The organism is Streptomyces sp. NPDC059679 (assembly GCF_042734105.1).
Classification (GTDB): domain Bacteria; phylum Actinomycetota; class Actinomycetes; order Streptomycetales; family Streptomycetaceae; genus Streptomyces.
Map to the genome: position 1 here is coordinate 1 of NZ_JBHWES010000081.1, position 49,751 is coordinate 49,751.

General features: G+C 68.2%; 51 protein-coding genes. 31 read left to right on the forward strand and 20 right to left on the reverse strand.

The genetic code is table 11. The features are described 5' to 3' along the window. The first annotated feature begins 486 nt into the window (after positions 1-486). Complete coding sequence (locus tag ACFV2X_RS47880) at positions 487-1,665, forward strand: DUF2637 domain-containing protein (RefSeq protein ID WP_385628773.1); 1,179 nt, start codon at positions 487-489, stop codon at positions 1,663-1,665. A gap of 145 nt (positions 1,666-1,810) precedes the next feature. After that, positions 1,811-2,425: a hypothetical protein gene (locus tag ACFV2X_RS47885; protein ID WP_385628776.1), complete on the forward strand. Its 615-nt coding sequence runs from the start codon at positions 1,811-1,813 to the stop codon at positions 2,423-2,425. 82 nt (positions 2,426-2,507) lie between these two features. On the opposite strand, the gene ACFV2X_RS47890 is transcribed toward ACFV2X_RS47885, so the two are convergent. The 3 genes from ACFV2X_RS47890 to ACFV2X_RS47900 form a co-directional block, all read right to left on the reverse strand. Continuing rightward, a complete protein-coding gene (locus tag ACFV2X_RS47890) occupies positions 2,508-4,454 on the reverse strand; it encodes an FtsK/SpoIIIE domain-containing protein (protein ID WP_385628778.1) in 1,947 nt (648 codons plus the stop codon). 197 nt (positions 4,455-4,651) lie between these two features. Then, positions 4,652-5,422 carry a hypothetical protein gene (locus ACFV2X_RS47895; RefSeq protein WP_385628780.1) on the reverse strand — a complete coding sequence of 257 codons (771 nt, stop codon included), beginning with the start codon at positions 5,420-5,422 and terminating at the stop codon, positions 4,652-4,654. Continuing rightward, the gene (locus ACFV2X_RS47900; RefSeq protein WP_385628782.1) at positions 5,419-6,198 is read right to left on the reverse strand and encodes a ParA family protein; all 780 of its coding nucleotides are present in this window, start codon (positions 6,196-6,198) and stop codon (positions 5,419-5,421) included. Before ACFV2X_RS47900 ends, ACFV2X_RS47895 begins: the two co-directional genes overlap by 4 nt. Before the next feature lie 224 nt (positions 6,199-6,422). Here ACFV2X_RS47900 and ACFV2X_RS47905 point away from each other — a divergent pair, with 224 nt between their 5' ends. The 6 genes from ACFV2X_RS47905 (at position 6,423) to ACFV2X_RS47930 (ending at position 14,189) form a co-directional block, all read left to right on the forward strand. Beyond that, a complete protein-coding gene (locus tag ACFV2X_RS47905) occupies positions 6,423-6,803 on the forward strand; it encodes a hypothetical protein (protein ID WP_385628785.1) in 381 nt (126 codons plus the stop codon). A 3-nt stretch (positions 6,804-6,806) separates the two neighbouring features. Next, positions 6,807-7,172, forward strand: a complete 366-nt coding sequence (locus ACFV2X_RS47910) for a hypothetical protein (RefSeq protein ID WP_385628787.1) — start codon at positions 6,807-6,809, stop codon at positions 7,170-7,172. Positions 7,173-7,244: 72 nt separating this feature from the next. Then, complete coding sequence (locus tag ACFV2X_RS47915; RefSeq protein WP_385628790.1) at positions 7,245-9,953, forward strand: ATP-binding protein; 2,709 nt, start codon at positions 7,245-7,247, stop codon at positions 9,951-9,953. Further along, entirely contained in the window at positions 9,950-12,631 is a 2,682-nt protein-coding gene (locus ACFV2X_RS47920; RefSeq protein ID WP_385628793.1) for a hypothetical protein, read from the forward strand. Before ACFV2X_RS47915 ends, ACFV2X_RS47920 begins: the two co-directional genes overlap by 4 nt. Then, positions 12,624-13,157, forward strand: coding sequence for a hypothetical protein (locus ACFV2X_RS47925; RefSeq protein ID WP_385628796.1), 534 nt, complete (start codon positions 12,624-12,626; stop codon positions 13,155-13,157). Before ACFV2X_RS47920 ends, ACFV2X_RS47925 begins: the two co-directional genes overlap by 8 nt. Continuing rightward, positions 13,158-14,189, forward strand: a complete 1,032-nt coding sequence (locus tag ACFV2X_RS47930; RefSeq protein ID WP_385628798.1) for an NlpC/P60 family protein — start codon at positions 13,158-13,160, stop codon at positions 14,187-14,189. It begins immediately after the preceding gene. A gap of 176 nt (positions 14,190-14,365) precedes the next feature. Here the strand turns inward: ACFV2X_RS47930 and ACFV2X_RS47935 are convergent, their stop codons facing one another. The 8 genes from ACFV2X_RS47935 to ACFV2X_RS47970 form a co-directional block, all read right to left on the reverse strand. After that, entirely contained in the window at positions 14,366-14,821 is a 456-nt protein-coding gene (locus ACFV2X_RS47935) for a hypothetical protein (protein WP_385628800.1), read from the reverse strand. A gap of 200 nt (positions 14,822-15,021) precedes the next feature. After that, the gene (locus tag ACFV2X_RS47940; RefSeq protein ID WP_385628803.1) at positions 15,022-15,885 is read right to left on the reverse strand and encodes a phosphotransferase enzyme family protein; all 864 of its coding nucleotides are present in this window, start codon (positions 15,883-15,885) and stop codon (positions 15,022-15,024) included. Positions 15,886-15,891: 6 nt separating this feature from the next. After that, entirely contained in the window at positions 15,892-17,274 is a 1,383-nt protein-coding gene (gene murF, locus ACFV2X_RS47945; protein WP_385628805.1) for a UDP-N-acetylmuramoyl-tripeptide--D-alanyl-D-alanine ligase, read from the reverse strand. A 98-nt stretch (positions 17,275-17,372) separates the two neighbouring features. Next, a complete protein-coding gene (locus ACFV2X_RS47950; protein WP_385628808.1) occupies positions 17,373-17,924 on the reverse strand; it encodes a hypothetical protein in 552 nt (183 codons plus the stop codon). Between the two features lie 12 nt (positions 17,925-17,936). Next, positions 17,937-19,016, reverse strand: coding sequence for a D-alanine--D-alanine ligase (locus ACFV2X_RS47955; RefSeq protein WP_385628811.1), 1,080 nt, complete (start codon positions 19,014-19,016; stop codon positions 17,937-17,939). Continuing rightward, on the reverse strand, positions 19,013-19,813 hold the full coding sequence (gene dapF, locus ACFV2X_RS47960) for a diaminopimelate epimerase (protein WP_385628814.1): 801 nt from the start codon (positions 19,811-19,813) through the stop codon (positions 19,013-19,015). Before dapF ends, ACFV2X_RS47955 begins: the two co-directional genes overlap by 4 nt. Before the next feature lie 127 nt (positions 19,814-19,940). Continuing rightward, the gene (locus tag ACFV2X_RS47965) at positions 19,941-20,159 is read right to left on the reverse strand and encodes a hypothetical protein (RefSeq protein ID WP_385628816.1); all 219 of its coding nucleotides are present in this window, start codon (positions 20,157-20,159) and stop codon (positions 19,941-19,943) included. Further along, a complete protein-coding gene (locus tag ACFV2X_RS47970; RefSeq protein WP_385628818.1) occupies positions 20,156-20,407 on the reverse strand; it encodes a hypothetical protein in 252 nt (83 codons plus the stop codon). The genes ACFV2X_RS47965 and ACFV2X_RS47970 overlap by 4 nt, the downstream gene beginning before the upstream one ends. Before the next feature lie 171 nt (positions 20,408-20,578). On the opposite strand from ACFV2X_RS47970, the gene ACFV2X_RS47975 reads away from it, so the two are divergent. After that, positions 20,579-21,904 carry a hypothetical protein gene (locus ACFV2X_RS47975; RefSeq protein WP_385628820.1) on the forward strand — a complete coding sequence of 442 codons (1,326 nt, stop codon included), beginning with the start codon at positions 20,579-20,581 and terminating at the stop codon, positions 21,902-21,904. A gap of 124 nt (positions 21,905-22,028) precedes the next feature. Here the strand turns inward: ACFV2X_RS47975 and ACFV2X_RS47980 are convergent, their stop codons facing one another. Further along, complete coding sequence (locus tag ACFV2X_RS47980) at positions 22,029-22,559, reverse strand: hypothetical protein (RefSeq protein WP_385628823.1); 531 nt, start codon at positions 22,557-22,559, stop codon at positions 22,029-22,031. 415 nt (positions 22,560-22,974) lie between these two features. Between ACFV2X_RS47980 and ACFV2X_RS47985 the strand changes: the two genes are divergently transcribed. From ACFV2X_RS47985 to ACFV2X_RS48035, 11 genes are all read left to right on the forward strand, one after another. Further along, entirely contained in the window at positions 22,975-23,232 is a 258-nt protein-coding gene (locus ACFV2X_RS47985) for a hypothetical protein (RefSeq protein ID WP_385628825.1), read from the forward strand. 3 nt (positions 23,233-23,235) lie between these two features. Continuing rightward, complete coding sequence (locus tag ACFV2X_RS47990) at positions 23,236-23,631, forward strand: hypothetical protein (RefSeq protein ID WP_385628828.1); 396 nt, start codon at positions 23,236-23,238, stop codon at positions 23,629-23,631. Between the two features lie 106 nt (positions 23,632-23,737). Next, positions 23,738-24,418: an AAA family ATPase gene (locus tag ACFV2X_RS47995; RefSeq protein WP_385628831.1), complete on the forward strand. Its 681-nt coding sequence runs from the start codon at positions 23,738-23,740 to the stop codon at positions 24,416-24,418. Between the two features lie 104 nt (positions 24,419-24,522). Beyond that, positions 24,523-25,086 carry a hypothetical protein gene (locus ACFV2X_RS48000; protein ID WP_385628832.1) on the forward strand — a complete coding sequence of 188 codons (564 nt, stop codon included), beginning with the start codon at positions 24,523-24,525 and terminating at the stop codon, positions 25,084-25,086. 5 nt (positions 25,087-25,091) lie between these two features. Continuing rightward, the gene (locus ACFV2X_RS48005; RefSeq protein WP_385628835.1) at positions 25,092-25,709 is read left to right on the forward strand and encodes a hypothetical protein; all 618 of its coding nucleotides are present in this window, start codon (positions 25,092-25,094) and stop codon (positions 25,707-25,709) included. Positions 25,710-25,790: 81 nt separating this feature from the next. Then, positions 25,791-26,132: a hypothetical protein gene (locus ACFV2X_RS48010; RefSeq protein ID WP_385628837.1), complete on the forward strand. Its 342-nt coding sequence runs from the start codon at positions 25,791-25,793 to the stop codon at positions 26,130-26,132. A 213-nt stretch (positions 26,133-26,345) separates the two neighbouring features. Further along, on the forward strand, positions 26,346-26,522 hold the full coding sequence (locus tag ACFV2X_RS48015; RefSeq protein ID WP_385628840.1) for a hypothetical protein: 177 nt from the start codon (positions 26,346-26,348) through the stop codon (positions 26,520-26,522). A 75-nt stretch (positions 26,523-26,597) separates the two neighbouring features. Next, entirely contained in the window at positions 26,598-27,182 is a 585-nt protein-coding gene (locus ACFV2X_RS48020; protein WP_385628843.1) for a hypothetical protein, read from the forward strand. An 88-nt stretch (positions 27,183-27,270) separates the two neighbouring features. Next, positions 27,271-27,615, forward strand: coding sequence for a hypothetical protein (locus tag ACFV2X_RS48025; RefSeq protein ID WP_385628845.1), 345 nt, complete (start codon positions 27,271-27,273; stop codon positions 27,613-27,615). Positions 27,616-27,812: 197 nt separating this feature from the next. Next, complete coding sequence (locus ACFV2X_RS48030) at positions 27,813-29,357, forward strand: hypothetical protein (protein ID WP_385628848.1); 1,545 nt, start codon at positions 27,813-27,815, stop codon at positions 29,355-29,357. Between the two features lie 721 nt (positions 29,358-30,078). Further along, positions 30,079-30,717, forward strand: a complete 639-nt coding sequence (locus tag ACFV2X_RS48035; RefSeq protein ID WP_385628851.1) for a hypothetical protein — start codon at positions 30,079-30,081, stop codon at positions 30,715-30,717. A gap of 74 nt (positions 30,718-30,791) precedes the next feature. On the opposite strand, the gene ACFV2X_RS48040 is transcribed toward ACFV2X_RS48035, so the two are convergent. From ACFV2X_RS48040 to ACFV2X_RS48065, 6 genes are all read right to left on the reverse strand, one after another. Then, positions 30,792-31,709 carry a ParA family protein gene (locus ACFV2X_RS48040; RefSeq protein WP_385628854.1) on the reverse strand — a complete coding sequence of 306 codons (918 nt, stop codon included), beginning with the start codon at positions 31,707-31,709 and terminating at the stop codon, positions 30,792-30,794. Positions 31,710-31,743: 34 nt separating this feature from the next. Next, positions 31,744-33,273, reverse strand: coding sequence for a ParB/RepB/Spo0J family partition protein (locus tag ACFV2X_RS48045; protein ID WP_385628857.1), 1,530 nt, complete (start codon positions 33,271-33,273; stop codon positions 31,744-31,746). A gap of 100 nt (positions 33,274-33,373) precedes the next feature. Beyond that, the gene (locus tag ACFV2X_RS48050) at positions 33,374-33,748 is read right to left on the reverse strand and encodes a fic family toxin-antitoxin system, toxin component (protein WP_385628859.1); all 375 of its coding nucleotides are present in this window, start codon (positions 33,746-33,748) and stop codon (positions 33,374-33,376) included. Beyond that, positions 33,748-33,978: a hypothetical protein gene (locus ACFV2X_RS48055; RefSeq protein ID WP_385628861.1), complete on the reverse strand. Its 231-nt coding sequence runs from the start codon at positions 33,976-33,978 to the stop codon at positions 33,748-33,750. Before ACFV2X_RS48055 ends, ACFV2X_RS48050 begins: the two co-directional genes overlap by 1 nt. A 117-nt stretch (positions 33,979-34,095) precedes the next feature. Then, the gene (locus ACFV2X_RS48060; RefSeq protein WP_385628864.1) at positions 34,096-35,028 is read right to left on the reverse strand and encodes an SUMF1/EgtB/PvdO family nonheme iron enzyme; all 933 of its coding nucleotides are present in this window, start codon (positions 35,026-35,028) and stop codon (positions 34,096-34,098) included. A 66-nt stretch (positions 35,029-35,094) separates the two neighbouring features. Beyond that, positions 35,095-35,874: an aminotransferase class IV family protein gene (locus ACFV2X_RS48065; RefSeq protein ID WP_385628867.1), complete on the reverse strand. Its 780-nt coding sequence runs from the start codon at positions 35,872-35,874 to the stop codon at positions 35,095-35,097. Positions 35,875-36,043: 169 nt separating this feature from the next. Here ACFV2X_RS48065 and ACFV2X_RS48070 point away from each other — a divergent pair, with 169 nt between their 5' ends. Beyond that, positions 36,044-36,694, forward strand: coding sequence for an ATP-binding protein (locus ACFV2X_RS48070; protein WP_385628870.1), 651 nt, complete (start codon positions 36,044-36,046; stop codon positions 36,692-36,694). 94 nt (positions 36,695-36,788) lie between these two features. Beyond that, entirely contained in the window at positions 36,789-37,103 is a 315-nt protein-coding gene (locus tag ACFV2X_RS48075; RefSeq protein ID WP_385628873.1) for a hypothetical protein, read from the forward strand. Positions 37,104-37,653: 550 nt separating this feature from the next. Here the strand turns inward: ACFV2X_RS48075 and ACFV2X_RS48080 are convergent. Continuing rightward, positions 37,654-38,349: a hypothetical protein gene (locus tag ACFV2X_RS48080; RefSeq protein WP_385628875.1), complete on the reverse strand. Its 696-nt coding sequence runs from the start codon at positions 38,347-38,349 to the stop codon at positions 37,654-37,656. 229 nt (positions 38,350-38,578) lie between these two features. On the opposite strand from ACFV2X_RS48080, the gene ACFV2X_RS48085 reads away from it, so the two are divergent. The 3 genes from ACFV2X_RS48085 (at position 38,579) to ACFV2X_RS48095 (ending at position 44,564) form a co-directional block, all read left to right on the forward strand. After that, a complete protein-coding gene (locus ACFV2X_RS48085) occupies positions 38,579-38,818 on the forward strand; it encodes a hypothetical protein (protein WP_385628877.1) in 240 nt (79 codons plus the stop codon). 155 nt (positions 38,819-38,973) lie between these two features. Then, positions 38,974-43,812 carry a hypothetical protein gene (locus ACFV2X_RS48090; RefSeq protein WP_385628879.1) on the forward strand — a complete coding sequence of 1,613 codons (4,839 nt, stop codon included), beginning with the start codon at positions 38,974-38,976 and terminating at the stop codon, positions 43,810-43,812. Next, positions 43,812-44,564, forward strand: coding sequence for a hypothetical protein (locus tag ACFV2X_RS48095; RefSeq protein WP_385628881.1), 753 nt, complete (start codon positions 43,812-43,814; stop codon positions 44,562-44,564). Before ACFV2X_RS48090 ends, ACFV2X_RS48095 begins: the two co-directional genes overlap by 1 nt. A gap of 243 nt (positions 44,565-44,807) precedes the next feature. Here the strand turns inward: ACFV2X_RS48095 and ACFV2X_RS48100 are convergent, their stop codons facing one another. Continuing rightward, on the reverse strand, positions 44,808-45,377 hold the full coding sequence (locus ACFV2X_RS48100; protein WP_385628883.1) for a hypothetical protein: 570 nt from the start codon (positions 45,375-45,377) through the stop codon (positions 44,808-44,810). 258 nt (positions 45,378-45,635) lie between these two features. Between ACFV2X_RS48100 and ACFV2X_RS48105 the strand changes: the two genes are divergently transcribed. From ACFV2X_RS48105 to ACFV2X_RS48130, 6 genes are all read left to right on the forward strand, one after another. Continuing rightward, positions 45,636-45,860 carry a hypothetical protein gene (locus tag ACFV2X_RS48105; RefSeq protein WP_385628886.1) on the forward strand — a complete coding sequence of 75 codons (225 nt, stop codon included), beginning with the start codon at positions 45,636-45,638 and terminating at the stop codon, positions 45,858-45,860. A gap of 100 nt (positions 45,861-45,960) precedes the next feature. Beyond that, complete coding sequence (locus tag ACFV2X_RS48110; protein WP_385628888.1) at positions 45,961-46,992, forward strand: hypothetical protein; 1,032 nt, start codon at positions 45,961-45,963, stop codon at positions 46,990-46,992. A 330-nt stretch (positions 46,993-47,322) separates the two neighbouring features. Continuing rightward, on the forward strand, positions 47,323-47,751 hold the full coding sequence (locus ACFV2X_RS48115) for a hypothetical protein (RefSeq protein WP_385628890.1): 429 nt from the start codon (positions 47,323-47,325) through the stop codon (positions 47,749-47,751). 500 nt (positions 47,752-48,251) lie between these two features. Next, positions 48,252-48,623, forward strand: coding sequence for a hypothetical protein (locus tag ACFV2X_RS48120; RefSeq protein WP_385628893.1), 372 nt, complete (start codon positions 48,252-48,254; stop codon positions 48,621-48,623). An 87-nt stretch (positions 48,624-48,710) separates the two neighbouring features. Then, on the forward strand, positions 48,711-48,974 hold the full coding sequence (locus ACFV2X_RS48125; protein WP_385628895.1) for a hypothetical protein: 264 nt from the start codon (positions 48,711-48,713) through the stop codon (positions 48,972-48,974). 65 nt (positions 48,975-49,039) lie between these two features. Then, positions 49,040-49,582 (forward strand): hypothetical protein, encoded by a 543-nt coding sequence (locus ACFV2X_RS48130; RefSeq protein WP_385628897.1) that lies wholly within the window; start codon positions 49,040-49,042, stop codon positions 49,580-49,582. Positions 49,583-49,751: the final 169 nt, after the last annotated feature.

The window sequence follows — 49,751 nt, forward strand, 5'->3', positions numbered from 1 at the left end:
CTAAAAACGCGCGTCGCGCGTTTTTAAAAACCCCCCGGGACGCTAAAGCGTCCCGATTTCAAAACCCCCTGAATTCGCTTCGCGAATTCGGCAAAAAGTGAAATACCCTCGAAGCGAGGCAATCGGTATTGATGTGGCGTCAATTTATCGAATTTCGAAACGCTTTGACGCTCCTTTAATTCTCGCCTAAGGTCCACCCAATCGGGCATTCCTATTTAGCCGCATCGCTGCTTTTCCGATCAATCTTCACTTATTTCAGTCGCAGAGTACTCCATTTCTTGGTGAATTGCCAGCATCTGAATCCCTGTCGGCTTCATTTCGAGAGACGAGGCATTTGGGGTGTCAGGGCTTGCACTCAGTATCAATCTCGGATACTGTTCTCTCGAAGTCAGGTAAGTCTCATAAGACTTGTTCGACTTACGCGGTAGCATGAGCACGCACAAGGGCCTGATCTTGAGTAGGCCGTCAGGAAGGGGAGAGACAGGGATGGACAGCACACCACGTAGGCCGGCAGAGACTGCTTCCGCTGATGGTGGGCCTGCAGCCCCGGCCCGGTGGGTGGCGCCGGCGCTCAACCGCTTCGAATGGTTCCTCGTGGTCCTCGTGGGCCTGGGCGCGCTTGCCGTTGGCGGCATCGGGCTGTACTCGTCGTACTCCAACGTCACAAGCCACATGGCGGAGCAGGGTTTCGAGCATCCGTCACTGGTCCCGATCTCAGTGGACATTGCCATCCCAGTTTTCGGTCTGGCCTACCTGCTGCTGATTCGGCTGAACATGGGCCTGGCGTGGGTCCGATGGGTCCCGTACGTCCTGACCGGGGTCACCATCTACCTCAACGTCACCAGCACCGACCAGGTAGATGCCCAGGTGGCTCACGCCGCCCTGCCTGCCTTGTGGGTGGCCTTCACCGAGGTGGTGGCGCACGCCTACCGAACGAAAATCGGTGAGGCGAACGGCACCCGAACCGATCCCATCCCCGCGGCCCGCTGGTTCCTCGCTCCTCTCCCCACCTTCTTCCTATGGCGTCGGATGAAGTTGTGGCAAGTCACCAGTTACGCCCAGGCCCTCAATCTGGAGCGCGACCGCATCCACGCCGTCACTGCCCTACGCGACAGGTACGGCCGCGGGTGGCGCCGAAAGACCCGGCTCGACATGAAGGCCGCGCTGCGGCTCGGCGAGCTCACTGCGGAGATGGTTCGTTCAGCACAGCCGGGCCAGCCCCTCCCCTCCCCGCGCCGCGAGCTCGCCGCTACCCTCACGCCTGCGCCTGCACGGCGCGAGCTGCAGAACGCCGAAGAGCAGCAGGCTCTCCCGGTCGGCGAACAGGCCATCTCCACGCCCGAGGAAGGCGACGCGCCATATCGAACCACCGAGAATTCACTTGTCGAAAACTCGACATGGGACAGTGAATTCCCTCAACCGGTCGAGACCCGTGAGGAGCGGGAGCAGCGGGAACAGCGGGAAGAAGAAGAGACCGACCGACGCACCCAAGCCAACTACGACAAGGCTGTCGAAGTCGTCCTCGAATTGGTTGCCCTCGGCGAACGAGTCAGCGGGCAGCGGGTAGCCGAGGACGATCGGGTTCCGGTAGGCCCCCGCAGCGTCCAACGCTACGTCAAAAAGATGGTGCGAGACGGAATCATTTCCCCGGAGGTCATCGCATAAATCAACCCCGGATAGCAGTAGGCCCCCGGCGCTCGCGCCGGGGGCCTACTGCTACACACCGTCAGAACTTTATGCAACCAAAGCGTCAGGGTTCCCTGACGCCATTACCCTTGTCAGGGAACCCTGACGGCCGAACGTGGCCACGGTGATCGAGAGCAAAGGGACGAACATGGGCTGGATTCACCAAGACGATGAATCGGACCACGAGGGATTCGTGGTCGCCGTCCTGCCGGACGGGACGGATGCGCCCCGGGACACGTGGGAGGACATGCAAGAAGCAGAAGGGTGCTGGGCGTGGAGCCTTAAGTACGACGGTGCACACGACCGGCCGCTGGCGGTGGGCATCAGGGCTATCTGCCTGTGCGGCTGGCGGGGGCCTCGTCAGCGGGCCGACTTCACAGATCCTCCCGCTGCCGAGGAAAGCTTGCGTAAGCAGTGGTATCACCACGCCGAGGTCAGCCTGTCGCGAACCCTCCCACCCCGAATCCAAGCTCTGTTTGACGACTTGGAGGAGACGCTCCTCGGTATGGCTATGCCGCCTGCCCGACCAGACGAACTCGACGACACCCGCCCTCTCATCGCCATCTACGCCGCCACCCTGCTCCGAGCCCACGCCGAACGCTGGCAGGAGACGGCTGTCCGCGCGGCCCGAGCCGACTACTCCTGGGAGGAAATCGCGCGCCCTCTTGGGACGACCAAGCAGTCAGCGCACGAGCGCTTCCGTGAGTCCCGGCAACACACGGCCCCTCAAGAAGCCTGACACGTGCGTGGGGGGCGTACGCCGGATGCACTGGCGCACGCCCCCCACCTGTCTCTGCGCAGCCCTCGGCCGCGCCAGGCGTTCAGACAGCCGCGGGAACCTTGCGCAGGACTTCGTGTTCCACGCCCAGGCGCACGGTGTCGGCCGTCCCGTCCTCGGCGGTGTAGTCGACGTCGACCCACTCGCCGTCCTCGTCCTCCTCGAAGTGCAGGTCGTCGATCGTTCCGGTGATGTGGACGCCGTCAATGTCGAGTTGCACCCACTGGCCGGGCTCCAGCTCGTACACGCCTGCAGGCTCCAGGTCCGCATCGTGGCCGCCGAGCGACTCCATGCCGGCCGCAGGCTCCTCCTCCGCTGACAGCGCCTCGACCAGCGCGCTCCGGGCCGGCCTCGGCAGGCCTCCCGCTGGCGGTGTGCTGCCGAGAGTCCCGAGGAAGCCCAGCGGGTTGTTGGCGAATGTCTCCGCGTCCTGTGTCATCCGGCGTACCAGCTGACTCCACACGGCGGCGTCCTCAGCGTCGAAGGCGTCCTCGTCGGCCGGTGTCAGCAGCCGCAGCACCTGGACGTACTGGATGCCGTTCGACGTGGTGGCCACCGCGCGTCCTTGGATGTTCGGCAGGTCGGTACCCATCCGCGAGTCGCCCCACATCATCTGTGCCATCTGCGGGGTGGCACGGTCCAGGCTGACCCTCATCCCGAAACTGTCGCGGGCCAGGCCGGTCAGGAACTCGGCGTCGGGGCGCTGGATTCCCAGCACCAGATGGATTCCTGCCGTGCGCGCGAGGACGACCAGTTTCCTCCACAGACGCATGCAGGGGTGCTCACGGCCCTTGAGTTTCTTGTTCGTTGCCCGCATCTCGTCCCAAATCTCTTGGATGGCCTCCTTGAAGATGTAGAACTCATCGAGGACGAAAAGGATCCTGTTGAAACTGCCTTTGCGGGCCAGGCGCCGCCTGATGGCGTCGTAGCGGCTCATCATTTCGTCATGCGTGCGCGTGATCGCCAAAGCGATGTCTTCGGGATCTGTGAGAACGGTGACGCCGTCCAGGTCCTCGAAGTCGAGGAATTCGGTCATCTTCGGGTCGCACAGGACGACCGGCACACCCAAGACCCGGGCAGCTACGACGAGGTTGCGGATAAAGACTGTCTTGCCGCTTCCGGTCGGGCCGACCACCAGGCAGTGCGGATTCTTGCTGCCGAGCTTCCACGATTCGATCTGCTGGCTTTCGGTAACTGCATAAGGCAGTTCGTACTTTTCGAGCTCGTGCAGAATCGGATAGCGGACGTTGGTGGGGAATGGCGGGCGCAGCTGGAATGAGACCAGGTCGTTTTGGAAATCCCAGTTATCGCGCCATTGTCCGGGAAGTTTGTTGTCGAGTTGCATGGTGACGCGGTGTCGGAAGTTCGCCGACAGGTCGCGTGACGTTGTCGCGTAGCGGACGTCAACCCGTGTCGGGGTGTCGCCGTCGAACTCGACATGGATGACATTCGCCGACGCGCCCATGATCGCTTGCACGACATCTGTCGTACGGGCGCGCAGGTGCCTCTGCACGATGGTGTCGTCTGTCGCCTCGGCGAACGAGGCCGGGTCACGGTCGACGATGTCTGTCGTTCTCGACGACACATCAACGCGACACAGGATCTGTCGCTTCGGGGGGCGCCATGTCGCCTCGACGGTTCCGCCCAGCCGTGTCGCGATGGTCTCGCGGATCTTCGTGCGTGCTTGCTCGTCTTGCTCGTCGAAGGTCGGCGGGTACGTGATCACGAGGCGGGTCGGGGTCCCGTGGTGGCGCTCCTTCACCTTGACCATGTCCCGGGTGGGTTCCGCGCGGAGGAGGGGCGCGAGCGCGGCTGTGAGCTCGCGTACGGGGCGGGTGCGCCTGCGGTGCAAGGCTTCGGCGAGCGCGCCGAGGAGGGCCAGGCCGACGGCCGCGGCGATGAGGGGGATGCGCAGTTCGGGCTTGCGGAGCAGGCCGGCGGCGGCGTAGGCGATGATGCCCAGGCCAACGGCGTACGCAGCCGCGGTCACGGCTGGGGACCTGTCAGGCGACTCCACGCTGGGGTGGGGTGGTGCCATGGTGCTTCCTTCCTATGTGACCTGGGGTGATGGCGCGCCCCTTCTCTCTGGGCTTGACAGTGGGGGTACGCTGAGACTGAATCGCACGAAGGAGAATCCGAGGACTCAGCGTCCCTCCCACTACCCGCCCATCGAGGCGGGATTTTTCGTTACTCTCCGCCGCCGTTGTCAGCCTCCTTCTCGCGCTGCTCACGCCGCTCACGGCGGAGCTCGGCGCCCCGCATCGCCCCGGCCGGGCTGGGGCCAGTCCGCAGCCGGCCGACCGCCGGGAACGGCTTGCCCCGGTTGTGGGTGGCCTCCAGCCGCTCAACCTCGTTGGTCAGGACGGCCCGCACGAGTTCCGAGACGTTGTGGTAGCCGTCCGGCTTCAGCTGCGTGTGCCACTGCGCAGCGCGCAGCCGCGCCACCAGTGAGGGCGGGAGAGAGAAGGTGTGGCCCCGTACCGATTCCTTCGTCTCCTGCTCCGGCTCCTCGGCGGCCGCAGGCTCGTGCGCCTTCCTCCCGGTCTTGCGCGGGCGTCGGGGCGCGGCTGTCGCTCCCGGTGGCGTCATGTCGCCATCCCCTGTCTCTCCCTTCTTGTCGGGTGTCGTCGTCTTGTCGCTTGTCGCCGATGTCGCGTCATGGGCTCCGCTGTCGCCTGTCGCCATGTCGTCATGTCGCGGGGCGTGTCGCTGTCGCCTGTCGCCGTTGCTGTCGCCTGTCGTCGTGTCGCCTGTCGCCTGTCGGGGCACGGTGTCGCTGCCGCCGCTGTCGCTGTCGCGGTCGGCGACAGCGGGTGTCGTCGCGGTCGGTGTCGTGTCGCCCAGGACGACATCGACAGGGTCGGGCTCGACGCGCTCCACGATTTGGGCCGGTGTTTGACGCACCCTTTTTCCGGCGCGCCCGGCCGACTGCTCGCTGTCCTTTTTCCGGCTCGTCATCGCGCGCCCTCCTGTGTGAGCACGTGGTCGTAGAAGCTCTGATACATATCGGCAACCTCTTCTAGTTCCGGGGCGCCAAAATCACGGCACGGGGTGTGATAGCTCTCGATGGCCTCGCGTACGCGGACGCGCCGTGGCACGGGGTCGAATACCGGGATTCCGAACTTCGAGAAGTTCGATTGCATCGATTCCAGGACCCTTCGCGAGTCCCGGGATTCGTCGTATTCCGCAACTATGATGCCCGGTATTTTCAGGTCCGGGTTTCTTTTTTCTCTGATGCGCTCGGCGGTGTAGCGCATTTCTTCCGCGCCTTGTGCGGCCCACACCGTGGCCCGCGAGGTAATGAAAAGATGCTCGATTCCCAGCAGTCCCGCGGTCGCCAACTTGCCGATATTCCGGGGCAGGTCGATAACCACGTCGTCAACGAGTTCGTCCAACTCTCCGGATTTCCGGGCCCGGAGCAGCGTGGCCATGGCATGCACGGTGAGGTCGGATTCTCTATTGGCGAGATAGCGGTCTGCCGGTGCTACAAGAACGCCTTCCCATGCTGTCGGAACGAGGACTTCGGATAGTGGCAGTGGCTGATGTGGTGTCAGGGCGTCTTTGATGCCGCGACGGCGCGAGGCCGGTTCCAGTACGGCGGTGGCGTCGCCTTGGGGGTCAAGGTCGATGACCGCCACTCGTCGCCTGCGCCGTCCACGGCGCCGCTGGGTGGCGGCGTAGGCCAGCTCCAGTACCCCCACGGTGCATCCCGCGCCACCCTTGCCCTTGCCCACACCTAGCCACATATCGCCATCGCCTTCTCGACCCCCGTTGCTTTCCGGGCCCTCATGAAGTTGCACAAGACATGCTAGGGCTGCGGTCGTGACCAGCACCGTCCGCCTACGGACACACGTAATCGAGGTACGCAAAGGGACTTTCACGGCCTATGCTGATTGTCCATGTCCCGTAAGTCGCACGCGACTTGTATGTGACACAAGACCAACACTGAGAGGCGATCATGCACTTCCGTACGAACCTGCCGAAGCTGCACGCACGCCTGCGTGCCACGGCGAACCTTGAGCGCTCCCGTCCTCTGCAACGGCTCCAGACAGCGACGGTCACGCGATTCCACGCGGCCGGCGGTGGTGTGCTGCTGGCCGAGTTCGGCACCGGCGGCCTGGCCAAGTTCATCCGGCAGGACGCCCTGCAGGTGGTCCTGCTCTTCATCGGCCTGGTCATCGTCATCAGCGCACGGAAGAAGGACATGCCCGGCGCCGTGACGATCGGCGGCATCGCACTGATGGGCCTGGCCGTCATGGGCCTGTCCGGCTCGGGCTTCAACATCGGCGAATACCTCGGCGGCTGGATCTGGACCGACCCCAAGGACGAGGACCGGTAGGCCATGCACATGCACACCGACGACGAGGTGTACGCGGTCGACGACGTCTTCCTCGGGCCCTCCCACCAGACCCTGCCGTGGCGCGTCCGATACCGGGCCTACGGCATCGGCGCAGCCATCTACGCGCTCGTCCTGACCCTGGAAATCGCGGTGGGCTTCCTCAGCGGCTGGAACGCCGTCTACGGGCTGCTGTTCACCATCTGGACGACGATCAAGATCATGGACCACGTCGACCACGAGCGCGGCGCAAAAGCCGTGACCGTCGCCTTCTGGCACGAGGTGAGCGCCCCGCGCCCCCGCACCAGTGGCGCCAGGCGCGCCCGGCTGACCTTCACCAGTGTCCGCCGCGCCGGCCGTCGCACCCGCTGACCGCACCACCACCCCCTGCGCGACCCCGCCCACCGCGAGGCCGCGCCTGCCCAACACCGAAAAGGGGACGTTGTGACCCAGCACCACCCGAAAGACAAAGAGCAGCGGCGGCTGACCACCCGCCTGCTCTCGCTGCTCACCAGCAAGAAGACCGACCCCGACACCCGGTTCGACAGCGGCATCGCGCTGACGGACATCATCGGCCACCTGGCCATCTCCAAGCGCGGCACCGTCACGGCCTGGTACGTGGCCTCCCCGCAGCGCTGGTCATTCCTCTCCGACGGCGACCGCAACGGACTGCTGCGCGCGCACGCCCAGCGCCTGGCCGAGCTCGCCGGCCGCCGCGTGCACCTGCGCATCACCCACCGCCCGTACCCGGTCGCCCGCTGGGCCGAGGCCCTGCACTCCTCGGCCGTCGAGCCGCTGCCCGGCTGGGACCGCTACCTCTACGAGGAGCAGCTGAAGGTCGGCTCGATGCCGCTGGATGACAAGGTGGTCTACTACGGGGTCACGGTCGGGCGCCTGTCCGGCCTCGGCCGCCAGACCCACCGGCTCCTGGCTGCGGGACAGCATGAACTCGAGGCTCTGACCCGGGACTTGCAGGAGATCGACGGCACGATGACGGCCTGGGGCATGTCGGCCCGGCAGGCCACCCGGGCCGACATGGACTGGCTGCTGGCCCGGTCCATCGGCCTCGGCCTGCCCGCCCCGGTCGACGTCCCGCCGCAGCCGGACGCCCAGTGGCACACCGAGGACCTGGCCGAGCACACCACCAGCACCGAATGGGCCTCCCCCGAGCCCTACTCGCCGCACATCGAGGTCAGCGGGCAGCGCGAGGGACAGCGCGCCACGCGGTATGTCTCCGTACTCACCCTCGGCCGGATGTCCCTGACGCCGATCCCCGAATCCGGCCACGGCCCGTGGCTGCAGCGGCTGGACCGGCTGCGGTTTCCCTACGAGGTCTCGGCAACGATCGATGTCCGCGACGGCGACGAGGTGGGCAAGGAAACGCGCGACAAGCTCGCCCAGATCCACTTCCAGGTCAAGCACCACGCCGAGCACCAGGTCGACATCCCGCAGCAGCTCGCCCGACAGCGGCAGCTCGGCCTGGAGATCGAGGACGAGATCAAGAGCGAGGGGTTCGCGGGCATCGCCACACGCACCCTCGGGTGGTACCGCATCGCCGTCGCAGGAACCTCGCCCGAGCAGGTCCGCGACCGCGTCAAGCGCGTGCAGAAGATCTACAAACCGCAGGTCCGCGTGGTCCACTCCGCCGACCAGTACCGGCTCGCACGCGAGTTCATCCCGTGCGAGCCCCTGGCGAACGACGCGTTCAAGCGCCGTCTTCCGGTCATCACGGTGGCCGGCGCCCTCCCCGCGGCCTCCGCGCTCGTCGGCGACCGAAGCGGCTCCAACCTCGGCTACACCTCCGGAGCGAGCCGCCGAGCCGTCATGTGGCACCCCTGGCGCAGCATGGAAGTCCGCGAGGGCTCTGGCCTGACCCCGATCGTCTCGACGCTCGGCGGCGGTAAGTCCACCCTCGCAGGCAAGATCATCTATGACAGCGTGCGCATGGGCGCCCCGTTCACCGTGCTCGACCCGTCCGGCCCGCTGACCCGGCTGTGCCAACTGCCCGAGCTGCGCCCGTTCGCCAAAGAGATCAACCTGATGAGCGCGGAGCCGGGCACGCTGTGCCCCTACCGGGTCATCCCGGACCCGCGACCGGAACACTACGCGCCCAGCCTCCCCGCCTTCCGGGACAAGCCCAACCCGCAGGCCGAGGCAGACGACGCCTACCGCAGCGCCCTGCAGGCAGCCCAGGCGCAGCGGCGCACGCTGGCGGTCGATGTGCTGCGCGGACTGCTGCCCGAGGCACTGCGCACCTCCGAGGCCACCAACAAGGCACTCCTGATGGCCTCGCACCGGGCGGACGCCTCCGTCCACTCCTCGCCGCACGCGATCATCAAGGCATTGCGCGCGCTCGGCGGCTCCCTGTCCGAGCACGCGCAGCACCTGGCCGAGCTCCTGGAGGGCGCGGCCGCCATGCCCCAGGGACAGCTCATTTTCCCGGCCGCCGACGGGGGCGACGACCAGTACCTGAGCGCCCATCACCGCCTGGTGGTCATGTCGCTGAGGGGGCTGAGCCTGCCCACCACCGGCGTGCCGGCCTCGGAATGGACATTGGAAGAGCAGTACTCGATGCCGCTGCTCTACCTCGCGGGCTGGTACGCGCAGCGCAGCATCTACGGCCGCGACATGGCCGACCGCAAGGGCCTCTTCCTCGACGAGGCATGGGCCCTGCTGAGCGTCTCTTCCGGACGCGCCCTGCTGAAGAAGACCGGCCGGGACTCGCGCAAGCACAACGCCAGGGCCATGTACGCCACCCAGGACGCCGCCGACGTGCTCACCGCGGATCTGGGCAACTGGATCGACAGCGCCTTCGTCGGCCGGACGATCGGCGACGAGGCCCAGCGCGCGGCGCTGGAGATGATCCGGATCGAGCCCGGCAACGGCTACGAGGACATCCTCGCCAACCTCTCCCAGCGCGCCCGCGGATCCGACGACCGGCGCGGCGACCGGGAATTCATCTTCGCTGACGGCGACGGCGGTATCGAGAAGATCACCGTGGACCTGCAGCACCGCCCGGCCCTGCTGGCCGCCCTCAACACCACGGCCAATCCCCACGCCCAGCGCGCCAACGGGCCCCGCCAGACGGACAACCCGTGGACGCACAGCGAGGTACTCGACCTGGTCAACGGCGATGAGGGGGCCGTGCGATGAAGCTGCACACACGTACTCAGGGCGGCACTCGCCGACGGGCGTGGTACCTGGCGGTCATCCTCGCGGTCATCGGCGGTTTCCTGCTCGGCCCGCAGGCCGGCCCCGCCTTCGCCGATGACCCGGACAAGCCCGGCTCGTCACAGACAGACAAGAAAGAGAAGAACTGCGACTTCCTCCACGGAACCCTGAAGGAGAACTGCGAGAAGACCGGCAACGGAACCGGCCGCGCAGACGGCTGCTCCAATCTCGACGGTCAACTGAAAGACCTCTGTGAAGAGAACAGCAAGTCGGACGACTGCACGCTCGAAGGTCAGTACAAGGAGCTCTGCGACGATCCCAGCGGGTCGGATGACTGTGACAAGCTCCTCGGCCAGGTCAAAGAGAACTGCAAACAAGGAAACTGCGACCTGATCAAGGGCCCGGCCAGGGACACCTGCGGTAAAGGCAAAAAGGATGCCTGCGCCCTGCTCAGCGGCTCGACCAAGGAACTCTGCGAGGCCGGTACCGGGAACATTCTGGGAGGCGCCGACTGCAAGAGCCCGCCGATTCCCGCCATGCCTGGAAGCAGCAGCGAGGCCTGGACATCCGAAACACCGAAAGAAATCCCGGTGCCGCTCGACCCCGCGAAAGCCAAGGCACGCGCACACATCTACGAGCAGTACGGGATGGCCGGTTTGGAGTGGCACACCTATGACCTCTCCTGCTCCGGAATCTCCGGGATCGCTGAAAGCGCCGGAGCGGGATTCCAGAACATGCTGGCTAACTGGCTGCTCGACAGCTCGAAATGGTGGACGAGCCTGTCTGTCCGGCTCCAGCAGGAGGCCACCGGGCCCGGCTACATGAGCAAGCTCGACGACGCTTTCGGCGAGGGCACACGCGCGGCTCGGGATGCGGTCTACCGGCCGTGGATCGGCATCTCCGTGCTCATCCTCGGCCTGGGCATCGTCTACAGCGCCCGACGCCGCAACCTGCCCGACGCCGTGCAGGCCATCGCCTGGGCCCTGCTCGTCATGTCCGTCACCTCGGTGCTCACCAACTACCCCGAGAAGGCCGGCCAGCTGACAGACACCGCCATCACGCAGACGGTCGGGCAGATCCAGCAGGCCGTGGCCGGCGACGATGACGACAAGAAGGATGCCGACCCCGCGACCAGCCAGGGCAATCTCCTGACCGGGTCGATTCTCTACGACAACTGGCTGCGCGGAAATTTCGGCAGTGCCGACTCCGCTACGGCCAAGAAGTACGGAATGCGACTCCTGGACGCGCAGGCGCTGAACTGGGCCGAGTCGAAGCTGCCGCAGAAAGAGCGGAACATCGTCATCGAGGCCAAGCAGCGGCAGTGGCAGAAGATCGCCGCCGAAATCAAGGAGAAGGACCCAGATGCCTACCGGCATCTGACAGGCCAAGAGGGCCGTATCGGGACCGCTTTCACCACCGCGCTCGGTGCAATCCCTTCAAACCTTTTCAGTTTCATGTCCTCGATCGTGATCATCTGCGCACGGCTCATCCTCAAGATGATCATTGTCTTTCTGCCCGCCATTGCCCCGCTCGCCATTCACAAGCGCATGAGCGGCACGGTGCGCACTCTCGCGAAATCCGGTGTGGCAGCCGCAGTCAACGCACCGCTTTTCGTGCTCGCCGGGTCTGTGAACACCCTCGAAACACGGGTACTGCTCAGCGAGAAGAGCCACATCCCGGAATGGTTCGCGGTCGTCCTGCTGTGGATCATGTTCTTCATCCTGTGGGCCATCAGCAAACCGCTGCGCAAAATCTCCTCGATGGCCAGCCCCAATCGGAGCTGGTTCGGCGACGGGGTCGGCGTCGTCTCGCGCGGGAAGGCCTTCGCCGGCGGCGCGGTGCTTGGCTACGCGAAGGGCCGCTGGAACGCGCGCCAGATCGGCAAGGTGGTCAACGGCAGGGGGCGCAGGGGCCAGCAGGTCGACGACGAGCTGGAGCCCGAACTGGACCCGGAGGCAGGGGAGATCACCCGGCGCGAGATCCGGCGGGGAGAAGACGAGCCCTGGCAGGAGGAGCGCCCGTACGAGCCCGGTCCGGCAGCACCACGCGGCGAATTCGACCACTGGGGCAGCGGGCAGGCGCATTGGGACGGCTCGCAGTCCTGGCCGCCCTTCGACCCCCGCCAGGCGACGGCCCCCAACCCTGACGAGATCTTCATCCCCACCAGCACGCCGACGAGCCCGAGCCCTGACACAGACACGCCGACGACCGGTCTGGGCGGACCGATCGGCACTCCGTACCATCCCGTTCCGGGCGGACCGGGGCACCACCGCGGTCCGGGCGGGCCGACCGGCACTGGCGCCACCCCTCGCACCGCTGAGGCACCAGACGAGCCGGTCTTCGCCGACATCGTCCGCCAAGCGACCCTTCTCAGGGAGCAGGAGCGGCGGCGCGCGGCCGCCGAACAATCCGCTCAGCAGGCCATTGCGGGCACGCCATCGAGGCCCGCTCTCCCGAGCGGTTCGGTCCCGCCGGCCCGCAGCGAGCCCGCACACGAGGGCGACCGCCCGATGCCGTTCGTCGCGCCCGAGATCCAGGAGGGCGGGCAGCGCGTGTTCGTGGTCTACAGCCCCAGCAACAACAGCTACGACGTCCACCGCGACGAGAGCGCCACCAACAGCACACCAGAGCGCACCGACTGGAGGAACGACGATGCGTGACACCCTCCGCACCGTGCTGCGGTGGCCTCTCTACAGCCCCTTGCGGCTCGTCAGCGTCATCGCCGCAGGCATCCTCCTGCTCGTGCTGGTCTCTTCCTTCGACGGCCAGGAGAAGGGAGGCGCGTCGCACAAGGTCACGTCCGGCTCCAACGCCGAGCCGAGCAAGGCTGCGAGCCCTTCGTCCAGCCCCTCCCCGTCGCCGGCCGCCTCGCCCGACGTCTCCGTAGCCCTGGACACCGCGCGCACGTTCGTCGATATCTGGGCCTCCCACCAGGAGCCGGAGAAGTGGCTGCAGGCTCTGCAGCCGTACACCACGCCCCGGCTGCTGGCCAGGCTGCAGTCCACGGACCCCGACCGGATTGACGCGACCAGGGCGGGCGCGGCAAAGGTCACCGACACCGGCGGTGGTTCGCTCACCTCGGCCGCGGTGAGCACCGACGCCGGGGCCGTGACGGTCGAGCTGCTGTGGGCCGGGGACCAGTGGCTGGTCCGGGACATCCAGCCCGGTGCGCAGGCGGTGGAGTAGATGCCCGCGCTGGTGATGACGGCCTCTCCGGTCCGTCGACGGATAGCCGCCGCTGCCGCGGCGGCCACCGTCGGCGCCGGAGCCCTGGCCGTGGTCATGCTCGGCAGCCTGACCATGAGTGCCGCGTCCGCCCCCATGGCCGGCGTCAGCTGTCCCGTCGCCGACGTCCCGGTCGGCGACGGCGACGGGACCACCGGCCTCAAAAGCGACCAGATCAGAAACGCGCAGGTGATCATAGGGGTGGGGCAGAAACTGCGCGTCCCGCTGCGCGGGCAGATCGTGGCCATCGCCGCCGCCCTGCAGGAGTCGGGACTGCAGAACCTGGGACACGGAGACCGCGACTCTCTGGGCCTGTTCCAAATGCGCCCCTCCCAGGGCTGGGGCACCCGGTCACAGATCATGGACCCGCAGTACGCAGCCCGCACGTTCTACCAGCATCTCGTCCGGGTCCGAGGCTGGGAGGCGATGAGCATCAACGACGCCGCCCAGGCCGTCGAGCGCAGCGGCTTCCCCGACGCCTACGCAAAACACGAGACGCGGGCCGTGCAGATCGTGGCCGGCCTCGCGGGCAGCACCGACGGAGCCACCCAGGTCGACACCACCGGCTGCACCGCCGTGACCGACACTCCCTCAGGGGCCACCCAGACCGCCCTGCGCGCCATGCTGCAGCAGGTCGGCAAGCCGTACGAGTGGGGGGCGACCGGCCCCGACTCGTTCGACTGCTCGGGCCTGATCGTCTACGGCTGGAGGCAGGCCGGCTATCAGCTCAAAGTCCGGACCTCGCAGCAGATGTACGACATCGCCACCCCGGTCCGGCGCGGCGAAGAGAAACCGGGAGACCTGATCTTCACCGAGATGGACAAGCAGGCCGGCGCCCCGGGTCCGGCACACGTCCTGATCGTGGTCACTCCAGGCATGGCCGTAGAGGCACCCCGCACCGGCCTGGACGTCCGCGTCCGCAAATACAACCCGGACACCGAGACGATGAAGTTCGGACGTCTGCCCACCTCCTCGCTCGGCAGACTCGCCTGAGAAACCCTCCCCCGCAGAAGTGCGACGGGCCCCGGCCAACCGGCCGGGGCCCGTCGCAGTAGACCGGTGGGCCGCTGGTGGTCCGGTTCCCCCGTCCCGGACGACACCCCCTGCATGACTAATGTCAATGCAGGGGGTGCATGAACATTTGCACTTCAGCTTCCCGACCACCACACCTAGCTGCGCATTGCGGCGTAGCCCACGAGGGTGTCGAGGGCGGTGTTCGCAGCTGCCCGCCGTTCGGTGGCGTTCATCTGTGCGCACTCTCGATACATGCCGTCGGTCGTCTTGCCCAGTCCTGCACGGGCCAGGCGCCGGAACTCCGGGCTTGCCCCGCCGGGCGCGTCGGGATCGACCTGGGAGGCTGGCATGTCCCCCTCCACGTTGATGATGGCCCCACACGCCAGTTCCACCAGCCGGGCCGTGGTCACCGCGTCCTCGACCAACAGCGTCAGCGCCGCATCTTGACAGGATGCGCAGCCCTCGAAGGCCGCACCGGTAACGTCCTCGAACAGCTTGCTATCCGCCTGCCAACCACCAGGCTGCGGCGCGTCGTCCAGACTCCAGCCACGATGAGCATGCGCCTCCTCCGGACGCGGTCGACGCGGCTTGTCAGGCTTATGACGGCCCATGAGAACTCCTCCCTCAACACTCGGACAGAAACTGCTCATTGGCGACCGTAGACGTCCGCATGCCATGGCAGAGCATTACGACCGAACACTCACCCGATCGAGCCTCATCTGGTACTGGCCCCAAACCAGTCCTTTACAACAGGATGCCCCCGGCGTCGATCGCGCCGGGGGCATCCTGCGGTTGGGGGCCGTGCCGGAAGCTACGGCGCGACCCACTTCCAGGGGCGTTCGCCGTGCTGGCCCATCAGGCAGGCCAACCGGTAGTCCGCTTGCGATCGGGCGTGGTCGCTGGTGTCCGCGTGCCGCAGCGCGAACAGCGCGAGCCCCAGGGAACGGATATCGCGGATGAGGGCGTAGCCGTCCCAGGCCGTTACGTCCGTGCCGTAGGCGTCGCGGAACTCCTCCCAGTAGGCCGGCGGTTCGGCCAGGGTGTCGCTTTGGAACGCGATGGTGGCCAGGTCCCATTGGCGCGGCCCGATCGCGACCCCTTCCAGGTCCACCAGGTACGTGCCCTCAGCGGTGCGCATCGTGTTGTGCGGGCTCGGGTCGGCGTGGATCACGCACCACTCGTCCGGCCACTGCACCGCCTCCCAGCGGGTGACGAGCCGTTCGGCGTGCCGGGTGAGCCACCGCCGAGAATCGGCGTCGGTCTGGGCCTCCCGGATGCGCTTGGGGTAGTCAGGCAGGGTGAAGCGGGGCAGCGCGAGGTGAGAGGGGACGCGGGTGGAGTGCAGCCGCCGCAGCGCGCGGGCGGTGTGCGCCGGCTCGGCCGGTACCTGCTCTCCCAGGTCTTCCCAGAAGGTCACTGGTCGGCCTCCGCTGGTGACCGGGTCGGGCACCAGCGGTTCGGCCGTGGGGATACGGTGCGAGCGCAGCCAGTCCGCCACCCGCAGCTCGCGCACGGCGACGTCGTACGTGCCGGGCGGGTGAATCCGGATCACCGTCCCCCCGGTGGCGCGCAGCATCAGGTTGTCGCGCAGCCGGATCGGTTCGATTGTGTCGGCTGGTAATCGGACCTGCCGGCACGCCTGTTGGGCGAGGGCGAGGACTTCCGAAGTCTCCACGGCGCATCACTTCCGGGAGGTGGTGAGGGTCGCGGCGATCTCGTCCAGGGCGAGGGAGTGGGCGCCCTTGACCAGGACCACCGCTTTGGGGGGCAAGCCGTCGAGGAGTGGGAGCACGCCCGCGCGGTCGGCGACGTGTTCCACCTCGCTCATGCCCGCCTCGCGGGCGGCGGCTGCCATGGCTGCCGCGTTCGGGCCGCCCACGGTGATCAGCCGGTCGACGCCGCGGGCCGCGGCGAGCTTGCCCATGTTCCGGTGGATCTCCTCGGCCCGGTCGCCCAGCTCCATCATCTCGCCCAGGACCGCGACGACGGGCCGGCCGCCGGCGAGGTGCGCGAGGCTGTCCAGCGCGGCCCGCGTCGCCTCCGGGGAGGCGTTGAACGCGTCGTTGACGACGGTCACCCCGTCGGGCCGGTCGGTGACCTCCATCCGTGCGCCGGAGACGATCCGGGCCCCGTCCAGCCCCCGCGCCACCGTCTCGAAGGGCACGCCGGCCGCCAGGGCGAGGGCGGCGGCCGCCAGGGCGTTAGTGACGTGGTGGCCGCCGAACACGTCGGGGCTGACCACCGCGGACTTACCGCCGGCATGAAGGGTGAAGGAGAGGCGGCCGGCGCCGCTCAGGGTGATGTCCTCGGCGCGAACATCGCAGGTGGGCCCGGTGCCGAAGAACAGCACCTTGGCCGCCGTCTTGCCGGCCATGGCCCGCACCAACGGATCGTCGCCGTTGAGGACCGCCACGCCGCCCTCGCTGGCCGGAGGCAGCGCCGCCACGATCTCCGCTTTCGCCTCGGCGATGCCCTCGCGGCTGCCGAACTCGCCCAGGTGGGCGGTGCCCACGTTGAGCACCGCACTGATGCGGGGCCGGGCGATGCCGGTCAGGTAGGTGATGTGCCCCTTTCCGCGGGCGCCCATTTCGAGGACCAGGTACCGCGTGCTCTCCTCGGCGCGCGCCACGGTCGAGGGGAACCCGATCTCGTTGTTGAAGGACTTCACGTTGGCGACGGTGGGCCCGGCGAGCTGGAGGACCGGCAGCAGCAGGTCTTTCGTGCTGGTCTTGCCGGCCGAGCCGGTCAGCGCCAGCACGAGGCCGGTGTACCGGTCGGCGACCGCGCGGGCGATGTCGCCGAGCGCGGCGGTCACGTCCTGGACGTAGACGGCCGGCACCGTGACCGGCGAGGACGCGAGCACGGCAACGGCGCCGTCCGCCACGGCGGCCGCGGCGAAGTCGTGGCCATCGGTGCGGGTGCCGGGCAGGGCGGCGAACAGGCCGCCAGGGTGGACGTTCCGGGAGTCGAAGGACAGCGGGCCCGACACGAGCGTGCCCGGGTCCGCGCCGGCCACGCGGCCGCTGGTGGCGTCGGCGATCTCCTGCAAGGTCAGGGGAATCAACGGATCTCCTCAGAGGGATGAAGGGGGGACGAGGCTGGAGAGGGCAAGGGGGTGCCGTACGGCCGGGCCGTACGGCCCGGCCGTTCAGCGGAGGCGGATCAGTGCAGGGCGGGGAAGGTGATGGCCCGTCCTGTGTAGGAGGCCGCCAGCCTGCCCAGGGGCACGCGATCGTGTTCCTGGCCCCACGCGGACGGGTCGCGGATGAAGACCTCCGGCCCGCCCGCGTCGTCGGCTGGCCCAGGGTCGGTGAAGCCGCGGACGACGACGAGGTGACCACCGCGGCGCCCGTCCTCGGGGAACTTCTCGGTGACGGAGACGATCAGCGGCGCCACCGTCAGCCGGTCGAGGAGTTCGCCGGCCGGCACCGGCTCCGCGCGGCCCGGGACGCCGAGCTGTTCGGCGATCTCGGCCAGGCCCGCATGCAGCCAGCCCCGTTCGGTGTGCGCCCCGTGGTCGACGCCGAGCCGCACCAGCTGAGTCACGGTCGGCGCCGGCTTGCCGTAGGCGAGCAGGATCATCCGCAGGTCCGCCATGCCGCAGGCCCGGTTGGACCACTCGATCCGGTCGCCGAGTTCGGCGCCCCCGTCGCGCTCCCACTCCTGTGGGGCGATGAGCTGACGGCACATCGGGACGGGGTGCAGACACGGCATGCGGGCAGACTCCTAGCGCTCGCTCACCGCGGCGGTGAGCAGCGGATCGGGGCTCAGAGGCACATCGTATGTGCGCCGGGTGACCGCCTCGCGCAGAACGGCCCGCACCACGTCCACGTGGCTGACCCCGACGAATTCGGCGCCGGCGGCGAAGTTCGAGCCCACCGACATGCCCGGCGTCGGGTTGACTTCCAGCGCGAAGGCCTTCCCGTCCGGTTCCACCATGAAATCCATCCGGGCCATGCCGCGGCAGCCCAGCCGCTCCCACATGGTGCGGGCATGCGCCGTCAGCGTCGTGACCGTCTCCGCCGGCAACTCCGGCGCGGACACCGACACCATGCCCTCGCCGGCCGCGTCGAGCTTGGATTCCGCGTCGTACCACTGCCCGCCGCGGACCTCGGTCGCCAGCGGCGGGAAGACGACCACGCCGCCGGGCAGCTCCAGCATGCCGATCGTCACCGGCATGCCCGTGACGATCTGTTCCACCAGGACCCGGGGGGACGGGGACGGGTCAATCTCCGCTGCCTCCGCGAGCGCGCGGGAGAAGTCGCCGGGGTCGTCCACCAGGCTCATGCCGACGCTGGACCCGCCAAGCGGCGGCTTGACCATCACCGGGCCGTCCCAGTCGAGGGCCGGCCCGCCCGTCCACTCCCGCCATGCCGGGGTGGGCACCCCGAGCCCGCGCATGTACTCCTTGCACAGGATCTTGTCGGCGGCCAGCGAGCACGCCGCCACGCTGCTGCCGCAGTACGGTACCCGCAGGAAGTCAAGGAGCCCTTGAAGCCGGCCGTCCTCGCCGAACGGACCGTGCAGGTTGGACAGCACCACCCCGGCCCCGGCCAGGTGCGTGACGAACCCGGGCGCGCACGGGTCCACCACCCGCACCTCAGCGCCCAGGCCGGCCAAGGACTCGCGCAGCGCGGTCACGGACAACTGCTCTACGGGGCTCTTGTCGAGGTACAACCGGTCCTCGGCCGACAGGCCGCCGTACGCCAGCACCACCCGCAGGCCCCGGGCGTCCCACTCGCGCAGGGTCGTGATCTCCCGGGCCACCGTTTCGCGGTCGCCAGCGTCGATGAACGTCGTGGTCACAGCAACTCCAGCTCTCCGCGGAAGGACATGACGACGGGGCCGGCGACCCAGTACGACCCGGGCCGCTCGCCGTTGGGGGTGACGAACAGCGGCGTGCCAGCCCGGTTGTGCACGGTCACCGGCCCCGGGGCGACCACCCCGCGACGGGACGCGATCACCGCCGCGGCCACCGCCCCCGAGCCGCACGACAGCGTCTCGGCCTCCACCCCGCGCTCATAGGTGCGGATGCGCACCGCGTGCGGGCCCACCGGGTGGACGAAGTTCACGTTCGTCCCGACCGGGGCGAACGCGTCGTGATAGCGCACCAGCGGGCCGAGCCGTTCGACGTCGACGGCGTCCACGTCGTCCACCAGGGCGACCACGTGTTCGGTGCCCGTGTTCACGGCGTCGAAGCGCAGCCGCGTTTCCTGCCACCAGGTCTCGACCCGTTCCGGCTCCACCTCGCCGGCCTCCGCGGTGACCGAGACGTGGTTCCCGTTCACGGTCGCCTCATGGGAGACGCCGGCCATCATCAGCGTCATAGCGGTGAACCCGTGGTCGACGGCGGCCGCCCAGGCGACGCAGCGCAGCGCGTTGCCGCACATGGACGCCAACGAGCCGTCCGCGTTGATGACGATCACTTCCAGCACGGGGGCCGGGTCCTTGTCGACCAGCGTGCTCAACACCAGGCCGTCAGCGCCGACACCGGTACGCCGCTCGCACAGCCGCGGCGCCTCCGTTCGCCAGTCGCGGGACGGCCCGGCATCGGTGAGTAACACGAAGTCGTTGCCGGCTCCGTGGAGCTTTCGGAACTGCACGTCAGGGCCTCTCTTCCGGGGCGGGTGCAGGGCAGGGCACACCGAGCCGTACGGCCGGCCCACGAGGGGCGCCGCAGCACGGCGGCCGAGGGGGGCAAAGCACATTGGTCATCCCGCCGCAGGGCGGTCAGAGGGCCGTGCGGGGCGCGCAGCGGCACGTGTGCGTCTGTTCCTGGTGCAGCGTCTTGGGCGTGGCGTCGGGCCGACTGGCCCCAGGACGCGCGGGCTCGGCGTGGGCGTCGACGAGCTGAGGGCCCACGATGAGCACGGGCGGCATGATGCCGAGGATGCCAAGAACGGTGATTGCCCGGCCCTCGGCGGGCCGATGTGCGTGACGGCCGCTCATGTCGTTGTCCTCGGGTGTGTGGCCGGGCTGATCGGCGCGGTGATGTGGAGCTCGGCCGCGGGTGCGGTCCACTCCCATCCGGAACCGTCCTCAGGACGGACGTGGGCAGTGCGGGAAACGATGGAGCCGCCCCTGGCCCGGGTGATCAGGACACCGCCGACGGTTCCGGTACGGCCGGTCGGCTGGTGCTTGACGGCTCTCCGCAAGAGCTCGTGACCGGTGTCCCATTCGGTGGTGGTATCTGCCACGCGCTACCTCCCCGGGTGTCGGTGGTGTGCCGGTGGAGCTCAGTGAACGCGGGTGGGCGACCTGCGGTAATCCCGTTGCGGGGTCCCGTGATGGGTACACACCATGGGGGCCGGGTGTACGCTCCGTGCCGGATGGATTACTGACATCTCGTCAACAACCGGGGGCGTGGGATGCGCTATCCGCCGTCACCAGCTGCATTGCCGTCTGGGCTGCTCGATGACCCGCGCATGCGGCGTGCCGTGGCAGGACGTGATTTTGGGGTGGTCTTCGCTCTCGCCCATGACGCCGGGATCTCGTACAACAAGATCGCGGAGGCATGCGGGCTGAAAGCCGAGCGGGTCGGGAAGATGGCGCGGGGCACCGGAGAGATCACCACTCTCGCGGCGATCGAGCGGGTGGCGGACGGACTTCGTATTCCGGGGCGACACCTGGGCCTGGCTCCGCGACCCTGGGAGGGTGACACTGCCCCTCAGGAACGCCGTCATAACGGAGACGACCCCATGAAGCGCCGGAACGTTCTGCGTGGCGCGCTCGCCGCCGGCCTGGCCGGCCCAGGGCTCGCCGCACTCACCACGACCCGCAGCGACGTCGATGCAGCCCTGGCTGCCGACCACACGACATCCGATCTGAGCTACTGGCAGAGCACCGCCGAGCGGTACAGCTACGGCTATAACGGCCAGGCGCCGACGGACGTGCTCGCCGACCTGGCCGCCGACTTCACCGAGATGGACCCTCTGCTGACCCAGGCCCGGACGGTGCAAGGCCGCACAACGCTGTGCCATGTCGCCGGGCAACTGGCGGGCATGATCGCCATCGTCCTGCACGACCTGGGCCAGCACCGCGATGCCTACGGCTGGTTCCACACCGCCGGCCGAGCGGCCCAGGAGTCCGGTGACACCGGACTCCATGCGTGGATCAAGGCCCGTGAGGCGATGGTGTCGTGCAACTTCGGCGCGCCGGGCGCGGGCGCGCAGCTCGCCGGGGAGGCCCGACGGTTGGCTGGGGCGACGCCGAGCTCGGCGGCCGCTCTCGCCGCGGCGGTCGCTGCGCGGGCTCATGCTGCCCACGGCGACCAGGACGAGGCACGCTCCGCAGTGGCGGACGCGGAACGGCTTATGGAGCAGCTGACGCCGCAGCAGTCCGCCGACACGTGGTTCGGGTACCCGGAGCAGAAACACCATGTCCACCTGTCCCAGGCGCTGACGCTGCTCGGCGAGACCGAGCGCGCATACAAGGCGCAGGACCAGGCGCTCCGGCTGTCGCGCTCGTCGTCGCTCATGACGCGCGCACTGATCACCATCGACCGAGCGACATGTCTGGCACACGACCAGCAGCCGGACGAAGCCGCGCGCATCGCGGCCCAGGCATTCGGCGAACTGCCTGCCGCATACCGGACCGGCCTGACGCGCCGCCGAGCGGTGGCCTTGCACAACACGCTTCAAGGCCGCCCTGAAGCCAATCAGTTGCGGGATGCGTTGGCGATGCCTGCGGCGTAGGGCTGGCCGCTGCCGCAACATCCAAGCCTTGCGCGTCGGGCTACGGGTGCGGCCGCGTGAGGTGGTGACGGCTCGACGACTGGTTGAAGGTTCGTGCCCAGCCGTCGAGCTCGCACGAAGAAGCTCAGTCGATCAGAACGTCGATGCCGCAGACAGTGCAGTTCCCGCCGTTCTCGAGGTCTTCGCTGGTGACGGGGTTGTAGTCGTCGCTGATCGGCTCCTTGGGGATGTGGCGGCGACACAGCAGGTGGTACTGCGAGCGATAGGCCACGATCTGGTCAGGAACGCCCGGAACGCGGACGTTGAACGGGTCGTCCAACACGGAGACAGGGGCAGGCGTCGCGGGGACATGTGCGACGGCGTTACCGATCGCCCGCGCGCACGCGGTGCAGAGCTTGAAGCCGGAGCGGGCCGGACTGACGTCGGCCAGGTGCACGGCCCACTGTCCGTCGGCGGCCATGCTCCGGTAGCAGGCCCCGCAGCTGTCGTTGACATCGGCCGGCTCGATGACGATGAGGGTGGAGTCGGTCAACGTGATGTTCGGGTTGACGGGGCGCTGGTCCTCGCGCACGCGGTTCAGAGCCTCGTGGTACCCGATTCCCTCGGCCCGCTGCAGTTCCCTGGCGCGCTGTTGTTCGGTGCTGCGCTTCGTCATGATCGTCTCCTTGGAACCGGCCTTGCGCCCACGCCATCGGCCGGTGAAGAAGAGGACCGGTCAGTACAGGTGATCTGGATCCCGAAGAACCTTCTCCCGAGCACTCACGCGGCGTGGGCACGCGACAACGGGATGGGCGTTCAGCTCGCCCTCGGCGGCAGCGTAGCCGAAGGGAACAGGCTCACAGAATGTGCCGCAATCGCACTTCGCTCGTTGTTTTGATATGACCACGACGCACCGGGGGCCGCTACGCGTCTCGCCGCCCACACTTCATCCGTTCAGGTCATTGACAAGTGTTCAGGCCCTGAACAGTATTGGGGGAGTCGGGCCACGCCCGGCACACGTCCATGCACGCGGGGCGCGGCTCCCGCTTCCCAACGATCGCCGCGCCCCGCCTCCATACAGGAGGGCTCCATTGTCCACGACCACCCACCCCGCCGCGCCGCGCCGGCCCGCTGAGATCGATCCGGGCCTGGCAAATGACGTCGCCTGCACGCTGACCGAACTGTCCTGCGTCCCCGACGACACCGCGCTGCTGCGCCGTGCCGCCGAGCAGCTGCCGCTGCTGACCGCCCAGGTCCGCCGCGTCACCCGCAGCGACAGCGAGGGCAGCGACGAGGGATGGCTCGACGTCGCTCGCGCCTGCGGCATCGTCCGCGAGAGGACCCACTGACACATGACCCACACCCCGAGCACCTACCACGTCCGTGCCGTTCTGGCCTCGGGCGTATGGACGGCCACTGTGGATGAGCTGCCCGGGGTAGAAGCCTCGCACCGCTCGCTCTCCCAACTTGAGCGACGCGTGCGCGACTCGATCGCCCAGGGGAAGCACCTCGACGCCGAGGCGCTTCCCCTGGAGATCGCCTACGCCACTGGAGACGACACGTTCGACCAGGAACTCGCCGAGGCCCGCAACCTGCGGCACCAGGCCAACAAACTGGCCGAGCAAGCTCGCGCGGCCGCTGCACCACTGGCCAAGCGCCTTGTCAGCCAGGGAGTCTCACACCGCGACGCCGGAACGCTGCTCGCCGTGAGCGGGGCACTCGTCACCAGCTTGATCAAGACCCCTTAGCCAAGACAGCCCGTACGGGGACCACCGCGCCCGCACCACCGGGCGACCCCGACCGGGCCACCACACCACCCAACCGCACACCCTGCCCAACACCAGGGAGAACACCATGCCCGCCACTTCATGGCACGGCGAAATCCCCAGCGCTGTCCGCGAATTCATGACCGCCGCCAAGGCCGGCCACGCCCAGACACACCCGACCGCCACAGCGCCGTGGACGGCCGGACCCCCGCCCATGTGCATCCCCGGCGCCCTGGTCGTCATGATCGGCGCCGCAGGAGCAGGAAAGACGCACTGCTGCCAGGACTGGCCCCGCGACGCGGTGGTATCCCTCGACGAACTGCGTGAACGCGTGGCAGGAGACGCCGGAGACCAACGCGCCACTCGCGAAGCGGTACAACTCCAGCACCTCATCATCAACGCCCGCCTGCGCCGACGGCTTACAACGGTCGTCGACGCGACAAATTTGGAAGAGAACGTCCGGCAGCTGCTGCTGCTCCGCGCGCACCGCCACCACTGCCCTGCCATCGCCACCCTCGTCCGTACACCGCTCGCGGTCTGCGAGACCCGGAACGCCAGGCGACCGGCGAACCGGTGCGTACCTCTCGCCACGCTCCGCTGGCAGCACGCACAGGCCAATCTCACCCCTCAGCAGCTGCTCATGGAGGGGTTCGACGCCGTCCAGCTCGTCGACGCCGGCCCTGACGTCGACGAGGTGACGCGGCCGAGCGTAAGGCGCGCCCCCTCCGGCCCGGACGCCCCGCACACGCTCATCCGGCCCAGCCACTAGTAACCAGCCCATCCGGGGACCACCGCGCCCGCACCACCGGGTGACCCCGACCGGGCCACCGCACCACCTGACCCCACACCCTGCCCAACACCAGGGAGAACACCATGCCCACGACGTCATGGCACGGCCAGTTCGCCAGCGCCATCAGCGCTTTCAGCTCCGCCGCTGACTCCGCCAAAACCGACTACAAGAAGGCGTGCACGGCCGCAGACGCCGCCAAAGCCGCGACCCTGCACGCCAACCACCCCGGCACCGCCCACCGCACCGGCAGCCGGAGGCCTTACAGCCCGTACGCCACCGTCCGTGAAGAGATTTATTTCTCCCACCGCGGGCTGGTCCTCTCCCTCTCCCGCGTCTGGTACCGCGCCGCCCACGCGTACGCGTACGCCGTGACCGACGCGCACCGGGACATCAATCTCGGCCGCACCCCCACCGCCACCACGGCCCGCAGCAGCAGCACCCCCGTGCCCATCCTCGACGCGCCCGCCCTCAGGGAGATCCGCGAACGGGCCGATCAGCAGCAGCAGCGCATCGAGGCGGCCCTGGCGACCTTCACCGCCGATTTCTGGGACGAGCCCGCCCTCGCCTGGCACGAGTACGCCACCGCCGCCGAAGTCCATCTGTGGCAGCGGCTCGAGGCCGTTCACGGCACCACCACGGCGCGGTGAACGTCATGGGACCCAACGACGAGGCACTGACGCGGGAGTACCGGCGCGAGACCCAGACCGGTGCCGCGCGCTTGATCGAAGCAATCCTGCGCAGCGAGCATCTGCCACCCGTCAAGCAGTGGGAGATCGCTGAGAGCGGGATCGTGCGGGGACGGCTCGCCGAGCCCGACCCCGAGCCCGTGCAGACGATGCGCGCAGCCCAGAAGGCCTTCCGGGGCTCGCTCTCCGTGCGATCCCGTGACTGCGGTCACGAACTGGTCCTCACCTTCGAGTACCGCATGTGGGACGCCGAACTGCTCGCCTACATCCCCTCGTCGCCAGCGCGCGTCTCCGTTGCCGACGTGGACCCGGAGACGGCGGAGCTGCGGGCCGCGGTCGAGGAAACCGGGGAACTGCTTGCGCGGGTCGGCTGGATCAAACACCCCCACGGGCCGATCCGCCACACGGCGTGCGGCTGGTGGCAACTGCGCTACGCCAAGCGCAGCGACACGGGCGGCTACCCCGACACCGGCTGGTATCTCTACGGCCCGCTCGGCACCACCTTCGGCGAGTACATGGCACGCCGCAAGGTCGACGCCTGCACCGAGGCCGATCGGTACATCGCCGCACACAAGTTGGGCTGACCCTCACTGGGGGCGCAGGCCCGTGCGCGCCGCGCCCCCGGACCACTCCGCTTCCCGCGCCTCTCTCCCGAAAGGCACGACGTGTTCCGCCTCCCGTTCCTCTCCCGCCGCCCCGCCCCCACCACCGACATGCGCGAACTGACATTGCGGCTCTGGCAGCAGCACGACCAGTTCTTCGACTCCGCCCAGTCACTCGTCCCGGCGCCGCGGCTGACCGCCGAACAGGCGCAGGCCGTCCTCCTGGACGTGATCAGCCAGACCCACACATCCATCCACCACCTGCTGCGACTGGTCGCCTCCACCGCTGCCCAGCCGTCCGACCCCACGGATCGCATGGTGGCGATGTGCAATGCGTCCGCCGCGCTGCAAAACACGCTCGGCTCCCTCTACACCGCCGCGCTGAGCACCTGCGACGACGACTGATGCACCGCTGCGGCCGGGCCTCGGCCCGGCCGCAGCAGCCTCTGGTCAACCAGCCCTGCAGACCGTCGCATTGCCCTCGCCGTCCGGCCCGCCGGCCTCCGGACCGCGAGGGGAGTCCGGCAGCACAGGGACTCCACCGACCAGACGGAAAAGCGGGGCGCGCCCCTCGCCTGGCAGCAATCGGGCGCACCCCTGAGACCCCCGGAGGGATCAATGAGCAGCGTAATCGGACCGGGCAGCCCGCAGACAGTCGAAGAGCTGCACGCGGCCGCCCGCAAGGACCGCCAGCAGGCCCAGGGCGCGGGTGCCGCCCGCACCCAGAACGGTCAGGCCAGGACGAGCGGGAACACCGCCGGCGGCACCCCGCGCGGCAACGGCCGTCGCTCCTAGCAACCTGCCCATCCGCAACTCTCGGGGCGGTCGCCACAGCGGCCGCCCCGGCCCATCCAGCAGACAGGAAACGGCATGACGCACCCTGAGACAGTCGTAGGGCCCGACGGGCTGACACTGCGAGAGCGCGCCTGGTACAACCAGTCGGAACGCCTCGTGATGATCTTGAATACCTTTCTCAAGGACCGTGGATCTCCAGTCCACTTCGCCTTCCCCGCCCGGGTCGACGCAGCAGACGTTGAGGCCCCGGAGCGCACCTACACGAGCGCTCAGCCGTTCACCGAGGACATCTTCGACATCCTGAGGCTATCCACGGCACTCCTGCAGATCGCCAAGGGAAATCAGGTGGTGCCGATGGCCGACGAACGGCACCTGATCCTCAAGCGCGCCGTACTGACCGACCGAATCGCCTCCGCCACCCCCACCACCTCAACCGCACAAATCGTGGCCGTACAGGAAGCACAGGCCCTGGTGCGGTTCGACACAGCGCACAGCACCACCTGCGGCCCCATCACGCCGGAGTCCCCCACCTGGGAATCAGCCGGCGGACCGCGCGGCTACGTCCGGCAGGAATACACCGCCTGGCGCTTCGCCTCGTCCCCGTCAAGCCACAACTTCACTGTCCTGCCGGATCCCAGTGAGCCAGAGCCGTTCGCGTGACACCCCTCGCATCTCTCGCACGGGTGCGATCCCTCGCACCCGTGCGAGAGATGCCGACCGCTAGCCCAGCTATCGCACAGGAAAGCCCGTGAACCTTCAGAAGCAGGTCCGCCAGACCTTCCGCGAACTGCGCAAGCTTTCGGGGGAAACGATGGCCCGCCAGGCCGCCGGAATGCGGTACTCAGACCCAGCATGGCGCCGGAAGGTCAACGGCGGCCAGGGAGGCGGGGCAACGATCGGCCTGGAGACCATCGAGCGAGCCTGCGCCCACTACGGCATGACCCCCGTCGAACTGCTGGGTTTCCCCGATCTCCATGACTACCAGCGCGAAGCCCTAGCCCTACGCATCCGCAAGAAGCTCCACACGGGTGCCCCGCCAAAATCCGTGTGCGCTCGACGTTCCAACACCTGTCGCTGCCACCCGCTACGGTAGTTGTGCACCACCCGGCTAGCCGCGTACTGCCGGTCGCCGCTCTGCCCGCGCCCACGCCGCGGGCAGCCCCGAGACGGGGGCGGCCAAGGTCTCCAGGGACCCGCGTAGTTCATCTCTGGCGCGCTGTGCGCCGTTCCTTCTCTGTGGCCCCTGACGTATGGCCGGAGGAGCGTGGGTCTGTCCGGCTGGGAGACGTCATGCCGAAGAATCAGCCGACCGCAGCGAAGCGGGCCCGCGCCGCTGCCCGCACCGGCGCCAAGTACACCGCCGCCCTCCGCAAGGCCGCCGGCCCCCACCTTCCGCCCCACCTCGAACTCTTCGACGACCAGGCGCTGCCCGAGGGCGAGCGCTTGGTCGTCGACTGTTTGCGGGCCCTCGCAGCGGAGGGCGAGCCGCTGCCGGTGCGCCTGACCGAGCCGGACCCGGACGCGGTCGAGGCCCGGATGCGGGCCGAAGAGAAGGGCGTCACCTGGCGCCGGTGGGCATCGGTGGAGGCCGCCGTCGACGGCTACGTGCTGCGCGAGACCCGGTACGGTCCGAACCGCTCCGGCTACACCCACACCAACCGCGGGCCCCGCGTGCCAGTGCCGGTGCGCGCGACCGACGGCACCGTGACCGTAGTGGCAATGCCCGAGTGGGCGTGGCTGCACGAGGGCCGGTGGATCTGGGCTCACACCGGCTGGCCGCTGGAGTCGCCCGGCCGGATCGTCGACCCGCCGCAGGAGTTCTCGCCGGCACCAGGGCTGCACTGGCAGGTCGCGGTCTGGCTCGACCTCGCGCACGAGGGCAAGGTGCTGGGCGAGGACTACAGCGGCGGCACCTCGGACTGGCAGACCGTCGGCTGGTGCACGAGCCGGGAAGACGCCCGCCAGATCGCCCGCGCGTACACCGCGCACCGCGACCACTACGCCCGCGCCGACGTCATCGAGCACGGCACCGACAACGGCATCGTCTCCCTCACCACGGACGCCTACTTCCCGGCTCCGGACGCTCCCAAGCGCCCCCGCCCCTCCGCCGCCCCGGGCCCGCGCCCTGCTTCCCCTGACAGGTCCAAGATCCCCGAGCCCGCGTGGTACCAGCGGCAGGACAGCCCGCCGCGCTCGTCGCTGATCGTGTGGACTGGCACCAACTGGCGCACGCTGGTGTGGACCGACTATCAGGCAGGGATGATCGCCCAGAACCTCGGCATCGGGTCCGGCGGTCCGTACGAGTGGGCAGAGGACTGGGGACCGAGCCACCCCGACAAGGACATGCACGACTGGACCCAGGAAGGCCGCGAGCTGCGCAGCCGCTTCCCCGAAACCACCTACCACGAACGCACGAAGCTCATCGACGCCTGGCGCCGCGCCAAGGAAGACGCCCTAGTGGACGCACTCGCCGACCGGGGAGGTCTCACCCGGGACCAGGCCGCCGCTCGCCTCGCCCAGGGCGGCGAGAAGTACCGCCAGGTCCTGGACGTCGGCCAGGCCGCCATCTCCCGCGCCCTGCACACCGCCCGCCGCGCCCTGCCCGAGGGCCCCGAGCGCACGGCCGTCCGGCACACCCTGGACGACCTCGTGGACCGCCATCTGCTGCCCACAGATGCCGAGCGCATCGCCAACGAGCAGTTGGACAGCGAGATCGAGTCGACCCGCGCCCCCGAGGTAACCGCCTGGTGCCGCCGGGCGGTAGCCGAGTACATCGCCCCTACGCCCGACCCGGTCACGGCTGGTGTCGATGGATTCCGCCCTCAGGACACGTGACCGTATTCGGTCCCCCCGACGCTACGGGCCCGCACCCCCCTTGGGGTGCGGGCCCGCTGCCGTTCCCGGCCGACTTCCTCACGTACCTCACCGACGCCCGGTGTACGTCTCCAAGATGACGTACACCAGCGAAACCGGGGGCCAGTACTCACCGGCGCCGACCGTACGGTTCGGGGTCCTCACGGACCGCGGCGAGCCCGCCGAAAACGACCGCCAGGGGTGCGGCCGCCGGTCAGCTGTGGATGGTGGCACAGGCCCTCTCGGAATAGCCCTTGAACTGCACACACATCCGGCTGCCATCGGGGTAGCTCCGATCGATCCGCCACGATGCATATTCGAATTTGTGGCCCCCGGCCTCCCTTGCCCGTGTGTACGTCCAACCCGTCGCAGGCTCCGTGTCGCGTCCGGGGCGCCGGACCAAAATCCGGGCTCGGGCGCCGGCGTGCCAGCCCTCCAGGAGCGCCCGCGCTTCATCCACATGCAGCCCGTCGCCCGAAACTCCGACGTGGACCGGCCCGTCATCGCCACCCCCGTCTGCCACCGCCACCGACGCATTGCTGACCACGATGACCACGGCGGCCGCTATCGCACACATAATCTTCTGCATGACTGATCAACCGCCCCGTCCCGTCCACGCAACGCCGTTCCGCTGAACACCACCCGCACGAGCCACGCGTGCCCGACCTCGTGCGGACCGCCCGGACGCGGGATACTGCGCACTGTGAACGAGCTGCCGCGGCTACAGGTCGAGGGTGGGCACTGGTACCGGGCCGTACCCCCGCCCGCCGTCCCCGTACCCGCAGTGCACATGCCCCCCGACCTCCACGGACAGCGCGCCATCGTCTCAGGGCAAGCCGGCATTCTGCACGATCTGCGCGTCATGGGCGACGCCCAGCACTCCCCCGACGGCACCACATGGCTCAACGTGGTACCCGAACTCGACTACTGGCGCGCCAAGATCGCACCGGGCAGCATCGCATCACCGCAGCGCGTCCCCATCGCAGACGTCTGGATCGAGCACCGGCTTCCCTACGAGCCGACACACGGCGACAAGGCCACTTCGTCGACCCCGGCCGGCGCCCCTGACACCCTGCTGCGCCGCCTCGCCCCCCAGCCCAACCACCCCGGCGCCCGCACCCCCGTACCGGCCCGCACCGTCCCCCACCTCCACGGCCGCCGCATCATCCAGGCAACACCCCTCGGATTCGCCTGGGACCTTCGCGCGGTATCCGAGCCCTACGAAGCCGACCACGAGATCACCCTCAACCTCCTCAGCGCGAACGACTACTACCGCTGGCTGATCACCGGCGACGCGCCCGAAGTCACACCGAGCGCTCTGTACCTGCTATGGACCGAGTAACGAGACCCCGCGCTCGGATCTTCGGATCCCAAGTGCTCTTGCGTTTTGAGGGGCTGTCCCGCACGTTCGGGAAGTCAGGCTGCGCGCCGGGGGAAGCCGAGCGCGGTGGCGACCTTGTTGTACTCCTGGGCGGGCATGCTGTTCGGCACGAGGATGGGGACGGGGCACTCGTCCCTATAGATCTTCGGAACCTCGCCGGACCAGTGGACGAGAGGCAGCAACTGATCGCTGTACTCCTCCTGGATCTCGGCAAGTGTTCTGCGGTGCTCTGCCATACCGAACTGGCTGTTGGGGGCGCAGCAGACCAGGATGTTTTTCATCCGGGGCTGGATGCCCTTGACTGCGTACTTGCGTAGGTCCCTGATCTCCTGGAGCTTCTTCTCAAGGCGGACCAGAGCTCCGCCTTCCTTGAAGGTGCACAGGATCGGCGGGATGACCTCGCCATCGACGTTCTTGTCGAGCGCGACAAACGCGGTGACTGTGGCACGGCCGTAGGTGGCGGGGCAGTCGATGAGAACGGCGTCCCACTGCCCGTCCATGTCAGCCAGACCGTCGCGGATCCAGTAGGAGTCGGCATACTTGGGGTCGTTGAGGAGCCGCTCGGTTTCGTCGATGTCGGGGTCGTCCACGTTGCCAGGCACGATGAAGACGTTCTCGATGAGCTCGTACGCGGCGTCGGGGTCATCAGGGTCGATGTCGTCGACCAGGTAGCGGGCCGGGAAGACGGCGTCCTGGAGTTCGACATCTTCCTTCATCACATCGGTAATGCCCTTTTGACCAGGGCGGAACTTGCCGTAGCCGAGAACCTGGCTGGAGTTGCACTGCGGATCCAGGTCGATGACGAGGACCTTGTACCCGCGCGCACCGAGGATCGCGGCGAGGCTGGTGCAGGAGCTGGTCTTGGCGGTGCCGCCGGCCTTCAGCGCGAAGACCAGGACGCGGGTCTTGTCGAGGACTCTGACGCGGGCTTCGTGCGCGATGGTGGTTGTCATGGAGATCTCCGGGGGAACGGGGAAGGAGCGGCGGTCACTGCGCCTCGGAGGAGACCAGCCCGAGGAGCTCCTGCTCATACTCGGTGGGCTCGTACGCGACGGCCTTGTTGGTGATGAGGAACTTCAGGTGCGCCCGGTCGCGGTCGTCCCATTCGGGGTCGTTCTCGGTGGCGCGTACCTCGTTGGCGGCCAGGGCGATGGCGAAGGCGGCGCGGCGCTTGAAGTTGGCGTCGTTGCCTGCGGCGATCTTCGTGAAGTAGGTGGTGGGCCGCTCGGTCGTTGGGCCTTTGCCCAGGTTGCTCAGCCAGGTGTGGGCAAGGGCGGCCGCGTTCTTCCACTCGTTCGGGTTGAGGACGGCGTTGACCAGCAGCGCGGACAGGTCCGGTGCGCTGGCGTACTTCTCTTCCGCGAGCAGCAGCCGGCAGGCGAGGTCCCGGCGCTCCGCCGACTCCTGCGCCGCCAGGAGCCGGTCCTGCTCCGCCTGGTCCAGGTCCTGGTCCTCGTTCTGATCGGCTCCCGAGTCCTGGAGTTCTTGGTCTTTGCCCTGGTCGCTGGTGCCGCTGGCCTGGTGAGGGATCGGCGTCTTCGGGCCGCTGACCGAGGTGTTGTCTCCGTCCCCATCAGGCTGGCCCTTGGCATCGGCCTCGCCGGTGTCGTGTTTCCCGCGGGAAACATCGTCGACGTCACGCTGGCCGTCCTGATCGGCGTCGATACTGACGGGCACCTCGATCTTCATGTTTCCTGCGGGAAACGCCGCAGACTGCATCTTGAGGCGGTTCTTCGCGGCGTCCGCGCTGATGCCCTCGTCTCGCATCCAGCCGAAGGCGCGCAGCTGGAGCTCGTGGGCGGTCTCGCTGTCCCGGTTGCCGTCCGCGTCCTTGATGGTCGACAACGTGTAGCCGGAGCTGTGCGACATCCTGCCCTCGTGGACCTCGTCCTGGATCTCCTGAGGCAGATCCAGCAGGTTCAGGAACCGGCTGACCGAGCCGCGGTTGCCGTAGCCGGAGCGCTCCGCGATCTCATCGCCGGTCATGCCACGTCGGCGCAGCAGCTCCAGCTGGAGGGCCTGCTCGATGGGGGAGAGGTCGTCACGGTCGTTGTTCTCGGAGATCAGGTTCTCTTCGACCGTGAGGTCCTTGGCCCACTGGTCGCGCAGGATCAGCAGCATCGGCTTGCCTGCCGCGAGCGCGGCGGCGTGTCGGCGGTGCCCGGGACCGAGGATGTAGGTGCGCTCCGGGTGCGGGACCTGGTCGGCCCACTCCGGGTACTGCTCCATGAACAGCTTGGTGTGCATGGCGGCGCCGGGTGTGTGGACGCCCTGCCGCCGCACGCTGTCGATCATGTCGTCCATGTTCCGCAGCCCAAGACGGCGGTTCATGGGATTGGGGCTGATGTCGGCCGGGTCGTATTCAAAGAGCTCGCCGTCCTCCGGCTCCAGCGCATGGATACCGGAAGGACTGCCAGCGGGGGGCTCCGTCGTGTCGACGCCGGCCTCTGTGCGCGCGTCGTTGAGCTTCCCCGCGCCCTTGTTCCGCTTAGGCCTGCGGCGCGCTGGCTCCGACATGGAGATCCTCCGAGGTGGTGCTATTACCGACGCACCGCACCCTAGCGGGCACCGCGCCTATCGCAGACGACACCGGACGGAAGACGCGCTTCTCCCACCGTCACTCTTGCGTCCAACCCCTCAGCCGACCCGCGATCTCCCGCACGTCCAAGTGGCCAGCCGCAGCCTGCTCGACAAGGTCGGCCGCCACGTCCGTGGCCACCTTTACGGGGCGCCCGCTGGCATGGAGGTAGGCGGCTGCGACAGTGGCCGCGAACAGTTCGTTGGAATGCTCCAGCGCAGGGACGCGGACCAACTGCTGGAGCAGCGCAGCCGCCCGATGATGGGCTTCCGCATACACCAGATGCCCCATGACCTCGTGCCGGTGACGGGCAACGGCCGCGGCGAGCGAACCGTAGTCGATGACATCGGGATCACCGGGGAGATGGGTCTGGGCAACGTCGAGCAGCCACCGCTCGTCAATCGTCAAGATCATCAGGCAGCGGCGTTGTGTCCGTTGTCGGGGCGTCCCCCGAAGCGCGCGGCGAACCCCTCGGCGTGATCTGCGATGAACCGCACGGCGCCTTCACTAAACCGTGCGCGTGCCAGATCGGCGGTCAGCAGCTGCTCGGCGTAGCGCTCGGCAGCAACCTGGTTGTCGGCGGCGAGACGCTGGAGCTGCTCGTACGCGTCGTCATCGATCTCGATGCGGAGTTCCCTGGCCATGCACCAACCGTAGCCTTCCGTCGCCGAGCGGACGAGGGAGTCACGGACATCGGTTTGGCCGCACGCGACGGCGCCCACCAAAGGCGAGCACTCCGAGGGCGCCATCGCTGCAGACCATCAGTGCCGCGCTTCCATCTGCTCGCACAGTGCCACGCAGCGGAAACCTGTGTCGTCGTCGTACATGTCGATCGACGCGTCGTTGTACTCGGCAGGCACGCACCGGAAGAAGGGCGAAGTGAATGCTGACCCCTTCAGCTCGTAGCGGCCCGGCTCTGTTTCTGTGGAGCACCACTCCCAGGTGTTGCCACACATGTCATAGACCCCGAGGGGGCTGACTCCGCTGTGGTAGCGGCTGACCGGAGTTGTCTCGCCGATACCGGATTCCCGCACGTTGCACTTGGCGACGGTCGGCTGGTCGCCCCACGGGTAGATGGCGCCGGCGGTGCCACGTGCTGCCTTCTCCCACTGGTGGCTGCTGGGTAGCGCCTTGCCCGCCCAGGCCGCGTAGGTGGCGGCGTCGCGCCATGTCACCCACACAACGGGGTGATCCCAGAGCCGATCGGAGCACCGGCCCTTCTCCTCCCAGTGACGGGGTGCGGGGTGGCCCGTCGCTGCCACGAAGCGCGCATAATCTGCGTTCGTCACTGGGAAGACGTCGATGTAGTAGCTCTCCAGCCACTGCGGCTCGTTCTTCGAGCCGCTCATGAAAACCCCTTCCCCGATCTTCGTCATCAGCTTTCCGTCGACGGGATGACGCACGTGCTGACTCTGCTGGAGGTCAGGTGCCGGCTGAACCGCTGCCGCATCAGTAGGTGGAGTGGCCACGATGCTCGCGAACCGTCCCTGGACGTCGCTATTTGAGCAGGCGAGCGACGTATCCAGCGCAGCCTGGTTCACCTGGCGGGGAACAACGTCGCCACCGCCGCTCTCCCACTTCGACACCATGCGGTCGCTCACGCCGAGATGTTCTGCAAATGCCTCGATCGTCATGCGCTTCGCGAGGCGGAGCGCACGGGTTTCCACCCCCGTCCAGCGGGTGACTAAGGTCATCCTGGGCCCCCGACTGGACGGTATGTACAGGTCAGCGTCCTCATCGCCTCACCTCTGATCGCGCTGCTACAGCTTCTCTCTGGGGACATCTGCGTACGCCTGACGCAAGGTCTCAATGATGGGGTGTTCCGTGGCGAGCTCCGTCGCATCTACAGCGGTGATCGCGCGGACTCCAATGCCGGCGTTCGTGGCGAACGCCGCTTCCATCCGGGGGAGATCGTCAAGGGTGACCGGCGCTGTGATCGTCCGTTCGTGTGCCTGCTGCAGGAGGCGCATGGTCACTCCGGGGAGTACATCGGCCTGGGGCCAGATCACACGCTCGCCGTCGAAGAATCCGCAGTTCCAGGTGCCACCCTCGGAGATCAGGCCGCTGCCTTCCGTGAACAACACGTCGTCGAACCCTGCGAGTTGCGCGTCTCGCCGCATCTTGATCTGGCCGAAGAGTCCCACGTGTTTCACGGCTGGCAGGTCCCGACGGTAGGAGAGCGATTTCACCCGCATCGGGGGAAGCGGAGTGCCGGCCGCCGCTCGCGTAGTCACCAGGATGTGCGGCTCAGCGGACACCCCGGGATGTCCCATCTCCAGCGCTGGGTCGAAGACAGTCACTCGCACCACGAATGATCCCGGTTTGTCACCGACTGCCTTACGCGTGAAGTCCCGTATGCGCTGGGGATCCAGCTCTGCATTGAACAGAGCTCGACAGTCCCGAACCAAGCGATCCATGTGGAGAGAGAGCCCTCTGACGTGCTGATCTTCCACACGTATCGAGGTGAAATGCCCGTAGTTCGTCAGGGCAAGCGCTTTGAGATCATTGAGGGCTACCGGTACGCCGTTCAGTTCAGCCATACCCTGCAGTCTGTCACCTGACAGGGCTGTCCCACGCGGTGAAGTGACCAGGCGAGAGAGCAAAGTTCGGTAGAAGTTCGGTGCTGGGGCCGTATAAGGACGTTCCGCCGACATGCCCCACTGGTCCACCCTGGTCGTTCACCGCCGATTCCTCTGCTCTGGACCACCTATGGCCACCAAATCGAAGAGTGATCGCACCACCCCCGTTGTCCCTGACTGGCTGCACGAGGGAGCCGTCGTTTTCGACGTGCGTTTGCGTCAGTGGGGCACGGTGATGGCGGTCAGTTGCCCGCGCACCGAACTGCGGCAGGCGGACCGAGCGTGGCTGCGTCCCCAGGGCGGCGGGCGCGAGTGGAACCCACCCTTCGATGACCTCAGCATCGTTGCCGATCCCGAGCCGTTCCTGGTCTCCGCAGGCAGCCGCAACCGCATGGCTCAGCTGTTCCCGAATGACGACCGGTCCGTCAGCCAGGCTCGCCGCTTCGTGGCGGTGGCGCTGGACCGGTGGCACATTACGCAGCGACGGGACGACGTGCTCTTGTGCGTATCGGAACTGGCAACCAACGCGCTCACGCACGCCGGCATGCGCGAGGGCGACCACTTCCTGGTCACCGTCGACCACGCCGACGGACGCCTGCGCGTTGAGGTCTACGACCCTTCCCAGTGTCACCCGCGCGCCGCCCAGCACTGCAAGCTCGATGAGCACGGCCGCGGCCTTTTTCTAGTTGATCACTACTCGGACAAGTGGGGGGCAGAGCCGCGCGGCCGCTGCGGCAAAGCAGTATGGATCGAATTCGAAACGCAGCAGAGCCCGTCATGACCAACTCAACGTCAGGGGGCTCCTCCGCTCTCGCCTCCTGGTCATGGTCCGACACCACGCAGTACATAGACATCGCCGACCAAGGAACCATCCGATGACCAGGCTCGACTCCCTGCACGCTCTAAACGTCGACGACTACGCCGCAGCCGACCTCAACAAGATCCGTAGGGCCATGAACCAGCTGTCCGCCGAGCTGTACGCCGTGGTCAACGGCTGTGCACCCGCCGGAGAGTGGCAGCCGACCACGAGCGATCCGCTCCAGCAACTCGGCGAGGTAGACGCGCTCCTCGATCGCCTCTACCGGGCGGTGGGCGGTGTCCGTCGCACACTGCGCAACGCCGACGAGAAAGCGCGGCAGAACTACCTGGACCGCACCGCTGAACCGCTCGCGGCTGATGCCAGCGGCTGAGCCTCTTGACCGCTCCTGATCCACTCGGTCCCCCGCACCGGAAATCAGGAGTCCGAGGCGAGGGCCAGCCCCGCCGCAGCTGGCCCTCGCGGAGAATGCCCCCGGCTCCTATGTCTGCCCAACACATGACCAGGAGCCGGGGGTTCTCTATGCCCCGCGCTAAGAACGGGGAGTCGATCGGACGCACGCCCATACTGCGTCGAGCGGCACGAGCGATCGCCGCACGATGGCGGCGGACCGGTAGCCCGCGGTACCGCTCCCCTTCGATGGGCTGCACCTTGGAGGCCGGCGCCCAGAACTCCACGGGGTACGGCTCGGCCGTGGCGGGATCCCGGGGGCCACGCTCCAGGCGCGACCAGAGGGTCAGCGAGAGCCGCGCCCACCAGGTCGAGCTCGCGTCCGCGTACCACGTGTGGATCCGCGCCTCGATCACGGAATCGTCGGCCAGGGTGACCAGCACCCGGGGCGCAGGAGGAAGCTCGTCGTTCACAACCTCAGGATCACCCCACACCCTCCCCACTGTCGAACTGGAGAGCGAATCTGTCCAGGCTCAGCCGACGAGACCGCTTTGCATCTCGTCGACCCGCCGAAGCACCCTTCGCACAGCGCCCCGCGCCCGCTCCCCGCCGAGCCTCAGCGCGGCCTCCAGCTCTTCGCCGAGCCAAACCGCGCGGTCCTGCTCAGTCACCCGGTGCCAGCACGCATACGCCCGCTGAGCGGCCCCCCAGTAAGCGTCGGAGTCCAGAGCCGCCCAGCCTCGTGCCGCTTCCAGGTACAGCTCGCAGGCCGCGGCCGGCATGCTGCACTCGAATGCGGCATGCGCGCGCAACTCGACGGCGCGCCAGACATAGGGATGCCCTGCCCCGTACCTCGCCACGAGCTCGGTTTCCAGCGACCGCGCGAGACGCATTCCCACGTGCTCCTGGCCGCGCTCCACCGCTTCGACCGCCGCGGCCACCTGCTCGCGGTATGCCTTCGGCGTGACTTCGCCGTCCGGGTCGGCCACCAACTCGGCCGCTTCCGCAGCATCTTGGACTTGGCCGCTGGGGTGCACCGCCAGGGCCCATGCCCGGCCGTCCGGGTCGGTGGCCTCCACCCATACCGACCGGCGTTTGTCCTGGGCAACTTGAGCACACTGGCGAAGCGCGGCGGCGCGGGTCTCGGCAAGGGTGCTGTCTGGCTCCGTCGCCACCAGGACCCCGTCGACCCACCCCCGCCCGTCGGCAGCTAGCGTGATCGCCATCATGTGTCGAGCCGCCACCGCAGTTCCCCCTCCCCGCCGTTGATGTGTCGGGCATCTGTGCCCCGGGTGTTCTATCTGACCACGCGGGACGCCTGGTGCGATGCAGACGGCGCGGCTGGGGCTGCTGAGGCGTTCCCACTTGAGTGTGCAACACGCGGCAATGGTGTTCCCTAGATCCTCTCCGAGGGTCTAGGGTCTGTAAATGTCTGTACGGATGAAGGGAGGGCAGGCCATGAGTCGACGTCCGGGTTTCCCGCACCGCGTCACGCTGGACCTGACCAAGGAGCAGTTCGACACCCTGACCGACGCCGCCGACCAGGCTGGCGCCACCCTGGTCGACTACATGCGCGCCCTGATTGAACTCCACCGTGAGGACAGCGAGCTCACCACTCGCGCAGGGCAGCAGATGCGGATAATGCGCGCGAACCGGCGACGAACACGCCGAACACGCCAGGAGCTGTCTGCCGCATGAGCCCGTAAAAGGCTGCGAGGCCCCCGGCACCACCCGGAGACCTCGCAAAAGCTGACCGCACACCCTGTTGTCTGCCCAACGCTTCCACACGTTCACAGCGCTTCACCGTTGCCACGGTGCGAGTGCGTGTCTGCCCAACAACTCGAAGGGTAGCAATGTCGGCCGCCTACGCCGAGAGCACCGCCTCGTATGACCGAATCATTTCAGCCCTTGAGGCTCTTGGATCACGATTCGCGTCCCGCCAAACACATAAAGTAAAAGCTCAGTGCCCCGCGCACGAGGACCGAGAGCCATCGCTCGCGGTTGACTACAAGCCGCTTGAGCGCAAGACGCTCATCTGCTGCCATGCCGGATGCCGCGCCGAAGACGTCCTGGCCGAGCTCGGCCTGAAACTCGAAGATCTCTACGACGAGCCGAAGCCCAGGGAGACGAACACCCGGCATCGTATCCCGCGCGCCCGGCTCAGCTCCGTCGCCACGCCCACCCGGACGAACCGGACGGAAGCCGCCCAGAAGAAGGAAGCGAAGCCCGCCTGCAGCGGCCGTCACGTCGAAGTCGAGCGCTACGAATACGCAGACGCGAACGGCACGATCGTGGGGACCAAGATCCGGCGCGAGTGCTCAGGGTGCCCGACGTGCAAGCCCGAGGGCGCCAAGCCGGGGAAGAAGATCTCGTGGGAGCGCCCGGCCGCCGACGGCCCGGGGATCGAGCGGAAGATGCCCGAGCAGCCGCCGCTGTACCGCACCCCGCAGCTGCTCGCCGCGCCGAAGGGCTCAGCGGTCTACCTGGGCGAGGGCGAACGGGTCGTCGCGGCCGCCGAATCCCTGGGCCTGCTGGCCACGACCAAACCGGGGTCCGCGCAGACGCGATGGAACCCAGATCACACGCCGCTGCTCGCCGGACAGCACGTGGTGATCCTCGCTGACCGGGACACGCCCGGTTACAAGTCGGCCTGGGATGCCCGAGACGCGCTGCTCGCCGAGGCCGCGAGCGTGACCGTGCTGCAGACACCGATCGAGGACAAGGGCGCGGACCTGGTCGACCACCTCGCCGCCGGCCTCACCCTCGCCGACCTAGTGGCCGTGCCCGAGGACGACACCGCGACACCAGCCCCGGCGCCCGTCACCCTCGTTCCGGCCCCCGCCGAGGGCGAGCCGATCCCCGGGGACGACGGGCGGCCGAACCGCCGTGACCAGTACGCCGTCCGGCACGGTGAGATCGTCAAGGTGACCCGCAAGCTGGCGGGCCTCGATGACGATCAGCGACCGCTGATCGAAACCAATTTCGATGTCATCCTCGGCTGCTCGGCGCGGATCGTGCGCGTGGAAACCCGGGACCTGGGCGACGCCGCCAAAGACCAGCCCGGCCGCACACCGGCCGAGACCGAGACCGACGAGGATGTTCTCCCGCACCAGCCGACCAGCGGCTACGTGATCGAGCTCGTGCACCCCAAGCACCTCGACCAGCCGGTGCTGATGCGCGTCACGCGCAAGGATTTCGACGAGGGCCGTTGGCTGGCAGATCTGCCCTGGCCGAACGTCTACTACCGGGGCAACCGCAACGCCATCGCGCAGATCTGCTCGGCGATCCGCGACCTGTCCGGCGACGCCGTACGGGTGCCGGTGTACGCGGCCACCGGATGGCGGCGCAGAGACGACGGCTGGATGTACGTGCACGCGGGCGGCGCCATCACCGCCAGCGGCCACATCCCGGTACACACCCGCTTCCCGGGGCGGCTGGCGCTCATGACACTGCCTGCCCCGACCACCGACCCCAAGCGCATCCGGCAGGCCGCCCTGGCGTCCCTGTCCCTGCCTGGCGCCCTCCCTGAGTACGCCGCGGTGGCCATGCTCGGCCTGGTCTACCGGGCCCCCTACAGCCGGTGCCCCTCCTCCATCTGCCTCACCGGCCTGCCCGGGTCCGGGAAGACTGGCGTGGGAACGGCGATCTTGCACCACTTCGCCCCCGAGCTGGAGCGCACCGAATCCCTGCTGTCCATCTCGGACACCGGATCCACCCAGCTCGGGGCAACCGAAGTGCTCTACCGGATGCGCGATGCCCTGATCATGGGGGACGACTCCGCGCCGGACCGCTCCGTCCGGGATGCCGCCGTGCGCACCTCCCGCATGGGCCGCACCCAGTACAACGGCGAGGGCCGGATCCGGCTGAAGTCCGTTGACGGCGAGCTGGAGCTGGACGAGCAGCGCGGACCGCGCGGCAGCTTCATCCAGACCGCCGAAGTGCTCGCCAGTACGCAGTCCGCGCAGGAACGGATGCTCACCATCCAGATGGCGCGCGCCGAGCTCGACATGGACGCACTCGCCCGCGTGTCCGCGCCGGAGACCGCCCAGCAGTGCGCACTGCTAACCGCCTCCTACATCCAGTGGATCGCCGCCCGCTACGAGACGCTGCACCGCGAGGTACGCCGCCTCGCCGACGACTACGCCGCCCAGCTGCGCCCGTACTGCGGCGACCGCCCGGCCGAACACCTCGGCCAGTTCGCCACCGGCTGGCACATGCTGCTGCGCTACCTGACCGAGTCCGGTGCAGCCACCGCCGAGGAGACGGCAGGATGGTGGTTGACCGCCTGGTCGGCTCTGCTCGACGCGGCCGACCGCGAGCGGAACCTGTTGGAGAACTCCACCATGCACAAGCGACTGCTCGGCTACCTCGCCACCGCGCTCAACGGAAAACACTGCCACCTCGTCGGGCCCGACGGGAAGTGCCCGGCCGACCAGGCCGCCGCGCTGCGCTACGGCTGGACCGTCGTGGACAACTCGGCCGAGACCGGCATCCCCGCCGGCCCCCCGGTCCTACGGGCGGGCGGGACGCAGATCGGGGTGGTGACCACCGTCCCCGGACCGGACGGACAGCCGCAGGAACGTCTGTGGCTCGATCACCAGCAGGCCACCCGTATCGCACTGCGCATGGCGGCCGAGCTCCAGGAGCCGTTCACTGTGACGGCCCCGGTGCTGACCGAGGCCCTGCGGCAGGCAGGCGTGATCGCGGTGGAGTTCGAGAACGTGAAGAACGGGCGCAGGGTCAACCCGCGCCGCCCGATGCCCGGCGGGCGCCGCAGGGTGTGGGACATGCCCGCCACCGCTGTCATGGGCTCGGACGACGACGGCGAGACCGGCTCTGGCACCGGGGCCGCTCGTCCTCCCGCCCCCCCCGCGCCGCAGGCCGACCCGCTCTTCGACATCTCCGCGCTCACCACCGCGCCCACCTCAGCACCCCCCCCGGCTACCACGGTGCCCGCACCCGCCGCCCCGCCAGCAGTGGCAGCCACACCACCGCCGCCCGCGGTCGAGTCCGCGCAGGCCTCCGCCACGGCCGCGGTGCAGCCTGAACTGCCCTCCACCGCGCAGGAAGCCGGGCCGCAAACGCCGCCCGCCCACCGCGACCAGGAGGACCAGGACCAGGACGGCGGCGCGCGGGTCGACGAGCAGCTCGACGGTCCCGAGGACGTCCACCAGGAGGACGACGAGCAGGCCGAGCAGCAGCAGCCGACTCGACAGACGCGACGTCCGTGGAGGGCGGCGGCCGCCGTCGCCCACACCGACGGCCTGCATCTCCCCGACGGCCAGGTCTTGCCGCTGCCCCCCATCGAGGACCTGCACGCCGGACGGTTCGCCTTGCTCGTCGACGAGCTGGACCTGGGCCACGGCGGATCGGCCCGGGGCGCCGGCGCCTCGGCCAAGTGGCGCCCGGACGACGGCCAGATCTACATCACCGCAGCCCTGACCGAGGCCCTGGGCCTGCCCGTGCCCGAGGACGGCCCCCCGGACGAGCGCCGGGCCTACCTCGCCGAACACACCGATCACCCCTTCCTGGCCCGTGCCCGTGCCGAGGGCTGGCAGGTGCACCGCTGGGGCTCGCCCATCCGCATCTGGCGCGAGCGTCCCGATGGCGGCCGCAACCAGAGTGCGCAGCTCGTGATCGTGCCGCACGCCGTCTTGCACGGTGACCGCTTCCTCGAGGACGACCCCGCCCCCGCCGTGCTCGCCCGTCGCGTGCAGCAGCTCGCGGACATCGTCGGCATCACCTACCGGCGCAGCCCTGGCGTCACCGGGCACGAGTTGCTGCGCGCCACCCGGCCCAAGTCCGGGGGCCGCGCCGCGGCCCTCGCCCGCGCCGAGATGCCGCAGATCCTCATGGAGCACCGCAACCTCTACACGCCGCGTGTGTGGGACCGCCAGCCGACTCCGGACGAGCTCAACCGCCGCTACGTCCTGGCGTACGACGCCCGCGCCTCGTACCTGTCCGTCTGCAGTTCGGTCGAAGTCGGCCGCGGAGCCGTCCAGCACCTCATCGCACCGGAGTTCAACCCGAAGATCCCCGGACTGTGGATGGCAAAGCCCCTCCCATGGGAGCACTGGGGAACCTTCGACCCGTTCGGGCCTCGCCCGGCAGACGGCGTCCCGCGCCCCTACGCCACGCCGACCCTCGCCTACGCGCAGAAGGATCTCAAGCTCGACATCGAGATCACCGAAGCGTGGGTGTGGCCGGACCACTACCGCATGCTGGAGCCGTGGTACCGGCAGCTCGCGGGCGCCCGCAAGGCCCTCGCCACCGACACCGACGAGACCGTTGCGGCCACGCTCAAGGACGTCTACACCAACTCGATCGGCCTCTTCAACAGCGACCACCTACGCGGCGACCCCAAGCGGAACATCCCCGACTCTCAGACGTTCCTGCCCTACGTGCAACAGGCCGTGCTCGCCGCGCAGCAGGCCAACCTCACCCGCGCGATCCTGCGCGTAGGGGAGACCGCCAATCTGTGGCCCATCGCGGTCAAGACCGACTGCCTCTTCTACGTGGTCGACGACCCCGACTTCACCACCGCCGTTCCGCTGAAGATGGAGAAGGACCTGGGGAATTTCAAGCCCGAAGGAGCAGCACACGCGAAGGACATCTTCGCCCACCTGCACCCGGGCAAGAGCTGGTTCCCGACCGCATCCGCGTTCACCCCCGCTGAGGACTGGAGCGTCTGATGGCGATCAAGAACCGAGCCGAAGTCCTGTGGCGCGCGTGGATCGGCGACACGCCCCGAACGGTAGGCGAGCGTGTCCGGCTGCTCGGCGGCGCCCAGGAAGCCGCCCGACACGCCGGGGTGACCCCCGGCACGGTACGCCGGTGGATCCGCAAGGAGGAAAGCGCCATGCCCACCACCGTGAAGAAGGCAGTCGAGACGTTCGGCGGCGTCGACGAAGCCGCCCGCCGCGCTGGAGTGACCCCGCGCACCATCAAGGCCTGGCAGCGCAAGGAGGAGCGCGGCCAGGCCATCGGCAACCGGCAGGCCCAGCACATCGCCAAACTGACCGACGCCGCCGTCGCCAAGCACACCGCGGGCCTGGCCGCTCAGCGGCCGAAAGGCAACCAGGCCAAGCTCCACCAGGCCGTGCTGGCCTCGCCCCAGGCCCGGAAGGAAGCGATGAGCAGCCGCCGCGCCGCCCGGATCTCCCACAGCGGCGCGCACCTGTCCATCTCGGCCCAAGTCATGGTCGACACCGGCCGCCGCAAAGACGTGCGATGGCGAGAGATCAACCTCAACTTCCGCAACGACATCATGTCGGACCCGACGAACGCCTTTCTCGCAGGCAACGACGAGGGCGCCATCAGCAAGCTCGGCGACGCCTTCGGCGAGCACTACGCCCCAGGCACCGGGTGGCAATTCGGCGAGATCCGCAGCATGGAAATCAAGGAGTTCGGGGCAGGGCCGGGCGGCACGTTCCCCAGCATCTGAATCCACGCTGTGAGGGCCCTGGGAGGCATGCCCAGGGCCCTCACAGCGTGACAGACGGGCCTGGCCCGGCCCAGGCCCCAGGGGGCTCTGTACGTGACTTCAGGAAGACAAGGGGCCGGTGCCCAATCCGCAATGCGGGTGGCAAGGGCACCGGCCAACCGGAGATCACACCCCCGAAAGGGCACAACCTGCAACTGAGTCTAGCGGCGTCTCCGGAGAAACCGCCTTCACCAGGCCCGGCATTCAGCGGGTGGCCAGCCAGGTGGTCACGGCCGCGGCCATCACCCCCACCAGTCGATGCGCCGCTTGGTCCAACTCCATGACGGCACTCCCGGGCCCGTAGGCATCCGGGTCCTCTCCAGGCTTGCGGACCACGGTTCCGTACTCCAGATACGTTTGCTTGCCCAGGGCACGCGCGGCCCGAAGCAACGGCTGCCTGCGATCGAGCACCCAATGCGTGCCAGCGTTGATCACGCTCCCGACCAGCAGAGCCCGAGCCGGTATCCGGTACCCGGCGGAGCGGGTGATCGCCACTGCGGTGATCACCTGTCCCATGGAGTACGTCAGAACATGTCCAGTACAGGCGCGTCGCCCAAGCCGTGTCTCGGTGACAACCCGTTCCCCGGCCCTCTGCCGCTCAGGAGCCGCGACCACCGGCGTCCCGTCCAAGTACACCGGATCGGCGCCGTGACGCCCCTTGTGCACGGCATCGTGGTGCCGTTGTGCCCACTGGTCCCACCAGGGATGTCCCCCGTCGAATGCGGCGGCCAGGGCGCCGAAGAGGGCCAGGCGAAGCGCGGTTTTGGGCATCATGGGACGGTCTCCTGCTTCGTCTCGCGGGGTGGGGACATCGGGTGGCCGTCGTCCGGCAAGAGGCCGGCCACTCCGGGCGGGCGCCTCCGGCCTCGGGGGCGCCCGGTCATCACCATGCAGCTCATCATGGCGCCACGCCGAAGACCCCATACAAATACGGAATTTGGCGCCGGCGGCTGGGGCAGAGAGCAGACTTGCGCCTGAGGTTGTGTCGGCGAGCCCGATTGCCGGTGAGATCGAATCTCGGATACTGTTTTCTTGCTGTCTGGATGTGGCAATCCGCAGCAACCGGAGATCAACACCGACGAGAGAGAACGCCCCATGCACTACCTCACCGTCCACTACCCCCGACTCAGCACCGGCTGGAGGCTCGCCCACCGCGCCGCACGACACCTCATCGCCCTCACCCGCTCCTGCCCCGACTGCGGCGCCCGTCCCGGTAGCCGCTGCTGCTGGCCGTGCAGCAGCCGATACGTCGACTGACCCGACCTCCCACGAGCGCGAGGGGCACGGCACACGCCGGGCCTCTCGCGCTCGTGGCCGAGATGACCAAAGGCGCAGCCGCGCCCCGGAGGAACCGATCATGATCCGCGCTGGACGTAAGCACCTCGTGCTCTCCCTCGCCGACCTCGCCGCGCTCGAAGGCCTCTCCGAGTCACGCTTCAAGACGAAGCAGATGCACAAACGGCCCGGCCATCCCACTCCGATCAACGCAGCCGGAGCCACCACCAAGCAGCTCTACGACGGCGAACAGGTCGACGACTTCCGCGCCGGTCGGGATATTGCTCTCCTGCCGCAGGACGACCACGACGATGACCTGCTGGACAGGCATGAAGCCGCCGCGCTCGTCCAGGTCGCCGTGGCGTCCTGGGACCGGTACAAGCGCGAGCCCTGGCTGGCTGAGCGCGTCGTGGTCGTCAAGGGTGTCGAGCACTGGCCACGGCACATCATCCTGACCTGGGCGGCCAACCGTCCGGGCCTGGGCCGCGGCGGCCGCCCCAAGGGAACGGGTGATCTCATCCCGCGCGAGGACATCCAGCCGCGCACCGCCGAGCTGCTCGCGGCCGATCCGGCAGTCACGGCCGAAACTGTGGGTGAGGCGCTGGGGGTTCACCCGGACACAGCGCAGCGGGCCCTGACCGCAGTCCGCGCGGGGCGCGTGCAGGAGCTCCTGGCCGACCGCCCAGAGCTGACCCCCGAAGAGGTGACTGCGGAGCTCGGCTACCCGCTGCGCACCGCCCGTACCGCCCTCGCCCTCGCCCAGGCCAACCAGCGGGCCGCGGACGCCGCCCCCTATCTCCAGTCCATGCTCCAGGCCCTGGACGCCTCCGGAATCGCGGTGGCCGACGTCTCCGGGGTCGTGGTGCGCCCAGGCGCCGTATGCTCGGCCGCCGTGACGCTCAGCCAGGCGCCGGCCCCGGTCCTGGTGTGGGACGAGCGGTACGGATGGCGCACGGCGGCCGACCGACCGAATCTGTCGCGAGGGGAGGCCGAGCCCCCGGCGGGCCCCGGTATTCGCTACCTCGCCCACGGCATCACTCCGGACCCGCGTGACGTCATCACGGCACTGGCCGACCGCAGGACAGGCACCAAACGGCCACGCACAGTCCGCTGAGCTAGAGACTCCCGAGTTGGGCCCCCGGCAGAAGCCGGGGGCCCAACGTCGTCTCTGGGGTGCTCCGTTGCGCTGGCCTACTGCCGGTAGGCCAGTAGGCCACCCTCAAACCACGCCCCTGACCAGCACAGATAGCCCCACACATCCCCCATGGCCTACTGGCCTACCATCCTCCAAAAAACCCGCATGACACGCCGAGCACAAGATTCACAACTGGGATCAATCTCGGATACTGTTTTACATGTCGGAAGGCAGTGGCAGCCCCGACAACCGGAGACACACCCCCAACCGAAAGGCACACCCATGACCGCTCGCCCCATGAACAGCCGCATGATCGCCGCGCTGCGCACCGGAGCCACCCGGGCCGACCGCAAACTTTCCGGCTACGACATGCGCACCTACAACGCGCTCGCCCGACGCGGCTACGTCGAGTTCACCGTTGCCTCCATCAGCCTCCGCGCAGGAACGACCCGCGAGTTGGTAACCGCAATCAAGATCACTGACACCGGCCGTGACGCACTCGCCGAACACATCGGGACGGCCGCAGCCGCCCCGCCGGTCCTCGAAGCTGACCGGAACGGATGGCGCCCGGCCTACGACTACTGGACCCGGCAGATGATCGCCGCCAAACGGGACGCCGACATGGACGCATGGCGGGAGGCACACGCAGCACGCTCCGCAGTGGTCGAGCGGCACTCCGCCGAGCACCGCGAGCACATGCAAAACGTCACGCTGATCGCCGTCAACGCCGCTCTCTGAACCTGCCCGCTGCGCCCCGGCAAGGCATCCCGGGGCGCAGCAACAGCCCATACGCGGGAGGGTCTCCGACAAAGCGCAGCAGGCGGCCTCGAAGCCTTTCTCCCGCGCAGCGGGGCCGTGTGGCGCTGCGCGCCACACGAAGTGACGCGCGCTGCGCGCGCAACCTTCCCGTTGCACGGGAAGGGCTCGGAAGCGCGTACGTCGCCCGCTGCGCGGGTGACGAGGGAAGCGAAGGGCGGCCGCTGCGCGGCCGCAGAACGGGCCGCTCTCTCTTGGCCTACTGCCGGTAGGCCAGTAGGCCACCCCCAAACCACGCCGCTGACCAGCACAGACAGTGCCGGATACCCCCCATGGCCTACTGGCCTACCACCCGCCAAAAAACCCGCATGACACGCCGAGCACAAGATTCACAACGGGATCAATCTCGGATACTGTTTTACATGTCGGAAGGCAGTGGCAGCCCCGACAACCGGAGACACACCCCACAGAAAGGCACACCCATGACTCAGCAGTACGCGTTCTTCGTCGGCTTCAGCGGCAACTTCAGGCTCCTCGACTGGCCCACCATCGCCCGCGAGCAGATCGAGACCGTCAGCGCCGCGCTCGACTGCGAGCAGCTCGCCCCCATCGACATCACTGGCGAGCTCACCATGTGGCTCGACAACGGTCTCGACGAACTGCCCCTGAACATCCACGCCATGCGGCTCTACCGCACCCAGCGCCGCCTTCACCGGGCGTACTACGGAGACGCCATCTTCACCGGCGGTCTCGACGAGAAGGGCCGCAGGACAGGGCTCACCGAGGACCAGGCCCTCGCGATCCTCGAAGTCCTCCTGAACCCCACCATCCCCCAGCAGCGGACCCGCGACTGACCGACCGTCATATCCCGGGGTCCCTGGCCGAGTCAGGGACCCCGGGCCCTACCTCGATAAACGAGAGAATACCCGAGAGGAAAACTGGTGAAATTCACGTTCGTGGGGGAATGGTATAACTCGGAAACGACCGATCCTGTTTTCTCCGTCGTAGGCGAAGGAGCTACGTACGAGGAAGCACAAATTCACGCCGCAGGCAAAGTTCTGCGCGAATTCTTCGACCACCTCGACGGGGGACAGACAGCCGAAGATTTTTGGTGGAGCGACCATGGCGCCTACATCTGCGCAGCGTTCCAGGGTGACATGACCCCCTACCTCGTCCACTCGGAAATCTGTCACCAAATCAACTAGCCCAGCGTCAGGGGAGTGGCACCCCTGACCAACCGGAAATCACTCCAACCCGAAAGAAGAACGCAATGGGCAACGCAAGCCGCACCACAACCGTCCGCCTCTACGACCGCGAACCAGTGGACGTCACCACCCACGCGAATTCTCGCACCGTAGACCGCAAACACACGCGCGCACTTCTCGCCGCTCTGGCCGGCGAATGCCAGGCCGAGGCCGACGAGCGCCAGCAGCACGGAGGGACGCCCCGAGCCGTCAAGGCCGTCCGTGACCGTAAGTGGAAGCTGCCCAAGAGCGCTTTCGACCCGCGCCCGCAAGCCTCGGCCCAAAAGCCCTCGAACCGCGCCTACAGCCCCGGTTCATGGGTCAGTTGGGAGCACCCGGCCACCGGCGCCCCCATGCTCGGCATCGTCTCGAACCACGAAATGCCGGGCCTCATCTACCGCGACAATGACCGTACCGTCATCCCTGCCGACGGATCCCCCGCAATGGTCATGCGAACCCGCCCCGGAACAACCGCGACTGACGGACAGTGGGAAGCCCTCTACCCCCACGGAATGAGCGCTCGAATTCAGCCAGTTTCCAGCGAAGAGGCATTCTCTCGCCAGAACTAAAATCGATTCGGGGTCCGGGAATTATTCCCCGGACCCCGAATCGATTGCCAATCCGCTTCAGCGGATTGGCAATGTCTCGCAACAAAACAAAAGAGCCTCGCCCGGAAGGCGAATTCCGCTTTAGCGGAATTCCCCGCTAAGGCAATCTGCGCGATGCGCAGATATAGAG

Excerpts from the sequence above, each read along its gene's own strand:
- ACFV2X_RS48020 (WP_385628843.1), top strand. The coding sequence starts at position 26,598 with ATGACGCACCCTGAGACAGTCGTAGGGCCCGACGGGCTGACACTGCGA.
- ACFV2X_RS47920 (WP_385628793.1), top strand. The coding sequence starts at position 9,950 with ATGAAGCTGCACACACGTACTCAGGGCGGCACTCGCCGACGGGCGTGG.
- ACFV2X_RS48110 (WP_385628888.1), top strand. The coding sequence starts at position 45,961 with ATGATCCGCGCTGGACGTAAGCACCTCGTGCTCTCCCTCGCCGACCTC.
- ACFV2X_RS48050 (WP_385628859.1), bottom strand. The coding sequence starts at position 33,748 with ATGATCTTGACGATTGACGAGCGGTGGCTGCTCGACGTTGCCCAGACC.
- ACFV2X_RS47990 (WP_385628828.1), top strand. The coding sequence starts at position 23,236 with ATGACCCACACCCCGAGCACCTACCACGTCCGTGCCGTTCTGGCCTCG.
- ACFV2X_RS48085 (WP_385628877.1), top strand. The coding sequence starts at position 38,579 with ATGAGTCGACGTCCGGGTTTCCCGCACCGCGTCACGCTGGACCTGACC.
- ACFV2X_RS48060 (WP_385628864.1), bottom strand. The coding sequence starts at position 35,028 with ATGACCTTAGTCACCCGCTGGACGGGGGTGGAAACCCGTGCGCTCCGC.
- ACFV2X_RS47950 (WP_385628808.1), bottom strand. The coding sequence starts at position 17,924 with ATGCCGTGTCTGCACCCCGTCCCGATGTGCCGTCAGCTCATCGCCCCA.
- ACFV2X_RS48040 (WP_385628854.1), bottom strand. The coding sequence starts at position 31,709 with ATGACAACCACCATCGCGCACGAAGCCCGCGTCAGAGTCCTCGACAAG.
- ACFV2X_RS47975 (WP_385628820.1), top strand. The coding sequence starts at position 20,579 with ATGCGCTATCCGCCGTCACCAGCTGCATTGCCGTCTGGGCTGCTCGAT.
- ACFV2X_RS48065 (WP_385628867.1), bottom strand. The coding sequence starts at position 35,874 with ATGGCTGAACTGAACGGCGTACCGGTAGCCCTCAATGATCTCAAAGCG.
- ACFV2X_RS47935 (WP_385628800.1), bottom strand. The coding sequence starts at position 14,821 with ATGGGCCGTCATAAGCCTGACAAGCCGCGTCGACCGCGTCCGGAGGAG.
- ACFV2X_RS48045 (WP_385628857.1), bottom strand. The coding sequence starts at position 33,273 with ATGTCGGAGCCAGCGCGCCGCAGGCCTAAGCGGAACAAGGGCGCGGGG.
- ACFV2X_RS47930 (WP_385628798.1), top strand. The coding sequence starts at position 13,158 with ATGCCCGCGCTGGTGATGACGGCCTCTCCGGTCCGTCGACGGATAGCC.
- ACFV2X_RS48100 (WP_385628883.1), bottom strand. The coding sequence starts at position 45,377 with ATGATGCCCAAAACCGCGCTTCGCCTGGCCCTCTTCGGCGCCCTGGCC.
- ACFV2X_RS48090 (WP_385628879.1), top strand. The coding sequence starts at position 38,974 with ATGTCGGCCGCCTACGCCGAGAGCACCGCCTCGTATGACCGAATCATT.
- ACFV2X_RS48000 (WP_385628832.1), top strand. The coding sequence starts at position 24,523 with ATGCCCACGACGTCATGGCACGGCCAGTTCGCCAGCGCCATCAGCGCT.
- ACFV2X_RS48120 (WP_385628893.1), top strand. The coding sequence starts at position 48,252 with ATGACTCAGCAGTACGCGTTCTTCGTCGGCTTCAGCGGCAACTTCAGG.
- ACFV2X_RS47965 (WP_385628816.1), bottom strand. The coding sequence starts at position 20,159 with ATGAGCGGCCGTCACGCACATCGGCCCGCCGAGGGCCGGGCAATCACC.
- ACFV2X_RS48095 (WP_385628881.1), top strand. The coding sequence starts at position 43,812 with ATGGCGATCAAGAACCGAGCCGAAGTCCTGTGGCGCGCGTGGATCGGC.
- ACFV2X_RS47895 (WP_385628780.1), bottom strand. The coding sequence starts at position 5,422 with ATGACGAGCCGGAAAAAGGACAGCGAGCAGTCGGCCGGGCGCGCCGGA.
- ACFV2X_RS47880 (WP_385628773.1), top strand. The coding sequence starts at position 487 with ATGGACAGCACACCACGTAGGCCGGCAGAGACTGCTTCCGCTGATGGT.
- ACFV2X_RS48130 (WP_385628897.1), top strand. The coding sequence starts at position 49,040 with ATGGGCAACGCAAGCCGCACCACAACCGTCCGCCTCTACGACCGCGAA.
- ACFV2X_RS47925 (WP_385628796.1), top strand. The coding sequence starts at position 12,624 with ATGCGTGACACCCTCCGCACCGTGCTGCGGTGGCCTCTCTACAGCCCC.
- ACFV2X_RS48015 (WP_385628840.1), top strand. The coding sequence starts at position 26,346 with ATGAGCAGCGTAATCGGACCGGGCAGCCCGCAGACAGTCGAAGAGCTG.
- ACFV2X_RS48075 (WP_385628873.1), top strand. The coding sequence starts at position 36,789 with ATGACCAGGCTCGACTCCCTGCACGCTCTAAACGTCGACGACTACGCC.
- ACFV2X_RS48005 (WP_385628835.1), top strand. The coding sequence starts at position 25,092 with ATGGGACCCAACGACGAGGCACTGACGCGGGAGTACCGGCGCGAGACC.
- ACFV2X_RS48115 (WP_385628890.1), top strand. The coding sequence starts at position 47,323 with ATGATCGCCGCGCTGCGCACCGGAGCCACCCGGGCCGACCGCAAACTT.
- ACFV2X_RS48080 (WP_385628875.1), bottom strand. The coding sequence starts at position 38,349 with ATGATGGCGATCACGCTAGCTGCCGACGGGCGGGGGTGGGTCGACGGG.
- ACFV2X_RS47980 (WP_385628823.1), bottom strand. The coding sequence starts at position 22,559 with ATGACGAAGCGCAGCACCGAACAACAGCGCGCCAGGGAACTGCAGCGG.
- ACFV2X_RS47910 (WP_385628787.1), top strand. The coding sequence starts at position 6,807 with ATGCACATGCACACCGACGACGAGGTGTACGCGGTCGACGACGTCTTC.
- ACFV2X_RS47905 (WP_385628785.1), top strand. The coding sequence starts at position 6,423 with ATGCACTTCCGTACGAACCTGCCGAAGCTGCACGCACGCCTGCGTGCC.
- ACFV2X_RS48030 (WP_385628848.1), top strand. The coding sequence starts at position 27,813 with ATGCCGAAGAATCAGCCGACCGCAGCGAAGCGGGCCCGCGCCGCTGCC.
- ACFV2X_RS47995 (WP_385628831.1), top strand. The coding sequence starts at position 23,738 with ATGCCCGCCACTTCATGGCACGGCGAAATCCCCAGCGCTGTCCGCGAA.
- ACFV2X_RS48055 (WP_385628861.1), bottom strand. The coding sequence starts at position 33,978 with ATGGCCAGGGAACTCCGCATCGAGATCGATGACGACGCGTACGAGCAG.
- ACFV2X_RS48070 (WP_385628870.1), top strand. The coding sequence starts at position 36,044 with ATGGCCACCAAATCGAAGAGTGATCGCACCACCCCCGTTGTCCCTGAC.